Source organism: Streptomyces sp. NPDC032091 (genome assembly GCF_055580265.1).
In genome coordinates this window covers 377,088-432,973 of record NZ_JBVILR010000002.1, presented here as the reverse complement: position 1 = coordinate 432,973, position 55,886 = coordinate 377,088, and the positions used below count along the sequence as shown (strand labels likewise).

The following is a 55,886-nucleotide window of genomic DNA, read 5'->3' as shown; positions in this document are numbered from 1 at the left end:
CGACGGTCTGCGCGAGGACCTCCGCGAGGACCTCCGCGCTCCGTGGGACGACGCCCGACAGGCCGAGGCCATGCGGGTGCGCCGGGCCGTCCACGGCCGGGGCTTCGCCCGGCCCGCCGACGGCGCCGTCGAGACGCTGACCAGGCTGAAGGCCCTGGGCTTCCCGATCGGGCTGGTGTCGAACTGCAGCTCCGACGTCCGGGAGATGCTCGACGCCTCGGATCTGGGGCCGCTGATCGACGTGTCCGTGCTCTCGGCGGAAGCCGGGCTCATGAAGCCGGATCCGGAGATCTTCCTGCTCGCCGCCCGCCGACTGGGCGTGGAGGCCGGTGCGTGCCTCTACGTCGGGGACGGCCACGACGACGAACTGGACGGCGCGTCGAAGGCCGGGATGACCGCGGTGCTGCTCGACCTCGGCGAGGACCACCCCTGGGCCGGCCCCCGGATCGGCGCACTGCCGGAGGTCCTGGGGCTGGCCGGCCGATCCCACTCCGACAGGCCCGTACCGGGCGGTCCCCCCTTTCCCCGTTCCGACAGGAGCTCGTGAACCCGTGAAGCACGTCATCGTCACCAACACCGGCAACACCAGGCAGGCCCGGCAGCTCGCCGAACGGGGCGACCTGCGCATCCTGTTCGTCACCGAGCCCCGGTTCGTCGACCAGTACCCGGAGGGCACCGAACTCGCCCTCGTCGACGACCTCAACGACCCCGAAGCCGCCACCGCCGCCGTCACCGCTGCTTGGGAGCTCGGGGAGTTCACCCACGTGCTGGCGCTCTCGGAGCGCGCCTCCCAGACGGCCGCCCACCTGCGCAGCCGTCTCGGGCTGCCGGGGCCGTCGTTCGACACGGTGGTCAACTGCACCGACAAGCAGGCCATGAAGCAGCGGTTCCGGGAGGCCGGGCTGCCCACCGCACGGCACGCCGTCGCGGCCGACGCGGCAGAGCTCGCCGCCGCGCTCCGGGAAACCGGCTACCCGGCCATCGTCAAGCCGGTCATCGGTGCCGGCGCCGACGCGACCGAGGTCATCCGCTCCGCCGCCGAACTCGCGACGCCCGCCGTGCGGGCGTACCTCGACCGGCTGGCCCATCCGGCCACCACCTCCGAGAAGGCCTTCCCGGTCGTGGTCGAGCAGTACCTGGACGTCCTCCACGAGTACCACTGCGACGGGCTGGTCACCGACGGCGAGGTGACGTACGTACGGGTGTCGCGCTACCTCAAGCCCGTCCTCGCGTACGGGGAGGGCGGTGTCTTCGGCTCCCACCTGCTGGACCAGGACTCCGCGGAGGCGGCCGCGGTCCGCGAGCTGCACGAACGGGCTGTGCGCGCGGTGGGCCTGCGCGACGGGGTGACCCACTTCGAGGCGCTGGAGACCGCCGACGGCATCCTCGCCGGGGAGATCGCGTGCCGTCCGGGCGGCGGCGGCATCCGCCGCATGCTCCAGCTCGACAGCGGGTTCGACAGCTGGGACGCGTACATCGCGAGCAGCTTCGGGGAGGCCTACGAGGTCCCGGCCGCCGCGGCCGCCCCGGGTGCCGCGGACACCGGTGCCGCGGACCCGGGCCTGCTCGTCGAGATGCTGTTCCCGGCCGTGCGCGGCACCGTGACGGCGATCAGCGCGGCGGAGGACTTCACCGCGATCCCCGGCGTCGTCGAGGTCGACATGCGGCTGAAGGCGGGCGACACGGTCGGCGGGCTCATGGACTCCTCCACCGTCAGCGGCCTGGTCTTCGCCCGGACGTCGGCCGACCGCGACGTGGCCGCTCTCGTACGGGACGTCGAGGCGGCGTTCCGCATGGAGACCGCGGCTCCCGAGGAGACGGCCGCGTGAAGATCCTCGTCCTGAACCGCTCCAACCTCGCCACCACCCCCTACGCCCAGTGGCTCGGCGCCGGGCACGAGGTCGTCCTCGTCACGTCCACCGGCGCGATCAGCACCGACCCCGACCGGGCGCGGGCGGAGCTGTCCGGCTACCGGGAGGTGGTCACCTTCGACCGCTTCCACGCGAACGCGGCCATCGAGACCACCGCGCTCGACCTGCACCGGCGCCACGGCTTCGACGCGGTCATCGCCATGAACGAGTACGACCTGCTGCGGGCGGCCCGCCTGCGGGAGGCGATGGGCATCGGCGGCCAGGGCACGGCCGAGGCGGAGGCGTTCCGCGACAAGCTCCGCATGAAGGAGGTCCTCACCGCGGCCGGCGTCGGCACGGCGCCCTTCGCGCCCGTCGCGCACGTCACCGACCTGTACGCGTTCGCCGCCGAGCACGGCTACCCGTTCGTGGTGAAGCCGCGGCGCGGCGCCGGTTCGACGGGCGTGGAAGTGCTGCGTGACGCGGAGGAGCTGGCGGCCTACGCCGCGGGCCACACCGCGCTCGGGGACGACGACGGGGCCGCGCTGCTGGCGGAGGCGTACGTCGAGCACGAGCTGTTCCACATCGACGGGCTGATCGTCGCGGGCACCACGGTCCTGGTGTGGCCGTCCGCCTGCACCTCCGCCCTCACCTACCGCGACGGCACCGTGTTCACCAGCACCACGCTCGACGCGCACGACCCGCTGACCGGGCCGCTGCGCGACCTGACCCTCCGCGCGGTGCGCGCCCTGTCGGTCTGGCCCACGCTCACGTTCCACGCGGAGGTCTTCCGCACCGCGGACGGCACGCTCCTGCTCAACGAGATCGCCTCCCGGGTCGGGGGCGGCAAGATCTACGAGACGATCCGGCTCGCGACGGGCGTCGACCTGGTCCGCGAGTACATCCAGGCCGTCGGCGACGACAGCGTCCACCGCCCGCCGGTGGACCGGCCCGAACGGACCGCCGGCTTCGCCCTGTTCCCCGGCAGTCCGGGAACCCTGACGGCGGCTCCCGCCGAGGGCACCTGCGACGTGGCCGGGGTGGACCAGTACCGCCTCAACGTGCCGGTGGGCACGTTCCTCGGGGTCGCCGAGCACAGCAGCGCGCGAATCGCGTCGGTGGTCGTCGCCGGCGAGGACCGCGCCGCGGCGGGGGCGGTCCTCGCCGAGGCCGTCGACTGGTTCCGGGCGGCCTGTGAGATCACGCCGCCGGGGCCGGACCCCGCTCCCTGACCCGCCCCCCGTCCGCTTCCCTTCCGTACTCGAAAGGCCCCCCGTGCACGTCAGTCAGACCGTCCTCATCGTGCCGATGCAACCCACCCCCAACGGTCGCATGCATATCGGCCACGGCGCCGGAACGTATCTGCGCGCCGACGTCCTCGCCCGTGCGCTGCGCAGCCGCGGCCACGACGTGTCCGTCATCAGCGGCAGCGACGGGTTCGAGGACTGGGTCACCGCCGCGGCCCGGGCGGACGGGCGCACCCCCGAGGAGACCGTCGCCCGTTACCACGCCGGCATCAAGGAGGACCTGGACGGCCTGTCCATCGGCCTCGACGCGTGGATCGACCCGACCTCGGCCGAGCACCACGACGGCTACCTGGCCGTTCACGAGGACACCCTCGAACTGCTCCGCTCCACCGGCGCGGCACGCGCCGAGAGCGAGCGGATCCCGTTCTCCGAACAGACCGGGCGGGCCGTCGTCGGCACCTGGATCGCCGGCGACTGCCCGCACTGCGGCCAGCCGTGCGGCGGCGCGACCTGCACGTTCTGCGGCCAGTTCTTCCAGCCCGAGGAGGTCGTCAACCCGCGCTCGCGGCTCGACGACTCCACACTGGAGTGGCGGGACGAGGAGAACTGGTTCACGTACCCGGGCGATCCGGACGCCATCACCCGGCACCACGAACGGGCCGGGGTGCGCCCGCAGTTCCTCGACACCGTGCGCCGCTACCTCGACGCCAGCGCGGGGCGGGTCAACCTCACCGGCCAGGGCACCTGGGGCATCAGGAGCCGTGCGCTCCCGCCGGGCAAGGTCATCGCGAACAGCTACTACCTGTACAGCGTGTACTGCGGCGAGGTGCACCGCCGGCTGACCGGCGCCGGCGCCAACCCGTTCGCCGCCGGCAGCGGCGTCACCACGATCGGTGTGTTCGGCAGCGACAACTCCCGTCCGGGCTTCGTGTCCCCGCACGTCATCGCCCAGGGTTCGGGCGGCGCCCTCAAGCCGTTCGACGCGGCCGTCGTCACCGGCATGCTGCACTTCGAGGGCCAGAAGTGCTCCACCAGCAAGGGCCACGGCATCTGGCTGGGCGAGCTGCTCGGCAGTGGCTCCGTCACGGCGGACGAGCTGCGCTTCCACCTGCTCCACGCCCCGCTGGACCACGGCACCGCCGACGTCACCCTGGACGGTCTGGTCGACGACGTGGTGCGGCTGCGCGACTGGCAGCGGAGCGTGCTGCTGCCCGCGGCCGACCGGGTGCGGTCGGCGGGCGCCGCCGTGGCGTGCACCCCCGCCGTGCTCGACGCCGTCGACGCCCAGCACACCGGGCTCAGCCCCTTCCACACGGACCTCACCGCGGCGGTCACCGCGCTCGCCGACTGGATGCGTCGGGGCCCTGGTTCCGCGCCCGAGGACCGTGGAGCGTGGCTGCTCGGCCTGGCCCTGCTCGGCGCGCCCCTGGTGCCCCGTCTCGCCGGTGAGATCTGGGCCCAGCTGGGCTTCGAGGGGACGCCGGACCTCGCACGGGCCCGGGCCGGCAGCCCCGCGCCGTGCCCCGAGGCCCGGCTGACGCCGCCGCCCGCGCAGCCGCTGACGGCCGAGTCCCTCCTGCCGTTCGTCCACCGGGCGGCCTGAGGCGCGCGGCCGCCGCCCCGGCCCGTACCTCCCCGGCCCCTCCCTCCCCGGCCCCTCCCTCCCCCACCCCTCCTGCCCTCACCGACCCGACACCGGAGTACCCCATGCACATCACCAGCTGGCTCGACCACGAACCCCACCGGCTGCGCGAACTGGTCCGCAGCGCCGTGGCCCGTACCGCCCCCTGGCGGGTGGCCGTGCTCTACGGCGGGACCTCCGCCGAGGACCGGCTCTACATGGAGAGCAAGCCCGCCGCCGACTGGTCGGTGCACGACGTCCTCGACGGGCTGCGGCAGCTGGGGACCGACGCCGACTGGATCGACCCGACCTCCCCCGCCTTCCCGTCCGAGATCACCGCCTACGACGCCGCGTTCCTCAACGTGCACGGCGACTTCGGCGAGGACGGCCACCTCCAGGGCACGCTCGCCTACCTCGGCGTCCCCTACACCGGCAGCTCGGTCGCGACGGGCGTCATCGGCGCCGACAAGCGCCTGACGAAACTGCTCCTGGCCTCCTGCGGCGTCACCGTCCCCGCCCACCGCCGGCTCAGCCCGGACGAGACGCCCGAGGCCGGCCTGCCCTGCCCGGTCATGCTGAAGGCCGTCAACGGCGGCAGCAGCGTGGGCATGGTCCTCGTCACCGAGCCGGACGACGTCGTCCCCGCCCTGCGCGGCCTGGGGAAGGCCGGCTTCACCGACGTCATCGCCGAACCCTTCGTCGACGGCACCACCGTGACGGTGTCCGCGCTGCGCATCGACGGGGACGTGGTCCTGCTGCCGCCGGTCACCTGCGGCACCGAGCGGGAGTACTACGACGAGTACAGCAAGCTGCACGGCGAGCAGGCGGGCACGGTGACCTACCTGGCCCTGACCGACGCCGACGACCCGCGCCTGCACGCCCTGCACCGCGCCACCCGGGAGGTCCTGGAGGTCATCGACTTCGAGGGGGCGATCCGGGTGGACTTCATCCTCACCCCGGAGGGCGACCCGGTGCTCCTGGAACTCAACACCATCCCCGGCGTCCAGCACGGCAGCAACCTCGTGCTCGCCGCCGCCGCGGCCGGCATCACGTACCCCGAGCTGCTGGGCGTCGTCCTGGCCAGCGCCGCGAACACCGCGAAGCTCGCGCCGTGGCGGCGGGAACGGGCCGACCTGGCCTGAGCCCGGCTCCGGCCCGGGCCACGGCGACTCCCCTTCCCTCCGCACAGAACGGACACCCACCCCATGCTCCATGACGGCTACAACACCGCCGCGGTAGCCGTGGTCGACGCGCTCGGCACCGGTCACCTCCTCGGCCCCGCCCTCCGCTCCCGCGGCGTCCCCGTCGTCCACGTACGCAACCAGTCCGCGGCGTTCGAACAGCAGCTCCAGACCTTCCACGCCCCGGACTTCACCGCCGCGCTCGACTTCACCGGTGACCCGGCGGCCACCGCACGGCAGCTGCGCGGACTGGGTGTGCGGCACGTCCTGGCCGGCGCCGAGAGCGGCAGCGACACCGCCGACCTCCTCGCCACCGAGCTGGACCTGCCCACGGCGAACGCCCCCGGTTTCGCCGCGGCCCGCCGGGACAAGCGCACGATGCACCGGATCCTGCACGAGGCCGGGGTCGCCGTACCGGCCCAGCAGCACCTGGACGGCGAAGGCCGCGTCGACTGGCAGACCGGCCCGCTCGCCCCGGCGCGGCCGACCGTGGTCAAGCCGCCCGCCAGCGCCGGGACGGACGGCGTGCACATCTGCCCCACCGCGGCGGACCGCGACGCCGCCGTCCGCGGCCTGCTGGGCGCCCCCAACCTCTTCGGCCAGCCCAACGACGGCGTCGTCGTCCAGGAACTCCTCACCGGCCCGGAGTACATGGTCAACACCGTGTCGGTGGACGGCTCCCACATGGCCGTCGAGATCTGGCGCTCCGACAAGAAGCCGGTCGACGACGCGCCCGTCTACGACCGGCAGGAGCTGCAGAGCCCCGACGCCCCCGGTATGCCCGCCCTCCTCGCCTACGTCCGCGAGGTCCTCACCGCGCTGGGCGTGCGCTGGGGCGCCACCCACACCGAGGTCATCCTCACCGACCGGGGGCCCCTGCTGCTGGAGGCGGGCACCCGGCTGCCCGGCGGCCACGACCCCTCGCTCAGCCTCAAGGCCCTGGGCACCAGCCACCTCGACGAGGTCGTCGACTCCTACCTCGCCCCCGACGCGGTCGCCGACCGCGGTCCGGTACGCCCGCTGCGCCGCCACGCGCTGGGCGTCAGCCTGATCTCCCCGGCCGCCGGCGTCCTCCTGCGGCCGCTCGACCTGGACCCGGTCACCTCGCTCCCGTCGTTCCACGGGATCCGGCTGACCGTCCGCCCCGGATGCGAACTCCCCCGTACGACCAGCCTGCACAGCAAGCCCGGCGGCCTCTACCTCTGCCACGAGGACCCCGCGCAGCTCGAACGCGACTACCTGGCCGTACGGGCCTGGGAGCGGGACGAGTTCACCGACGCGGTGGCCGGCCGCTGACGGACGTCACCACTGCCCTGCCCCTCCCGACCCCTTGAGGATGCCGCCATCAACGCCCGAGCGAACACCACCACGCCCCCGCCGGAACCCGGCACCGCGCTGACCCCCCGCGAGCTGCTCCGCCGCAGACCGCTGCGGCTGCTCTTCCTGGCCCGCGGCACCTCGGTACTGGGCGACATGGTCACCCCCGTCGCCCTGGTCTTCGCCGTCCTCGCCCTGGGCGGCGGCGCGTCCGGCATCGGCGTGGTGCTGGCGGCCCGTGCGCTGCCGAGCGTGGCGCTCGTCCTGATCGGCGGGGTCATCGGCGACCGCTACCCGCGCCGGTCCGTCATGGTGTGGTCGAACCTCGCGGGTTTCGCGGGCCAGACCCTCACCGGTGTCCTCATCCTCCTCCAGCACGCCCCGCTGTGGTGCCTCGCCCTGCTGGCCGCCACCCGCGGGGCGACGGGCGCGTTCTTCAACCCGGCCTCCACCGGCGCCATCGCGGAAGTCGCCCCGGAAGGGAACCTCCGGCAGACCTACAGCCTCTTCTCCCTCGTGGGCAACACCGCGGAAGTCGCCGGACCGTTCCTCGCGGCCGCTCTCCTGGCCTGGACCGACCCCGGCTGGCTGCTGGTGGCGGACGGCGCCACCTTCCTGGTCAGCGCGCTTCTCGTGGCCGCTGTGGGCCCCCTCGGCAACCCGCCCGCCGCCGCCCGGCGCTCCATGGCCGCGGACATCCGCGAGGGCCTGCGCTGCGTGGCCGAACGCCGCTGGCTGGCCGCCCTCATCGCCAGCGCCGCCGTCTTCCAGCTGTGCCTCCTGTCCGCCCTGAACGTCCTCGGTCCGGTCGTCGCCGACGACCACCTCGGCGGTGCCTCCGCCTGGGCCCTCATCGTCGGCGCGCTGGGCGCGGGCGGGCTGTGCGGCACCGCCCTGTCCCTCAAACTGCGCATGCGACGGCCCCTGTTGACCGGGTACGTCGTCATGCTCGCGGGCGCCGGCCCGACCCTGCTCCTCCTCGCCCTGCCCGCGCCCGGGTACGTCCTCGCCGCCTCCGAATTCGTCTCCGGCATGGCCATCGCGGTCTTCACCTCCGTGGAGTCGGCGGCCATAGCCAAGGAGGTGCCCCGCGACCTCCTCTCGCGCGTGGACGCCGTCAACCGCTTCGGGTCCATGGGCCTGCGCCCCGTCGGCACGGCTCTGGTCGGCCCCGTCGCCGCCGCCTGCGGAGTGCCCCTCACCCTCGTCTGCGCCGCCCTGCTCTCCCTGCTCGCCATGGTCGTCCCGCTGTTCGTGCGGGACGTGCGGCAGCTGACCGAGTGAGCGGGACGACACCCGAAGCGACACCCGAAGCGATCCCCCCTCCCCCGCACGCACGACCCCCGTGGAGACTCGTATGACGGACCTCACGCCCGCCCCCGTGCTGATGGCCGACCCCCGCGTCGCCGCCATCCCGGTCACCGGCTCCGACGAGCCCCTCGTCGACCTGCGCACCCACTCCCGTCTGCGCATGGACCCCCGCAAGGCCGACCCGGCCGGACACTACGCCCACGTACGGCAGGGTGTGGCCGACCGCCTGGCACACGCCGCCGGCCTGCTCCCCGACGGGATCACCTTCCTCTTCGTCGAGGGCTACCGGCCGCCCGACCTCCAGCGGCACTACTTCACCGCCTACCGCGAGCGGCTGCGCGACCTGCGGCCCGACCTGGACGAAGCGGGCCGGCACCTCGCCGCCAGCCGGTACGTGTCTCCCCCGGAGATCGCCCCCCACTCGGCCGGATCCGCCATCGACCTGACCCTGTGCACCGAGGACGGCCGCGAACTGCCCATGGGTACGAGCGTCAACGCGTCCCCCGAGGACAGCGCCCTGCGCTGCTACACGGCGGCCCCGGACATCGACCCCGAGAGCCGCGCGAACCGGGACCTGCTCGGCGGCGTCCTCACCGAGGCCGGTTTCGTCAACTACCCCACCGAGTGGTGGCACTGGTCGTACGGGGACCGCTACTGGGCCCTGGGCACGGGCCGCCCCGCGGCCCTGTACGGGCCGGTGCACCGCACCGTGGAACCGCCGGCCGACGGCAGTGCGGGCGCCGCCGACGGGGCCGCCCGGTGATCCCGGACCCGTCCCACCTCACCCCGTCCCACCTCACCCCGTCCCACCTCGCCCCGCCCCACCCCGTCGCGCCGCTCTCCGCGCAGCGGCGCGTCCGCCACGAGGTGCCGTACTTCGCGCAGTGGGAGTCGCCCGAGCTGGTCTCGCAGATCGTCACGGGCCGCCTGGACGCCGCCGAAGACCCCCGCTGGCGGGCCTCCGGCGCCGACTCCCCCGAGGAGTACTCCTTCTGGTCCTGGCGGGTGTGCGGCATGGCCTGCCTGCGGATGGCACTGACCCACTGGGGCCTCGACGCGCCCCCGAGCGTCACCCTCGGCAAGGAGTACCTCGCAGCGGGCGCGTACGTGCCCAAGGAGGGCGGCCTGCACGGGCTGATCTACGAGCCCTTCGCCCGCCACACCCGGGACCGCTTCGGCCTCCACGCCGAATCCCGCCCCTGGCTCCCGCTGCGCGAGGTCGCGTACCAGCTGCACGCCGGCCGCCTCGTCATGCTGTCCGTCCACCCGGGCGTCCGCAGCGGGGACACCGAGCCGCCCCACCGCGGCGGGCACCTGGTGCTGGCCGTGGGCGCGGACCGGCACGCGGTCACGATCCACAACCCGTCGGGCTGGCACGGCACCTCGCAGGAGTTCGTCGACGTCCCCTGGCCGGTGATGCGCCGCTACTACGCCCGCCGCGGCGTCCTCCTCGGCCACCCGCCCGACTGACCCCGGGGGCTCACAGGACGGAGAACCGGGATCAGCCGGCCGGGCACCCGGGGCCGACGGATCGGCCCGGCACATAGGCGGTCCGCTCCGCTGGAGTGAGGGCGCGCGCTACGGCGCGGCAGACCTTCTCGATCGCTGTGGCGGGCTGGGGGAGGGCGGCGTCGACATCCCACAGCCGCGCGGTCCGGTCGCTGCTCGCCGTGGCGAGGGTCCGACCGTCGGGGCTGAACGCCACCGACATCACCGAGTCGCTGTGCCCGATGAGGCTGGTGAGGGTCTTGCCGCTGGCCACGTCCCACAGCCGGGCCGTGGTGTCGGTGCTGCCGGTGGCCAGGGTGCGGCCGTCGGGACTGAACGCCACCGAGGGGACCTCCTGGGTGTGGCCGATGAGGGTGGTGCGGGTCTTGCCGCTGGCGACGTCCCACAGCCGTGCCGAGTAGTCGGTACTGCCGGTGGCCAGGGTGCGGCCGTCAGGGCTGAACGCAACGGAGTACACCTCGTCGGTGTGCCCGATGAGGGTGGTGCGGGTCTTGCCGCCGGCGACGTCCCACAGCCGTGCCGAGTAGTCGGTACTGCCGGTGGCCAGGGTGCGGCCGTCAGGGCTGAACGCAACGGAGACTACCGGGCCGGTGTGCCCCTCCAGGATGCTGCGGGTCTTGCCGGTGCCCACATCCCACAGCCGCACGGTTTCATCGCGACTGCCGGCGGCGAGGGTACGGCCGTCAGGACTGAAGGCCACCGCATACACGTCACCGGCTGCATACGTGTCACCGACGTGGCCTCGCAGGATGGCGCGGGTCTTGCCGCCGGCCACGTCCCACAGACGCACGGTGCCATCCAGGCTTCCGGTCGCGAGGGTGCGGCCGTCCGGACTGAACGCCACCGAAGTCACCTCGCGGCTGTGCCCGGCCAGCGTGGAGCGGAGCCGGTCGCCGGCCACGTCCCACAGCCGTGCCGTACGGTCGAAGCCGGCGGTGGCGACAGTTCGGCCATCCGGGCTGAATGTGAGGGAGTACAGCTCGGCCGTGTGCCCGACCAAGGTCGATCCGGTGGCCTTGCCGGCCACGTCCCACAACCGCACGGTCCTGTCACGGCCGGCAGTGGCCAAGGTACGGCCGTCAGGGCTGTACGCCAACGAGGACACCTGGTCGCTGTGACCGGACAGGACCGCCCTGATGGCGCCGCTGGCCACGTCCCACAACAACGCCACCTTCTGATCGTTCGCGGTGGCGAGGGTGCGGCCGTCAGGGCTGAACGCCACCGAATACACCTCTCCGGCGTGGCCCTGGAGGACTGTGCGGGTCTTGCCGCCGGCCACGTCCCACAGACGCACGGTGAAATCCAGGCCTCCGGTGGCGAGGGTGCGGCCGTCCGGACTGAACGCCACCGTGAACACCTCCCCGGTGTGGCCCTGGAGCGTCGCGCGCAGCTTGCCGGTGGCCGCGTCCCACAGCCGTGCGTTCTTGTCGCGGCTGGCGGTGGCGATAGTACGGCCGTCGGGACTGAACGCCACGGAGAACACCACATCGCTGTGGTCCTCCAGGACGGTCCGCTGCCTGCCGGTCACCACATCCCACAACCGCACCGTCGCATCGGAGCCGGCGGTAGCGAGGGTGCGGCCATCGGGGCTGAACGCCACGGACTGCACGTCGCTGGAATGGCCTGTCAACCTGGTGCGCAACGTGCCGGTGGCGGCATTCCACAGACGCACGATGCCGCCGCCGCCTCCGGCGGCGATGGTGCTGCCATCGGGGCTGAACCGCACTGCCGCCACCTCGTCGATGTCATCGAGAGTGGCGCGGGTCCTGCCGGAGCGCACGTCCTGCAGTCGTACGGTGGTGTCATAACTGCCGCTGGCCACCGTCTTCCCGTCAGGGCTGAACGCGACCGAGCTCACAGCGTCGGTGTGACCGGTCAAGCGCCGATGAAGTGGGAGCCCTGCGGCGGTTCGCAGGCTCACGACGGACTCCGGCGTAGGGCTGGCTCGGTATGCCTGAACTGCCAGGAGGGAGGCGAGTTCGGGGTTCGTGGCGAAGAGCGTGTCGGACTGGGCGGCGAGCTGGCGGGACAGTGCGGCCTGCCGTCCGGCCACTGCCGTGCGCCACTGCCACACGGCGCCACCCGCAGCGACGAGCGCGAGAACAAGGAGGCCGGCGAGGACGGTGCTGAGGCGTCTGCTGCGCCGGATCTCGGCCTGCTGGCGTTCCTTGCTCGCGGTGAGAAAGGCCGTGATGTCCCCCGGCAGGTGCCGCTGCTGTGACAGTTCGAGGCCTTCGGCCAGCGCTGTTCCCGCCAGCAGGTCCCCAGGATCCCTCTCCGCTGCCCAGCGGACCTGTCGTTCACGAGTGCGGTTGAGCCATTCCTGGAAGCGGCGGTCCTGCCTCACCCACGCGTGCAGAGTGCCCCAGTCCCGGATGAGCGCGTCATGGATGAGTTCGGCCACTGCCTGTCCCGGCGCCGCGTCGGATCCTTCGCCGGGCCGGAGCGTCTGCGTGGTGATGATGCGATGGCGTGTGAGAACGGCGATGACCTCGTCGACGGCTTGGTCCTCGCCGGGGCCCGCGGCCATCTCCCGCAACTCGTCAAGGGGGACTTGTGCACGGACAGGGGGGATACGGCGGCTGAGGTCGGCCGGTCGCACCAGGGACGTCAGGATCCGCTGGGCGATCGGGCGCCGCACGGTGGATACCTTGCTGAGCGCGGTGTCACACCACGTGGTCAGGCTGCCGCTGACAGCGCCGAGACGGCGGTAGGCGTCATGGGTCAGGTGGCCGTCCTGCCGCCGCTGCCACAGCTGGCTGAGGGTGAGTTCCAGCAGGGGCAGCACGGTGGCCGGCGCCTGGTGAGCTTCAGGGGTGATGGCCAGGACGTCACTGATGATCAGTTCGGGCAGTCCCGGCTGGAAGTGGGCCCCGACATCCTCAGCGGGGAGGACGATGATGTCGTGCAAGTCCTGTCGGGTCAGCGTGCCCGGCACGTTGAGCAGACCCGGCATCGCGGCCGCCAGCAGCCCTGGGACACGAGCCGCCAGTTGAGGGTAGAAGTCGTCCCGCATCACCAGGATCACGCTGAGCCGGGCATCCGAGGCGACGGCCGCGGTGATCTGGTCCGCGACGGCCAGGCAGTCCTGCCTCGCGCCGGCAGCGGGCTGGGTGAACAGTTCCTCGAACTGGTCGACAACCAGCAGGATGCGCTCGTGAGAAGGCTCGGCTGTGAGTCTGCGCGCCGTCGCCGCGGAGATGCCTTCGCTGACCGCACCGGGCAGTCCGGCTCGCTCGATCTCGCCGAGCAGGTCCTGCCGCGGTCGGACGACCACCGGCAGCCACCGGTCGCTGCCCGGCAGCTCGCCGTCGGCCAGCGCCCGCATGACCCCGGCCCGGATCAACGAGGACTTGCCGGAGCCGGAAGGCCCGAGCAGCAGGGTCAGCCGCTGCTGCCGCGCAAGCTTCTCAACGACCTGGCGTACGGCCTCGTTCCGGCCCTGGAACCACTGGGCGTGCTCGGCGCTGAACGGCTCCAGACCCCGGTACGGGCATACGTCCTGCAAGGCCAGCTCGGGCAGGATCTCCCGCAGCACCTGCGCGGGCGTGGCATAGGCGATGCCCTGGCCTCGCAGGAACGTGTCGGGTACGACGATCTCTGTGAGCATGCCGATGACCAGGCCGGTCACCTCGTCGAGGATCGGGCCGCCGCTGAAGCCGGTGGTGAGGTCGTTGGCCTTGGTCAACTGTAAGCAGGTGCCCCTGCCTTCGATGGCCGGCAGCAGATCACCGGCCTCCCCGAACCCCCAGTGGCCCCCTTCAGCGGCCTGGGCAGGGAAGCCGAAGGAGCGCACGGGGTGGCGCCTGCTGCCTTCTGCGGAACCCAAAGGCAATGGCGTCAGGCCCGCCCATGCCGGATCTGCTCCCAGCCGGACCACCGCGACGTCTTCGTTCTCGACATCGCGCCACGGCCCTTCCAGGACCTCCCCCTCGGTTTCGATCGCACCCGCCCCACGGGGAAGGGACAGCCGCACGGTCTCCCCCGGGCCGCCGCCCGCGGCCCGGACGACGTGGGCGCAGGTGACCAGGAGGCCTTCGGCCACCAGGAATCCCGCTCCGGCCACCCGTCCGTCCGCATCGAGGATCCTGGCCACGGAGGAGCGCAGTCCCGACGCGATGCCGCTGTTGCCGTCGCTGTCCAACTGATCAGTCCTGACTCTCGGCCGGGCGGCGAGGAGCGGGACCGCCGCTCCGCTTCGGGCGCATGCCCACGGTCAGGTGGCGGTGTCGGCTCTTGGTGATCACGGCTCCCACTTGCACCGCTTCCTCGAAGGCGGCTCGCTGCTCCACCAGCATCGCCACGTCAGGTTCTTGCCGCACGCCGGAGTACACCGCGCGCGGGACACGGTGCTCACCGGAAGCCCTCATCAGCGATGACGGCCGCAACGTCGACGCCGCTCGCAATCCTGATCCTGAGGCCCTCTCGGTGGCGGATGGAGGCGAGGCAGGCAAGCATGGCTGCCGAAGGGTGGGATTGGCGCCTGAGACCGCTCGCCAGGAGGTCATCGTGCATTCCAGTTCTTCTGACGGAGAGCCAGGCTCAGAGAAATCTGATGGAGGAAGAACACCTCTCTGGAAACGCCCTTTGGTGTGGTTGGTGACCGTTCTCCTGGGATCCTTGGCGGCAGCCCTCGGCGGCGCCCTGCAGAACGTATTCACAACGGCCGGCGGCAAGGTTGTGCACGAATTCCGGAACGAGCGGCCGCCTTTTACCGCAGTATACGAAGACGATTCATGCCCGGCCGCCTGGACGCATTTCCCTGACGAGCTTCAGGATGCCGTCATCGGGAAGCCGGAGATGGAGGCACGCGACATCCTGGCCAAGAACAGGGAAGCCGACGGCAACGCCACCGAACTCACGGTCACCCTTCAGGGGAGCACGCAGAGCGCGGTGGTCATCACCGGGGTCCGCGTAGTGATGTCCAGCCCGCCTCAACCGCCGTTGGTATCCGCGTTCGGCACAGGAGGGTGCGGTGGCGTGGTGCAGGCACGATCTTTCACCATCGACCTCGACAACCCATCGCCCACCGCGTCACCGGTGCCTCCGGACGTGCCATCCACTCCATCGCCGGCGATCGTCAATTTCCCCTACAAGATCTCCACAACCGATCCCGAGGTATTCCATTTCTCGGCACAGACCACCAAATGCGACTGCACCTGGTATCTGGAAATCGAATGGAATAGCAACGGGAACGCTGGAACATACCGACTAGACAGGGGAGGGAAGCCGTTTCGCACGCTGGCGTTGAAAGACGATACCTGGCAGCCTGTCGGACTCCGCGTGGGCAAGGACGGAAGGGTAACCGGCTTGTCTCGAACCTCGTACTGAGGGTCTGCTTCCGGGCCGGCGACGGCCTGATCCCCGAGGAACGCGCGGGAGCCCTGCGCCACCTCGAACACGTGGCCGCCGCCTACGGCACCCACCCCGCCACCCGGGAGCACGAATGGCCTGCCGGGTCCTGGGCCGCCCCCGCTCCGCGGGAACCGATGCCCGGGTGGGCTTGGTGCGCCTTAGGATGACGAGTACCAGTGACATCGAGAAGGCAGCCGATGTGCTGCGTGGCGTCGGGCTGGTGGCTCTGCCGACCGAGACCGTTTACGGCCTGGGGGCCAACGCCGAGGATCCCGCCGCCATTTCGCGGATCTTCCAGGTCAAGGGGCGTCCGCCCTCCCATCCGCTGATCGTCCACATCGCCGGCGCGGAGCAGCTGGAGGAGTGGGTGCGGGGCGTGCCGGCGGCGGCGCACACGCTCGCCGGACACTTCTGGCCGGGCCCTCTCACGCTCGTCCTGCGCCGCGGTGCCCGCGTACCGCTGGAGGCGACCGGCGGTCTGGAGATGGTGGCCGTGCGCGTGCCCGACCACCCCTTCGCCCTCGCCCTGGTGTCGGCCTTCGGCGGCGCGGTGACGGCCCCGTCCGCGAACCGCTTCGGCTCCGTCAGCCCGACGACCGCGGACGACGTGCGTGCCGAGTTGGGCAACGCCGTGGACCACGTGCTGGACGGCGGCCCCTGCGAGGTCGGCGTCGAGTCCACCATCGTCGACGTCACCGGTGGGACACCGGTCATCCTGTGGCCCGGCGGGACGACCCGTGAAGACCTCGAAGCGGTCCTGGGACACCCGCTCGCGGTGCCCTCGAACAGCGACGTCCGGGTGCCGGGGCAGCACCCGTCCCACTACGCGCCGCGTGCGCGCGTCGTCCTCGTCGAGCCCGAGAAGGTCGTCGCGGAGGCGGAACTGGCTTCCGCGCTGGGCCACCGGGTGGGCGTCTTCCTGCCCGCCGCCGTCGCCGACGCTCCCCTCAAAGCGCACGCTGTGGTGGCGGTGCCCGCATCGCCGGCCGCCTACGCGCGCCGGCTGTACGGGTTCCTGCGCGAGTTCGACCAGCAGGGATGTGACCTCGTCATCGCGTCACTGCCGGCGCAGGAGGGGCTGGGACTCGCGATCGCCAACCGGCTCCGCCGAGCCGCGGGGCCCAGCCCCGGCCCGGTCAGTTGGCGGTGGGGGTGGCCGGGTCGAAGCCGCGGGTGGCGACGAGTTGTGCGCTGCCGTCGGCCAGGCGGTAGGAGAGACCCACCACGCCGAGGCGGCCTTCGGCCACCCGGTCGGCCAGGATGCGGGAGCGTTCCAGCAGCAGGTCCACCGTCTGCTCGATGTGCTCGGCCAGTATCTCGTCGGCGCTCTCGCGTCCGGCGGCGCGGGCCGCGAGCACGCTCGGCGTCACCCGCTCGACGACGTCGCGGACGAAGCCGCCGGGCGTCTGCCCGTCCTCCAGGGCGGAGCAGGCCGCGGCGACGGCGCCGCACGAGTCGTGGCCGAGGACGACGACCAGGGGGGCGTTGAGGACGGCCGCGCCGAATTCGATCGACCCGAGAACCTCCGTCCCGGCGACGTGTCCGGCGGTGCGCACCACGAAGAGGTCGCCCAGGCCGCGGTCGAAGATGATCTCCGCGGCCAGGCGGGAGTCGGAGCAGCCGAACAGTACGGCGAAGGGCTGCTGGGACGGTGCGGTCTCGGTGCGGCGGGCGGCGTCCTGGTTGGGGTGCTCGGAGGTGCCGGAGACGAAGCGCTGGTTGCCGGCCATGAGCAGCTCGAAGGCGTCACGGGGCGTCGGCGTCAGAATTTCAGTCATGCCCCGAAGGCTACGGCCGGTCTCGCACAGGCGCTCGACCGGGGCCCGCACACCGCCGTTCAGCCCTGCCGGGGCGGCACGGCCACGGTCGTGCCCTCGGCCACGCTGGGCGCGGTGGCGAAGGCCAGCTCGGCCCCGGTGATCTCCAGGAGCCGGGCCAGCCGGCGCGGCACGGTGCCCGCCAGGACCACCGGATGGCTCAGGGCCGCTTGCAGCATGACGCTGAGCCCGGTCGAGTCGATGAACGTCACCTCGGCCACGTCCAGGACGAACCGGGCGACCCCGGGCGCCGCGGGATCCATCGCGGTCCGCAGAGCGGCCGCGTTGTCCATGTCGAACTCCCCCGCCATCACCACGATGCGCACGTCCCCTTCGGCACGGGTCTCGACGCGGCTGCGTGCCTCGGCGTCGTGCGTGTGCGTGTGCGTGTGCGTGTCCCTGCTGTTCACGTCCGGTCTCCCCACATCGTGCGTTCGCATTGCGGTCTGTCCGATCTGTCCACTCCGTCCGCGTGGCCGGCCGACGGCCTCACGTCGCGCGGGGGAGCTTGACCACGGTGACGAAGAAGTCGTCGATCTGCTGGATCGCCCGGATGAACTGGTCGAGGTCCACCGGCTTCGTCACGTAGGCGTTGGCGTGCAGCTTGTAGCTGCGCAGGATGTCCTCCTCGGCCGCCGATGTGGTGAGCACGACCACGGGGATGTGCTTCAGCTCCGGATCCGTCTTGATCCGTTCGAGGACCTGCCGTCCGTCGTACTTGGGCAGGTTGAGGTCGAGGAGGATCAGGTCGGGGCGCGGGGCTTCGGTGTGCTCGCCGCGGCGGTACAGGAAGTCCAGAGCTTCCAGGCCGTCCCGCACGACGTGCAGCACGTTTCCGATCTTGTTGTCCTCGAAGGCCTCCCGGGTCATGAGCTCGTCGCCCGCGTCGTCCTCGACCAGCAGGACTTCGGCGGGGGCGGCGTGGGGCCGGCCGGTGGGAGTGCTCATCGGGCGGTTCCTTCGGTGGGTACGGGTACGGGCTCGGGCTCGGGCGCGGGCGCGGGCGCGGGGGAATCGGTGTCGGCGGCGGACTCGGCGAGCGGGAGGGTGAAGAGGATCCGGGTGCCCTCGCGGTGGCCCGTGTCGATCCGGATGCGTCCTCCCGCGTGCTCGACGATCTTCTTGCAGAGCGCGAGGCCGATGCCGGTGCCGCCGTAGGTCTCCCGGCCGTGCAGGCGCTGGAAGATGACGAAGACCTTCTCGGCGAACTCGGCAGGGACCCCGATGCCGTTGTCGGTGACGCTGAAGGTGTGGAAGCCCGGCTCCGCGGCGGGGTCGTCGGCCACGGCCACCTCCACGCGCGGGGCCCGGTCGGGAGAGCGGAACTTGACGGCGTTGCCCACGAGGTTCTGCCACAGCATCGTCAGCAGCGTCGGGTCGCCCACCACGTCCGGGAGCCGCTCGGGCCGGACGATCTCCGCGCCGCTCTCCTCCACGGCGGCGTCCAGGTTGCGCAGGGCCCGGTCCAGGGGGGTGTCCATGGCGACCGTCTCGCGCGTGTCCTGGACACGGCCCACCCGGGAGAAGGTCAGCAGGTCGTTGATGAGGACCTGCATCCGCTTGGCCCCGTCGACGGCGAAGGCGATGTACTGGGTGCCGCGCTCGTCGAGCCGGTCCCCGTACCGCTTCTCCAGGAGCTGGCAGAAGGAGGCCACCTTGCGCAGCGGCTCCTGGAGGTCGTGCGAGGCCACGTACGCGAACTGCTCCAGCTCGGCGTTGGAACGGCGCAGCTCCACCGCCTGCGCGTCCAGTTCGGCGGCCGTGCGGTCGAGCCGCTCGGCGTTGCGCCGTGAGGCGTTCAGCTCGGCCACGGTGTGGTGCCGCATGGCCTCCACCGCCCGGGCCAGGGCCTTCAGGTCGGAGGGGCCGCACAGGGGGATCTCCTCGTCGAGGGCGCCGTCCGCGACGCGCCGGGAAGCGGTGCGCACCCGGGCGAGCGGCCGCAGGACGCCCACGTGGAGCAGTACGGCGAGGGCCGAGCCGGCGAGCAGGAAGGCCACGACGATCGCCAGCAGGACGCGGTCACGCTGTGCGCGTGCCGCGCCGAAGGTGGTGCGGGCGTCGTTCTGGAGGCGGTCCAGGCGTTCCTGCTGCGCGGCGACCCGGCGGCGGACCTCGTCGAAGCGGTCCTTTCCGGCCTGGGCGGAGGGCGGGGTGGTGCCGTTCTCCACGGAGGCGATGGCCGGGGCCGCGAAGGCGTCCCGCCAGGCCCGGGCGGCCTCCTGCACGGCGGCCAGGTCCTGGCGTACGCCGTCGTCGCCGTCGAGGACCGTCGTCAGGCGGTGGGCGGCCCCGTTCTCGTCGGTCAGGCCGCGTTCGTACGGTTCCAGGAGCGCGGGCTCATGGGCCAGCAGGTAGCCGCGGACCCCGGTCTCCTGGTCCAGCAGGGCCGTCTCCAGCCGCAGGGCGTCCCGCTGGGCGGGCAGGATCTCGTCGACGAGCCGGTTCCCGGCCGTGGTGGTGCGGGACAGGAGGGCGGCACCGAGCGCTCCCGTGCCGGCGACCATGAGGGCGAGCACGACCAGCACGGTGGTCAGCCAGGCCCGGAGACTCGGTCCGTGGCGGTCCGGGGCTCGCCCGGCGGGGGGCGCGGCGGGCTGTGCGGGGGAGGTCACGGGCTCGGGTTCCATTCGAGGTGGAGGACGGCGACGTCGTCGGCCAGGCCGCCCCAGTCGGCGGCGAGGCCCTGCGCCGTCCGGATGAGGGTGTCGACGAACGGTTCCGCGGGCAGGTCGGCGTGTTTGCGGGCGATCTCCAGGAGTCCCTCCTCGTCGAGGCGGTCGGAGCCGGGGCCGACGCGTCCCTCGATCAGGCCGTCCGTGAAGAGCATCACGGCGCCGCCCTCCTCCACCGCGACCTCGCTGACGGGCCAGCCGGCGCCCCAGCCCGGCAGGATGCCCAGCGCGGGACCTCCCGGGACGGTGCGCAGCTCCACGCCGCCCGTGGAGCGGACCAGGAGACCGGGGTGCCCGGCGCGCTGGACGGACACGGCGCGGGTGCCTGCGGGACGGGTGAGGGAGACCAGGGTGGCGAAGGTCTCCGGTCCTGATCGTTCGGCCACCAGGATCCGCTCCAGGAGTGCGAGCAGTTCGGCGCCGCGGGCTCCGGCCATGACGAAGGAGCGCCAGGCCACGCGGAGGCAGACGCCGAGCGCCGCCTCGCTGGGGCCGTGGCCCGACACGTCGCCGACCACGGCGTGCGTGGCTCCGTCGGGGGTCTGGACGACGTCGTAGAAGTCACCGCCGAGCAGTGTCTGGGCGCGTCCGGGGTGGTAGCGGGCGCAGACGGTGACGGTGTCGGCCGCGTCGTCGAGCAGCAGGGGGGTGGGGAGCAGTCCGCGTTCGAGGCGGGCGTTCTCCTCGGCGCGCAGCCGGCCCGCCTGGAGGGCGACGGCGGCCAGCTCGGTGCGCTTGCGCTGGATCGCGTAGCGGATGGCCCGCATGAAGACGTCGGCTTCGAGGCGTCCCTTGACCAGGTAGTCCTGGGCTCCGGCCGCGACGGCCGTCAGCCCCGCCCGTTCCTCCGACAGGCCCGTCAGGACGACGACCGCGGTCTCGGCGGACAGGGCGAGGACCTTCCTCAGCCCGTCGAGGCCCTGGGCGTCGGGAAGGTGCAGGTCCAGCAGGACGCAGTCGGGGGTCGTGGTCTCCAGCAGGCGGAGGGCGTCGGTGAGGGAGCGGGCCCGGGCGAGGTGGACCTCGGTGCCGCTGTCCTGGACGAGTTCCTCGACGAGCACGGCGTCGCCTTCGTCGTCCTCGATGAGGAGGACCTGCGGCGGTACGCCGTTCCACAGCGCCAGGGAGTCGTCCGGATCCGGCGACGGTGCCTCGCGGGGCCGGATCACCGGCTGCTGCGGGGTGGGGGCGCCCGGGCGCTGGGCCCCGAGCCCGGACGTGCTCACCATGGCGTCGGGTCTGTCCCTTCTCATCTCGGACGGCGGACGCCCGGCGGACGCGTGATTGCGTCGGACAAGCCTAGGGTGATCATTTGCCGTTAGGCAATATTTTATGGAGCGAACGATTCTACCGTCACCCGACCTGACCGGAAACCGCCCCTTCGTCCGCGGGGGGCAGCCCGTCGGCCGGGGAGCCGCCCACGGCCGCCTCCCGGAACGCCAGCAGGCCCGCCACCAGGGCGTCCACCGCCCCGGGGGCCATCCGCCCGAGCACCGCCGACAGCTCCCGCAGCCGGATCACCCGCCGCTCGTCCAGGAGCGTCCGTCCCCTGGGTGTGAGCCGCACCTCCACCTCGCGCCGCCTGAGGGGGTGGGGCGAGCGGGTGAGCAGTCCCATGGCCTCCAGCCGGTCACAGAGCCGGGTGACCGACGGCGGACGGGATCCGAGCACCTCGCCCAGGGCCCGCAGGTTGATGCCCTCGGCGCCCTCGACGGCGAGCAGCGCCCGCAGCTGCGACGGCGACACCGCCGGTGTCACACCGTCCTGCCCCCGGGCGTGCAGCACCGCGAGGAGGTCCGCCGCGGCGGCGAGGACCGCGGCCGGGTCCTCGTGCGCGCCGGAGCGGCCGGGGCGGGGCATGCCACCACTGTGCCACCGTGCGACGCGACCGGCTCCCGACGCGACCGGCTCCCGGCGCGACCGGCCCCGGCGCTACCGCCCGCGGCCGTCGGGCTCCGGGCCGGGCCGGCCGTGCCAGTCCAGACAGACGACCATCGCGTCGTCGGCGGCGTCCACGCCGCCCCGGTACCCCGGCAGCTCTTCCAGGAGCGCCCTCGGCACCTGAGAGGGCGGCAGCAGCCGCGTGCTCATGACGGCCCTGGTCAGGGCGTGCAGGCCATACGGTTCTCCCGCCGGGGAGAGGACGTCGTAGACCCCATCGCTCAGGACGACCAGCCGGTCCCCCGGCAGGACCTGGAAGCGCTGACAGGTGTACACGGTGTCCTCGAACATGCCGAGCGGCAGCTGCGCCTCCAGCGCGACCGGCTCCACGGTGCCTCCGCGCAGCCGCCAGAGCCGGGGCGAACCGGCGTCGACGACCTCGACCTCGCCGGTGTCCAGGTCGAAGCGGAGCAGCAGCATCGACAGGTGCCGGCGCCCCTGGTAGTGACCGTAGAGGGCCTGGTCCGCCAGGGCCGCCTGGTCGGCGAGGCCGAGGCCGGCCCGCCGGGCGTTGCGCAGGGCGCTGACGGCCAGACCGGTCAGCAGCGCCGCCTCGACGCCCTCGCCCATGCCGTTGTTGACGGTCAGCGTCAGGTGGTCGGCGGAGGCCGACCAGTCGAAGCTGTCGCCGAAGATCGCGTAGGCGGGCTCCAGCTGGGCCCCGAGGTCGTACTCCGGCCGGGAACAGGAGCGCCCCGGCAGCAGCTGCCACTGCATCTCGGCCGCCAGGGTCAGTCTTCTGGCCCGGCGCGCCTGGAGGAAGAAGTCGGTGTCGCGGTCGGCGACGAGGATCTCGTGGGCCAGCGCGTCGGCCGCGTCCTGCAGCGGGCCGAGGAGTCCGCCGACCGGGACGCCGGCCGGAAAGCGGACGCTCAGGACCCCGAGCCGGTCGCCGCGCACGGTCACCGGCAGGTGCACGGTGCTCCCGCTCCCCCCGGAGACCACGTACGGCTCCTGGGCGCCGAACGCACGGCCCTCGGCCCCGTTGTACGCCGAAACGGAATCCGAGGTGAAGGGCCGGGCGGTGACGGGCTGGAGCCAGTCCGAGGCGTAGTCGGCCATCAGCAGCTCGGCCCCGGCCGCGCCGTGGTCGCGGGCCAGGATGCCCCGGACCTCCTCGAACACCTCGTGCGGAGCGGCGCCGCGCAGCGCGCGCTCCACGCCCCCGCCACCCGCGCCGCCCCCGCCGTGTACGACTTCAGTCACCGGCCCCGTACCTGTCTCTCTCGCAACTGCCAAGATGGGGACGACGAAGCCGCCGGTCCGTCGAGGAAGGGCCGCGCGTACGTCCGGTAGGGAGTGTCACATGAGTCAGCGGTCGATCGGCTCCTCCGGGTCCGGCGCCCCGGCCGTGGCGGAGATGAGCGAACTGATCGAGCTGCTGGGGGTGGTCTGGGAGCGGGGCCGGGACACCGCCAGTGTCCCGCCGGTCTCCTCCGCGCAGGCCCGGGTGCTGTTCCTCGTCGAGGCGAACGGCCGGCTGAACCTGCGCGAGCTGGGCCGGCTGCTGGAGGCGGCCCCGCCGTCCGTCACCCGGCTCTGCGACCGCCTGCAGGCCGTGGGCTTCCTCGAACGCCACCCGGGGGCCGACGACCGCCGCGAGGTACTGCTCCGGCTGACCCCCGCCGGCCTGACGTACCTCGAACGACTGCGGACCCGCCGGCAGGAGGTGCTGGCCGAGGCGATGGCCGGGATGCCGGAGGCCTCCCGGGCCGCCTTGGCGGCGGGGCTCGCGGCCTTCTGTGCCGCGGTCGCGGAGCCGCTGCGGCTGCCGTCCCCGCAGTCTTTCACCACCAGGACGGCCTGAACCGGACGGGGCCGCGGGCACTGCGCCGGGTGCGGTCAGCTCAGGCGGATCGCCGCCGTGATGGTCTTGCCGTCGGCACGGGTGCTGCAGTCGACGCGCTCCGCCAGGCGCTGGACGAGGGGCCACCCGTACCCGCCGGGGTGGTCGGCCGTCCCCGTACGGGCCGTCGGCGGGCGGGGGTTGGCGTCGGCGACCGACAGGCGCAGGAGGCCGTCCGCCAGGTCGGCCCGGAAACCGGTGACGCCGTGGCCGTGCCGGATCGCGTTGGAGACCAGCTCCGAGGTGACGAGCAGCGCGTCGGCGGCGGGGACGCTGTCGAGGTCGGCCCCCGCGCGGAGCAGCAGTGCGCGGACGAGTTCCCGGGCCGCGGCCGCGGAGGGGGGCGGCGGTGCGGTGTGCCGGCCGCCGACGCCCTCGTCGCGGTGCCGCTGCGAGCCCAGGGGGGACGGCGGGGGTGGGTGGTTCATGCTCATCGCCTGCCCATCACCGTACGGATCGTACCGGGACGCCCCGTGCGGGGACGTCGGGTGGTGGTCAGCATGTCACCGCCGTCGCCGTCACGCCCGGTTGCACGGCGGACGGTCCATGGAGGATGGTTGCCGGAGGACAACTGTTTTTCCGAGGTCCTTCCGACGTGATGAAGAGGTGAGGGGCCCGCGCAGCGGGCCTTCAACGTTTGGTTCCTACCACCGAGACGACGTCGAACCCGCCCGCGGCCGCCCGGCCGTGGAGCCAGGCCCCCTACCCGGTGCTGGTGGCCGACGCCGATGCGGTCGTGGTCCACGCCAACGAGGCGGCGGGGCTGGTGTTCCCGGACGCCCGCCCCGGCTCGCCCCTGGCGGACGCGGTCCCCGGCTGGTTGGTGTCGGCGCACGCGCGCTGCACCACCCCCCTCCCCGCCCAGCGCCCGCAGGCCCGTGCCGGGACCGTCCAGGGGCGGGTCGGCGAGCGCTCCTACGAGGCGCACCCGACTCCGCGTGACGACGGCACGGTCGTGTGGTGGCTGGTCGACGACACCGACCACCGCCTGGCGCGGGAGGCCCTGTGGACGGAACGCAAACGCACCGAGTTCCTGATCCGCTCCTCCAACCTCCTGCTCTCGTCCCTGAACCTCGACCGCTGCATGGACGTCACAGCGCAGATGGCGGCCGACCACCTCGCCGACGCCGCCCTGGTGATCGCCTCCGCACGGGGCCGCGAGCTCCCCGTCGTCTCGTGCGTCCGCGGCGGCGGCCCGTCCGTGTCCCGCGCCGCCGTCGACCCCGGGGACGTGCCCGGGCTGGCCGAGGCGCTCCAGGGCTTCCCGCCCGTCCCCTCCCGGTGGATCGACCCGGCGGCCGCGCCGGCCTGGCTGGTGCCGGACGGCCTCGACGCCGTGGGGTCGATCGTCATCACGCCCCTGCCCGGGCACGGGGTGCCCGCAGGCGCCCTGGTGCTGCTGCGCGGCAGCGCCGCCACGGCGTTCACCGAGGGCGAGGAGGTGTTCGCGCGCCTGTTCGCCGCTCGGGCCGGCGCCGCGATGTCGGCCGCCCGGCTCTACGCGGAGCAGGCGTCGATCACCGACACCCTCATGCGCGAGCTCCTGCCGCCCGCCCTGCACCAGGTCTCCGGGGTGGAGTACGCCGGCGGCTACCGGCCGTCGGGGGACCACGAGCGGGTCGGCGGCGACTTCTACGACGTCCACCCCGCCGCCGATGAGGGCGCGCCCTCGCTGGTCGTCCTCGGCGACGTGTGCGGCAAGGGGCTGGAGGCCGCGGTGATGACCGGAAAGATCCGCAACACGCTGCACGCGCTTCTGCCGATGGCCGACGACCACCACCGGATGCTCAGCCTGCTCAACACCTCGCTCCTGAACTCCGAGAACGCCCGCTTCGCCACCATGGTCCTCGCCTCCGCGGCCCGGGAGGGCAACGCCGTACGGCTGCGCCTGACGAGCGCCGGACACCCCGCGCCCCTGATCCTGCGCTCCGACGGCCGGGTGGAGGAGGCGCGTACCAAGGGCACCCTGGTGGGTGCGCTGCCCGAGATCACCACGGAGACGGCGCGTGTGACGCTCGCCCCCGGGGATACCTGCGTGCTGTACACCGACGGAATCAGCGAGGCGCGGGGAGGGCCCATGGGTGGTGTGATGTTCGGGGAGGAGCGGCTGCGCCGCGCCCTGTCGGAGTGCGCGGCGATGCCCGCCGAGGCGGTGGTGGAGCACGTGCAGATGCTGACCTCCCAGTGGGTGGGGGCGGGTCGCCACGACGACATGGCGGTGGTGGTCATCTCGGCCCCGCGCACCCATCACCTCAGTGCCGTGGACGGCCACACCCGCGGACGGTTCACCGCGTGAGCCCGTACGAGACCACGGCACCGGCGCCGGCGTCGGCGTCCGCGTCGGCGTCCGCGTCGGGTGAACTCCGTGCACGGGTGTGGGAGTCGGTGATGGCGTTCGACGAGGCCGCCACGATCGCCGCGGTGGTCCGCGCGCTGGACGGGGGCATGGGCGCGGAGGACCTCCTGCTCGATGTCATCGCCTCCGTCCAGGGGCGGGTCGGCCGGGAATGGGCCGGCAACCGCATCACCGTCGCCCAGGAACACGCCGCCACCGCCATCAACGACCGGGCCGTCACGGCCATCGCCCTGCACCGCTCGGTGCACACGGCGCCGACGCGCGGCCGGATCACGGTGGCCTGTGTGGACGGCGAATGGCACGCCCTGCCCGCCCGGCTCCTGGCCGAGGTACTGCGCATCAGGGGCTGGCGCGTCGACTACCTCGGGGCGCAGGTCACCGCCCCGCACCTCGTCGCACACCTGCACCGGACCGGCCCGGACGCCGTCGCCCTCTCCGGCTCCCTCGCGACCCGGCTGCCCGCCGCGCACGCCACCATCACCGCCTGCCAGGCCGTCGGGACCCCCGTGATCGTGGGCGGGGCCGCGTTCGGCCCCGGGGGCCGCTACGCCCGCCTGCTGGGCGCGGACCGCTGGGCACCCGACGCCCGGGCCGCCGCCGATGAGCTGGCCGGCCCGCTGCCGCGGGTCCGGCCGGGCCACCAGGCCATCGACGACCTGCCCCACCTCAGCGACCAGGAGTACACGCTGGTGGCCCGCGGCCGTCCGCGGCTGGTGGCCTCCGTGTTCCACCGACTGGAGGCCACCCACCCGGCGATGCGCACCTACACGGAAGTCCAGCGCGAGCGCACCGCCGAGGACCTCTCCCACATCGTCGACTTCCTCGCCGCCTCCCTCTACACCGGTGACGAGGACCTCTTCTGCGACTTCCTGGTGTGGACCGCCGGAGTCCTGGACGCCCGCGGGGTCCCCGCCGCCTCGTTGCCGCCGGCGCTGGAGCTCCTGGAGCGGGAGCTCCAGGACTTCCCCCGCGCCACCGCCACCCTGCGGGCCGGAGCCGCCCGCCTGACCCGTACGCCCCTCACCACTGCCGGGACCGCTGAATGACGAGCACGCCCCCCGCCGCCCTCGGCCTGACGTACTCCGCCTCGCACGACACGGTGCGCATCGAGCTGAGCGGCGACCTCGACCACCTCCACGCCGACCTCCTCGTCGAGGCCGTGGACCGGGCGCTCTCCGCGCATCCCGCGCCGCGCGACCTGCGGCTGGACTGTGCCGGGCTGTCCGCCGTCGACTCCAGCGGCCTGGCGGCCCTGCTGATGGTCCGCCGGCGCACCGGCACGGCGGGCGCGGGGCTCCACCTCGACGCGCGGACCGTACGGCTGGACCGCCTCCTGGAGATCACCGGCACGCTGGAGTACCTCACGGCGCCCCGCGCGAGCGCTCCCCCCGGCGCCGCGGAGCCGCACGCCTGAGCGAGCCCCGCGGCGCCGAGGTCACCGGCCCCGAGGTCACCGGGTCTCACCTCCCGGCGGGGTGCGCGGCCTCCTGCCCGTCGACCGCGTCGGTCACGTGCTGCCAGGCGTCGAGGCCGGCGATGCGTGCCTCCAGGGCGGCGCGCATGCCGGTGGCGCTGGAGGTGCCGAGGGCCAGGCGCAGGGGAGGGTGGGGGCTGTCGACCGCGGCCCGGATGCCCGCGGCGATCCGCTCCGCGGTGGAGAACGCGGACGCCGGCAGCTCCGCGATGCCCTTCTGGACCTCGCGGACGGTCCCGTCGTAGTCGCCCAGCCCGGCTGCGACGTCGAGGTTGGCGAGGAAGGGGGTCGCGGTCATCCCGGGCTGGATGAGCGTGACCTTGACGCCGAGCGGTGCGACCTCGGCCGCGAGCGCGTCCGACAGGCCCTCGACCGCGTACTTCGTGGCGGCCAGCAGACCCACGCCCGGGTGGGCGGTCTGCCCGTAGACGGACGAGCCCTGGAGGATGTGCCCGGACCGCTGGGCGCGGAGCACCGGCAGCGTGGCGCGGAGGACGTTGAGCACTCCGAAGACGTTGGTGTCGAACACGGCGCGGGCCTGCGCGTCGGATGCCTCCTCGACGGCTCCGAACAGTCCGTAGCCCGCGTTGTTGGCGACGACGTCGATACGGCCGAACCGCGCGAGCGTGCCGTCCACCGCGTCACGGACGGCCCGCTCGTCGCGTACGTCCGCCTGGATGAGGAGCAGGCGTTCGCCGTGCGCTCCGGCCAGTTCGTCCAGGGGGGAGGTGTCGCGGGCGAGGGCCGAGACGGTGTCGCCGTTCTCCAGTGCCTGGAGCGTGAGTGCGCGGCCGATGCCGGACGTGGCGCCGGTGATCAGCCATGTGCGGTGGGGGGACTGGGAGTTGGATGCCTTCTTCATGTTGCGACCGTAAGGCGTTAGCTCGCAACGAGTCAACCCGGATCGAGATGTCGGTTGCCCACTAGTCGGATTAGTGCGGTCGCTCTGAGGTATCGTGGGGTGATGATCACTGCGGCATCCGGATCCCCCAGACCCAGCCCGCGCACCGTCACGCCGACGGTGGAGGCCGTTCTCGCGTTCGTGAACACGCGCGCGGACGGATCGGGCCGCCGGGAGTTGTTCGAGGACGGGAACGCGTTCGCGGCATGGCTGGCGGAGCGCGAGGAGTTCGGCGGCGACACCGTGGTGACCGACGCCGACGCCGCCGTCGCACGGGAGCTGCGCGATGCCCTGGTGACCCTGCTGCTCGCCCACTCGGGCGATGAGGAGAGCCTCGGTGAGCCGCTGCTGCGCGCCGAGCGGCACCTGCGCCGCGTGGGGGCGCTCTACCCCCTGGCGCCGGTGGTCACGGCCGGCGGTGTGGAGCTGGCCTCGCCACAGACGGGGGTGCCGCGGGTGTTCGGAACCGTACTGGCCGCGGTGACGACGTTCGCGCAGAGCGGCGACTGGGGGCGCATCAAGGCCTGCCGGAACCCCCCGTGCCACTTCGGTTTCCTCGACCGCACCCGCAACGGTGCGGGGCTGTACTGCAGTACGGGCTGCGGCTCCCAGGTGTCCATGCGCAAGCACCGCCGACGGCAGCGCGACAGCAGCGACGCGCCGCCGTCGGAGACGTAGGACCCAAGAGCCGAGACGGGCCCCTCCGGGATCAGGTGCCCGTCGCCGCCTGATGTCGCAGCTGGGCCCAGGCCGTCTCCTGCAACGCGGCGTCCCTCAGCACGTCCGCCGCCGTGCAGGCCAGCGCCCGCGTCGAGGCGAGCATCGCCCGCCGCCCTCGCGCGGAGGCCGCGGCGCGCGCGAAGCCGGCCGTGTGGTCGGAGCCCGGTTCGTCCATGATGGCCACGAACGGGTGGATGGCCGGAACGCGGTGGCTCACGTCACCGATGTCCGACGATCCGAGGTACACACCGGGCGCCGGACTGCCGACCTCGATTCCGGCCCGCCGGATGTGGTGGGCGAACCGGTCGGACAGCGCCCGGTTGTTGCGGAAGTGCCGGTATCCGGCGCCGACCGGGGTGACCTCGGCCGTGGTGCGTGTCGCCGTGGCGATCCCCCGGGCGCACGAGGCGAGTTCCGCCGCCAGCTCGTCGAGCGCGCCCGTCGTGGCCCCGCGCAGCCCGAACAGCCCCTCGGCGTACGCGGGCACCACGTTGGTGGCTTCGCCCCCGTGCGTCACGATGCCCTGGAGGTGCGAGCCGGGCGGGAGCCGCCTGCTCAGTACGGCGGTGGTGTTGAACAGCTGGATCAGGGCGGCGAGCGCGTCGATGCCCTCCGTCGGGTTGCCGGTGGGGTGGGCGGCGCGGCCGTGGAAGCCGACCCGGACCTGGCGCTGCGCGGTCAACGGCGCCCACGCCCAGCTGTGCACCCCGGGGTGGAACATGAGAGCGGCGTCCACGCCGTCGAAGACCCCGGCCGAGGCCAGCGCCACCTTGCCGCCGCCGCGCTCCTCGGCCGGTGTGCCCACGGCGAGCACCGTGCCCGGTGCGTCACCGAGCGCCGCCCGCACCGCGGCCGCCGCGCCCAGCCCGGCGGCCGCGATCAGGTTGTGCCCGCACGCGTGCCCCAGGCCGGGCAGGGCGTCGTACTCCATGAGCAGGGCCACCCGAGGCCCTTCGCCGCTGCCGGAGCGGGCGACGAACGCGGTCGGCAGTCCGGCCGTGCCCCGTTCGACGGCGAAGCCCTCCTGTTCGAGCTCGGCGCTCAGCAGGGCGCAGGCCCGATGCTCCGCGTAGGAGGGCTCGGGGTCGCGGTGCAGGGCGCAACCGATGTCCCAGAGCCTGCCGGCGCGCGAGGCCACCTCGTCCTCGATCCGGGCGTACGGGCCTTCAGGGGGCGACACGTGTCCTCCCATGTCAGGGGGTGGCGTCCGGCCTGTGGGGTTCGGCCTGTGGCGTTCGGGATTCCGGCCGCGAACGCTCCTGCTCGTGCCGCGCGTGCCCCGGGGCGCTCCGCACAAACCCGGACGGGGAGTGGCATGCCCGTGCGATCGAGCTCGTGGTCGGATTCCGGCCAGCGTCCGCGGACCACGTCGCGCAGGCTGGGCGCATGACCACACTGACCTACCGCCCGTTGGCCATCGCCCCCCACGTCCTCCAGGAGCTCCGCGACCACGACGACGCCGGTGTCGTCCCTCGCCCCTATGCCCTTGACGCGGCAGGAGCACCGTTGCGCTGCTGTCTGCGCCGGAGCCGCGCCGATGAGCGGATCTCGCTGGTGTCGTACGCTCCGCTGCGCAGGTGGGCGGCGGAGGTGGGCTGCGACCCGGGAGCCTATGACGAGACCGGCCCCGTCTTCGTCCACTCCGGCCGCTGTGAGGGCCCGGATCCGGTCTCCGGCCATGCGTTCGCCGAGACCGGAGCGCTGCGCGCCTTCCGCCGCTACGACACTGCGGGCCACATCACCGGTGGCGCGATCGTGCGGTTGCCGGACGATCCCGCCCAGTCGCAGGCGGCCGTGGACCAGGCCCTGCGCACGGCCTTCGCCTCCCCGGACGTCGCCCTCGTCCACGTACGGGCGGTGGAGTACGGCTGCTTCCTGTACGAGGTGCGCAGGCCCTGACCGGAGAGTGCCTGGCATTCGTTGTCTTGACAACAGTTGTCTCGACAATGATGCTGGGAGGGTGACAGCATCAAGCAGCGGTCTTCGCGACCACCTCGGGTACTGGCTGCGCCGGCTCTCCGACGAGGTCCACGGCCGCTTCGAGAAACAACTCGCGGAACACGGGGTGACCGTCTCCCAGTGGGCGGTCCTCATCACCGTCCACCGTGACGACGCCAGCACCACCCGGGAGGTGGCCCGCTACGTCGGCATCGACGCCGGCGCGGTCTCCCGCCTGGTCGACCGGCTGATCGCCAAGGGGCTGATGTCCCGCGAGAGCGACCCCGGATCCCGGCGCATCATGCGGCTCACCCTCACCGAGGCCGGCCGCGACCTCACACCGCGCCTGGCGGAGATCGCCGATCTCAACGACGCCCACTTCTTCGCCCACCTCGACCCGGCCCGGCGCCTCCTGCTGGAGGACTGGATCCGCGGTCTGGTCGGCGACGTCCCACCCGACCCCCCTGCCCCCGGAAAGGCCCCGCCATGAACACCCCCCACGCCACCGCCCGCTCGGTGACCAAGACCGTCGGCATCGACCGTCCCGCCGCGGAGGTCTTCGCCTACCTCCGCGACCCCGCGAACTGGCCCGCCTGGGCCGTCGTCAACGTCAAGGCCATCGAACCCACCGACGACCCCGACTGGTGGCTGATGGCCACCCCGCACGGGCCCGCCCGGCTCCGCATCCGCGCCAACGCCGCATTCGGTCTCCTCGACCACGACTACGTGGAGGAGCAGGCGTCCTGGCAGGTCCCGGCCCGCGTCGTCGCCAACGGCACCGGAGCGGAGTTCATGATGACCTTCTTCCAGCCGCCCGCCTTCACCGATGCCTACTTCGACGCGCAGACGGCCCTCGTGGACACCGAACTGGCCACGCTCAAAAGCATCCTGGAAAGTGCGGCGTGACACCGGGCGGGGTTCAGCGCACGGTGTCGGGCACAGGGCGGCCGGTGCCGTACGAGGCGGCCATGGGCGACGTACCGGTGGTGACGAACGCCTTGATCCCCGCCAGGTAGGAGTCCCGGTCGATCAGCCCGTCACGGTCGACGTCCAGGCCGTCGAAGGCCGCCGCGGCGTCGGACTCGGCGTTTCCGGCCGCCGTGCGCATGCGGGTGAACTCCGCACGGTCCAGGCGCCCGTCGCCGTCGGCGTCCGCGATGTCGAACAGGGAGCCCAGCGCGGGCCGGCAGGAGCGCTCGAACGCGTCATGCCCCACCCACGCGCGGTACTCCTCGAAGGTCACCCGGCCGTCGTGGTCACCGTCCATGTCCGCGAAGACCGCCTCGTGCGCCGCCCGCGACGCCACGACGACCGGGTGCGAGGTGTCGCGGCCCATGGCCGACGCCACCCGCTCCACCCGTCCGAGGTACTCGTCATGGGTCACCACACCGTCACCATCGACATCCAGCATGGCGAAGATGCGGTGCCGCGGAGAATCGGACACGGACTGGGACACGGGGCCTCCCGGCTGCCTTGGACGCACGACGACGCTCGCTCTGAGCACTGTCAGCGACCTTAGAAGCAGCGCACCGGAGGCGAATCGATACGCCGGAACCTCATCCCCTCCCCCGGCCCGCACATCACCCGTTCGCACCACACCGGCAGCCCGGGGAAGGAGACCGCGTAAGGTGAGGGCGCAGCTGGTTCGCCCCCCGTCAACTCCGTGGCGTGGTGCGTCGTAAGAGGGAACCCGGTGGGAATCCGGGACTGCCCCGCAGCGGTGAGCGGGAACGACCGCCGTCATACGCACTGGGACCGGAGCCGGTCCTGGGAAGCGACGGCCAGTAGGTGCCCGCCGGGAGACCGGCAGGCGTGTCCGCGAGTCCGAAGACCTGCCCGCTGCCCGTGCGCGACGAGCGCGTACGGAGACCCGAGGGCCTCGTGGGCGGGCCGGCGGCAGCGGGCACAGCGTGCCCGCCGCTCCTTCGCGCCCCGAACGCCGTCGGGTCGAGCCACGACTCGCGAAGGAGAGTTCCGTGACCACGGACATCACCGCAGGCTCCCGCGCCCACAAGGCGCCCGCCGACTCCCGGGTGACCCTCGCCCACATCATGAGCGAGCACGACACCAACCTCTACGGCACCATCCACGGAGGCGTCGTCATGAAGCTCATCGACGACGCGGCCGCGGCCTCGGCCGGCCGCCATGCCGACGGGCCGGCCGTGACGGTCTCCGTGGACCGCATGACCTTCCTCGCCCCGGCCCGCGCCGGGGACCTCCTCACCGTCCACGCCCTCCTCGAACGCGCCGGCCGCACCTCGATGACGGTGGGCGTACGCGTCACCGCCGAACGCTGGAACGCCACCACCACTCCCGCGACCGACGTGGCCACGGCCCGCCTGACCTTCGTCGCCATAGACGCCGAGGGGCGGCCGCGACCGGTCCCCGGTCTGCTGGAGGCGTAGGCGGCGACGTCAGTACCTCGCGGCGGCGGGTGTCGGTGTGGCGTGTACGGAGCCGAGCAGGCGCAGGGCCTGTGCGCTGGGGCTGCCGGGCTCCGCCTGGTAGACGACGAGCTGCTGGCCCGGGGCGGCCCGTACGTCGAAGGCGTGGTAGGTGAGGTGCAGGGCGCCGACGTCGGGGTGGAGGAAGTGCTTGGCCGCGCGGGTCTTGGCGCGGACGGTGTGGGTGCTCCACAGGCGGGCGAAGTCCGCGCTGCGTGCGCGCAGTCCGTCGACGAGGACGCGCAGCCGGGGGTGTGCGGGATGCAGGCCTTCGGCTTCGCGGAGGTGGCCGACGACGGCTTCGGCCGTGTGGTCCCACCGGGGGTGGAAGGGGCGGCTCGCCGGGTCGAGGAAGACCATCGTGGCGAGGTTGTCCGCCGGGTCGAAGGGGGCGTAGAGGGCTTCGGCGAGGGCGTTGGCGGCGAGGACGTCGAGGGTCGGGGCGATGACGAAGGCGGGGGTGTCGGGGTAGCCGTCGATCAGCGTCCGCAGGGCGGGGTCGGCCCGGGGCATGTCGGTGCGGTGGGGGCGGGCCGGGCTCGTGCCGGCCAGCCGGTGCAGGTGGGCGGCGGTGTCGGCGTCGAGGAGCAGGGCGCGGCCGAGGGCGTCCACGACGGGGGGCGAGGGGTGGCGTTCGCGGCCTTGTTCCAGGCGGGTGTAGTAGTCGGCGTTCACGCCGGCCAGGACGGCCACCTCCTCGCGCCGTAGCCCCGGTACCCGGCGCAGGCCGTGGCTCGCCATGCCGACCTCGTCCGGTCGGACGGAGGCGCGGCGTGCGCGCAGGAACTCACCCAGGTGGTTGCCGGTCATGACCTGAAGGTTAGGGCGCCGGCCGCGGGCGGTGCCTGGGTGTGCCGCACCCAGGCGGGGTGCGGCCTGGTGGCTGCGCGGCGCCCGGCGCAGAGTCGGTGCCCTGCCGAGAAAGAGGGAGCCGGGATGTTGAGTACCCACATGGCCAAGGTCGTCGCCGTCACCGGGGCGAGCAGCGGGATCGGTGAGGCGACCGCCCGCCGGCTCGCCGCCGACGGCCACCGCGTGTTCCTCGGAGCACGCCGCACCGAGCGTCTCCAGCGGATCGCCCGGGAGATCACCGCCAGCGGCGGCACGGCGGAGGCCCGCCGGCTGGACGTCACCGACCTCGCCGATGTGCAGGGGTTCGTCCGGGCCGCCCGCGAGCGCTACGGGCGGGTGGACGTGCTGGTCAACAACGCGGGCGTCATGCCGCTCTCGCCGCTGGAGGAGCTACGGACGCGGGAGTGGGACCGGATGATCGACGTGAACGTGCGGGGCGTCCTGCACGGGATCGCCGCCGTGCTCCCCGGGATGCGCGCCCAGGGCGGCGGGCACGTCGTCAACGTCGCGTCCGTCGGAGCGTACGAGGTCGTGCCCACCGCCGCCGTCTACTGCGCCACCAAGTACGCCGTCCGCGCGATCAGCGAGGGTCTGCGCAAGGAGTCCGCCGGCGACGTCCGGGTGACGGTGGTCTCCCCCGGGGTGACCGTGTCCGAACTCGCCGACCACCTCACGGATCCGGCCGCCCGGGAGGCGATGCGCAGCTACCGCTCGGTCGCGCTGCCGGCCGGCGCCATCGCGGACGCCATCGCCTACGCCGTCTCCCAGCCGCCCGAGGTCGACGTCAACGAGATCGTGGTCCGTCCCTCCGCGAGCACCCAGTGAGCGGCGGAGCCGGCCCGTGCTCCCGGGGCGCGCGGCCTCCTACCAGCCCCCGGTGAGGTCGCGGGCGGAGGCGAAGGTGCCATCGCCCCGGCCCGCCCAGGCCTTCAGGGTTCCGGTGGTGTCGTCTCGGGCGATGAGGCCCGCGTGGCCGTCCTTGGTGAGGGCTCCGGCGGTGGTCTGGGAGAAGTTCCAGCCGCCGGTGACGTCCTTGGCGTTGTTGAAGTAGCCGCCCGCGTTGTGCGTCCACATCTTCAACGTGCCGGAGCCGTCCTTGGCGACGATGTCCGCCTGCCCGTCCCCGTTGAAGTCCGCCAGGACGGTCTGGGTGAAGTTCCAGCCCGAGGTGAGCTGCCGGGCGGCTCCGAAGGTGCCGTCACCGTGGCCGGCCCAGATCTTGAGGTTGCCGGAGGAGTCACGGGCGATGATGTCCGCCTTGCCGTCCCCGTCCACATCACCCACGGCGGTCTGCGTGAACTCCCACCCGGACGTGACCTGCTTCGCGGCCCCGAACGTACCGTCACCCCGGCCCAGCCACATCTTCAGGTTCCCCGAGCCGTCACGGGCCATGAGGTCGGCCTTGCCGTCGCCGTCGAAGTCGGCGGCGGTGGTCTGGGTGAAGGGACGCCAGCCGCCGGTGACGTCGGTGGGTGAGGAGAAGGTGCCGTCGCCTCGCCCGAGCCACATCTTCAGTGTGCCGGTGGCGTCGTGGCAGGCGACGAGGTCCGCGATGCCGTCGCCGTTGAAGTCGCCGGCCGTTGTCTGGGACATGGCCGGCGGGATGCCGTTGGCGCCGGCGGCGAGGGTGTCGGCGAGGTGCTTGGTACCGAGGTCGTTGAAGTGGAGGTGGTCGGCCGGGTCCACATAGGCGTCCTGGAGACGGCTGGGGACGTCGGGGTCCCGGGTGGCGAGGTCGAAGTCGGTGTAGGCGTCGATGTCATGGGTGGTGCGGATGTAGGCGTTGATGCCCTGGCGCACGTTCTCGTGGGCGTCGCTGTAGGCGCTGTTGCCGCCGAACGGGGGAAGCGTGGCGACGGTGATGCGCAGACCGCGGGCCCGGGCCTGTGCGGCGATGCGCTGGATCCCCTCCTTCAGGGCGCTGACGTCGGCGTTGCCGAGGAGGATGTCGTTGACGCCCTCGTACAGGACGACGGCGCTGGCGTTGGGCTGGGCGAAGACGTCGCGGTCGAGGCGGGTGAGGGCGCTGGGGCCGGCCTGGTCGGTGCGGTCCAGCAGGATCCGGTTGGCGGAGATACCGGCGTTGAGGACGCCGGGGGCGGAGGCGCGCCCGTTCAGGGCGGCGGCGTAGTGGTCGGGCCAGCGGTGGTTGGCGTCCTTCGTGGTGTGGGCGCCGTCGGTCTGGGAGTCTCCCAGGGCGACGACGGTCCCGGGGTTCCCGCTCGTGGCGACGTCCACGCCGCTGAGCAGGGTCCAGAAGGAGAAGGAGCCGGTGAAGGCCGTTCCGCTGGTGTCGGACGTGTGGTCGCCGCCCAGACGGCTGGTGGTGTACGAGGTGGCCAGGGCGTACGAATGGATCGGGGCCGCGGTGACGGAGTCCGGCAGGTGGACACTGACCAGGAGGTCCTGGTCGGGGGTGACGGGGAAATCGACGGGGTCGCTCACGAGTTCCCCGCCCGCCGGGATGGTGGCCTGCCCGCTGCCCCCGAAGGTCAGGGAGACCGGGGTCCGGGCGGCCACCGCTCCGGCTTGCTGCCCCGCGACGGTGACGTGGCCGAGCTTGACGGGGGCGGGCGAGAAGGTGTTGGCGAAGCGGATCCGGGCGGTACCGCCGCTGGTGTGGGGGTGGACGACCATGCGCAGCGTCTGGTCCTTCCAGTCGGGCGACTGGGGAACCGCGGGTGCCGAGCCGAAGGAGGTGGCCCAGCTCCCCGTCCAGGCCCTTCCGCCGGGTGCGGCCGGGGTGCTGCGAACGCCGAGGGAGAAGACGTGCAGCGCCGGGCCCGTGCCGGGGGTGGGGCCCGAGGTGTTCGGCAGGGTGACGGAGGCCAGGGTTTTGCCCCGGGTGAGGGGGACGGTGACCGCGTAGAGGCTGACGGGGCGGGTCTGCTGGCCCGTAGGGGAGTTGGAACGGCCCAGGGTGACGGCGGCGGCCGTCGCGTTGCCGGTGGACCAGTCGTTCGCCGAGAGGGTGTAGGCGGAGGTGCTGCCGTCGCTGTAGGTGAGGGTGCCGCTGCCGGACACGGGGCCGTGGGTCGCCGCGGCCAGAAACCCGAGGGCGTCTCCGGAGCCCGTGACGGACAGGGTCTGGCCTGCGGCGACGACATTGTCCGGCTGGCCGGGGGCTACGTCCGGCCTGGTGTAGACCGTGCCGTTGACGGTGATGTGCGCCCCTTGGGTCCACCCCGCGCTGTCGAGGGCGGTGGCGGACAGGCTGTTGCCGTATCCGTCGAAGTCCGCGGTGGACGGATTGCCGTCCGCGCTGATGGCCGTGTTGTTGAAGACCCGGTTGACGGGTGGGTACACGGCCTCGGCAGCACTCGCACTCGCGCTCGCGCTCGTCAGACCGGTGGCGGCCAGCCCCAGAACGGTGATCGTCGCTGCTGCTCGCGCCGTGGCGAGGCGGTGTTTTCTGCGGGGCATGGGGGTCCTGTCTCTCGGCTCTACGGAGGAGTTCGTCAACGGGTCGTCCGCCGCCCGGGGGTGGGCCGGGCGGCGGACGGGACGGGGTGGGGCGGGGGGCGGGGGTTACCAGCCGGAGGTGAGCTTGTTGGGGGCACCGAAGGTGGTGTCGCCGTGACCGGCCCAGATGGTCAGATCGCCGTTGGTGTCGTTACGGGCGATCAGGTCGGCCTTGCCGTTGCCGTCGAAGTCGGCGGCGGTGGTCTGGGAGAAGCTCCAGCCGCCGGTGACGTCCTTCGCGTTGTTGAAGTAGCCGCCCGCGTTGTGCGTCCACATCTTCAACGTGCCGGAGGAGTCCTTGGCGACGATGTCCGCCTGTCCGTCCCCGTTGAAGTCCGCCAGGACGGTCTGGGTGAAGTTCCAGCCCGAGGACAGCTGCTGGGCGGCTCCGAAGGTGCCGTCACCGTGGCCGGCCCAGATCTTGAGGTTGCCGGAAGAGTCCTTGGCGACGACGTCCGCCTTGCCGTCCCCGTCCACATCACCCACGGCGGTCTGCGTGAACTCCCACCCCGACGTGACCTGCTTCGCGGCTCCGAAGGTGCCGTCACCCCGACCCAGCCAGAGCTTGAGGTTCCCCGACCCGTCACGGGCCATCAGGTCGGCCTTGCCATCGCTGTTGACATCACCCGCCACGGTCTGGGTGAAGCTCCAGCCGCCGGTCACGTCCTTCGCATTGTTGAAATAGCCGCCCGCGTTGTGCGTCCACATCTTCAACGTGCCCGAGGCATCCTTGGCGACGATGTCCGCCTGCCCGTCCCCGTTGAAGTCGGCCGCCGCCGTCTGCGTGAACACCGCGGGTGGAACGTTGTCCTCGGGGTACGGGTTGGCCGTGTCGGTCGCCAGACCGGTCCCCGGTGCGCAGGTCCAGGCGTCGGGGCCCTGGGCCTTGAGGATCTTCTCGGCGATGAGGATCTGCTGCTTCTTGGTCGCGAGGTCGGGGCGGGCGGCGTACTGGGTTCCGCCGTAGTGCTGCCAGTTGTCCAGGGTTATCTGGAGGCCGCCGTACAGGCCGTTTCCGGTGTTGATGCTCCAGTTGTCGGTGCTTTCGCAGTGGGCGACCTTGTCCCATGTGCTGACCGAGGCCGCGTGGGCGGTTCCGGTGGTGAGGGCGAGACCGAGGAGGGCCATGGTTCCGGAGCGGGCGAGGCGGTGGGCGATGGGCATGACAGGGGGCCTTCCGGCTGGGTGACGAGCGGCTGTGTGCGCGGGGAGGTGGGTTGCCCGCCGCCCGGGGGTGGGCCGGGCGGCGGGCGGGGCGGGTGGGGCGGGGGCGGGGGTTACCAGCCGGAGGTGAGCTTGTTGGGGGCACCGAAGGTGGTGTCGCCGTGGCCGGCCCAGATGGTCAGGTCGCCGTTGGTGTCGTTACGGGCGATCAGGTCGGCCTTGCCGTTGCCGTCGAAGTCGGCGGCGGTGGTCTGGGAGAAGTTCCAGCCGCCGGTGACGTCCTTCGCGTTGTTGAAGTAGCCGCCCGCGTTGTGCGTCCACATCTTCAACGTGCCGGAGCCGTCCTTGGCGACGATGTCCGCCTGCCCGTCCCCGTTGAAGTCCGCCAGGACGGTCTGGGTGAAGTTCCAGCCCGAGGACAGCTGCTGGGCGGCTCCGAAGGTGCCGTCACCGTGACCGGCCCAGACCTTGAGGTTGCCGGAAGAGTCCTTGGCGACGACGTCCGCCTTGCCGTCCCCGTCCACATCACCCACGGCGGTCTGCGTGAACTCCCACCCCGACGTGACCTGCTTCGCGGCCCCGAACGTACCGTCACCCCGACCCAGCCAGAGCTTGAGGTTCCCCGACCCGTCACGGGCCATCAGGTCGGCCTTGCCATCGCTGTTGACATCACCCGCCACGGTCTGGGTGAAGTTCCAGCCGCCGGTCACGTCCTTGGCGTTGTTGAAGTAACCCCCCGCGTTGTGCGTCCACATCTTCAACGTGCCGGAGGCGTCCTTGGCGACGATGTCCGCCTGCCCGTCCCCGTTGAAGTCGGCCGCCGCCGTCTGCGTGAACACGGGAGACGGCGCGTCGCTGATGTTCTTGTAACGGAAGGGCTTGTATCCGTTGGAGGACAGGTAGCTGCGCGTGTAGTAGCTGCTGTCTTCCCGGGCGTTCGTGCCGGGGTGAGCCTCTTCGAGGATCACGGCGGTGGTGTGGCTGGAGTCCTTCCAGCCCTTGAACAGCACCACGTGACTGTTGATGTCGTCGAGCATGTCGCCGGGCTGCAGGTCGTCGAAGCCGCCCAGTTCGGTGGCGAAGTTGGGCAGCGTCCACGTGGTCTCGCCGTAGTTGTTGGCGGAGCTGGACGGCAGGCCCCACGCCATGGAGACGAAACCGGAGCAGTCCTGACGGTACTTGCCGTTGTCATCGGTGTGGTACAAGTACTCGCTGTACGGGACGCCCGCGTCGATCCAGGTCTGTGCCCTTTTGAGCACCTCGTTGCGGGTGATCTGTCCCCCCGCGGCCAGGCCCGAGGAGTCGATGCCGGGAGCGGCTATGCCGGCGGCCTTCGCGCCTGCGGCAAGCTGCTCCGCCGTCGCCGTGGCCGGGTGGGGAACGGTGGGGGTGAACGGGGTGTCGCCGACGGCGCCGACCCCGGCGGACTGCGCGGTGGCGGCCGGGGCCGCGGCGTAGGCGGCGCTGGGCAGGGCGATCGCGGCACCGGCGGCGATGGCGATGGACAGCGCGAGGAACGTGCCGCGGTGGATGGATGTGGACATGACAATACTCCAAGAGGTCTGAGGTGAGGTGGGCGACGATCAGCCGGACGTGGCTGGGTTCGAGGTCTTGAGTGGTCCGCTGTGGCGGTGCGGCGAGAGGCGCTCGCGCTCAGGCGGAGCCGCGCTGGAGTGCGGCGAAGCCTTCGGGACGGCTGCCGACGGCGAACAGGGTGGACGAGCTACGCGTCGTTGCCGGAGAGGGCGACCGCCGGCGTCGGAGCACAGGGGTCCCTCTCACGGGCCATGGCCCGCCGGGTGGAAGGGGATTTACCGCCCCGTCCGTGGGGTGCCGGGGAGGAGAGAGCCGACAGAGCCGACAGCGACGTGAACGACCGCGGCGGTCGCGGCGGAGCGGGGGCGCATCATGACGTGGTGGTCCTCTTCTCTCGGGCTGGCAGAGGGTTCCGGCTCGCGTCCCGCGGTGACGCACGGCCCCTCGGCCGGACGGGGCTTCCCGTCGATGACCACCAGCATTCCTCCGGGCCGGAGACGACGGAAGGGCCTCGGGCCGGACGGATCCGGCCCTGGACCATTCCGTCCAGCGGGCGGCACCGTGCTCCGGGCCCGTGGGGCGGGGGCCCGAAGCGTGCCTGCTGCATGGGGTCCCTTTCGGCGGGTAGGCCGGTCGCATGGGATCTTTGGGTTCACCGGTGCTGCTGGTGCTGTTCGTGGCCAGCGCGGCCGTCATCTGGGGTGCGGGGATCAAGCTGTCGGACACCACCGACGTCCTCGCCGAACGTCTCGGGCTCGGCAGTGCGCTGGGCGGTCTGATCCTGCTGGCGATCGCCACGAACCTGCCCGAGGTCGCCATCACGGTGAGTGCGTCGATGGCCGGCCAACTCGATGTGGCGGTGGGCAACATCCTCGGTGGTGTCGCCATCCAGACCGTCGTGCTGGCCGTCCTGGACGCCGCCGGGGTCCGTCCGCGTGCTCCGCTCACCCGTCTTGCCGCCAGCCTGCTGCTGGTCCTCGAAGGCGCGCTGGTGGTGGTCGTCCTCGCCGTCGTGGTCATGGGCACGCAGCTCCCGCCGGACCTGCACGCCGCCCGGCTGGCCCCGGCCTCGGTGGCGATCGCCGTCCTGTGGGTCATCGGTCTGCTCCTGCTCGACCGGGCGGGCAAGGAGGGACTGCCGTGGCGGGAGGGCGGCGACGCGCCCGGCGGCCAGCCCGAACCGCGCGGGCACTCCAAGGGCAAGAAGGAGAAGGCCGCCAGCGACAAGGGCGTCAGCACCGCCCGCGCCGCACTCGTCTTCGGGATCTCCGCGCTGGCCACCCTCGTGGCCGGCGTCGTCATCGAGCGCAGCGGCGAGGAGTTCTTCGCCCGACAGGGCCTCAGCGGCGTGCTGTTCGGTGCGACCGTGCTGGCCGCGGCCACCTCCCTGCCCGAGGTCAGCACCGGCCTGACCTCGACGAAGCTGGGCGACTACCAGCTCGCCGTCAGCGACATCTTCGGCGGGAACGCCTTCCTGCCGGTCCTGTTCCTGCTCGCCACCGTCATCTCCGGCGAGCCGGTCCTGCCGGCCGCGCACCACACCGACATCTACCTCACGGCACTCGGCATCATCCTCACGGTCGTCTACATGGCCGGGCTGATCTTCCGGCCGCGCCGCCAGTACGCCCGCATGGGCATCGACAGCATCACCGTGGTGGTCATCTACCTCATCGGCGTCGCAGGCCTTGCCACCATCGCCACCTGAGCGCCGAAGTACGCGTCGCGCCGGGCCCCGACGGGCACGGCTCGGCCGCTCGGCCCGTTCACTTGCCGCTGCCTTCGGCGAGGGTGTGGGCGACGAGGGCGTTGGCGTGGCCGTGGCCGAGGCCGTGCTCGGACTTGAGCCAGTCGACCAGCTCCATGTGCCTGGTCAGTGAGGAGGTACGGATGAGGTCCTTCCACTCGGCGATCGGACGGCCGTACTTCTTCTCGATGGAGGGGAAGTAGCTGGCAGGACCCTTCACGGCGTCAGTAGTCATGGGGTGCATCCGTTTCGTAGCGTGTTGATCTTGGTGGTGGGTTGATGATGCCGGTGTGCGCGGCGGGCCGCTAGCGGTCGGCCGGCATGGCGGCCAGGCGGGCCGTCACCGCGCTCAGCCACAGCAGGCCGAGACCGGCGCCGGCGGTGAACGCCAGGACCGAGGCGGCCGAGGCCATGAAGCCGGCGAGCACCGCCACGGGGACGGCGCGGGACGCCACCGCCCAGCCCCGCAGACCGCGGGCCGCGAGCGGACGGGCCAGGACGACGAACGCGGCGCACAGGGCGAGGTAGCCGATCGTGCCGGCGGCCATGTGGACGGTTCCGTGCGCGCTCATCACCGTCGCCTGGGACGCGCCGGCGGGGAAGCCCGCTCCGGGGTCGGCGGGGAAGGCCGCCGCCATCCAGAAGGAGACGGCGAAGACGGCGGTCAGGGCCGGCCCCCAGGTCCCGCCGGGGCCGCCGCGCAGGGCCTGCCGCAGGGCGGCCGCTCCGGCGGTCAGCAGTGCGCCGGTGAGCAGGAAACTCGCTGTCTGGATCCAGCCCGTCTCGCCGAGGGCGAGCTGGCTGATCGCGTTCCGCGTGAAGTCGAAGCCGTCCCGCGCGAGGCCCTGGGCGAGGCCGGCCGCGAGGAACAGTGGTCCCGCCGCCACACCGCCGGCCACGGTCCACCGCGCGGGGGTCCGCGACGCGGGGGCGGCCGACGGGACGTGGCGGGGCGCGGTGAGCATGCTGGTCATGTGGAGCCTTCCCTGCTTCTTGCTTCGTCGTGGTCACCTGTATGACTGACGGCGAGGAGAAGAGTCATCGCTCCCTTCGATGTGTGCCGCATCACACTCCGGCCGGGGCGCGGGACGCTCAATCCGCCGTCCGTGAAGCGGTCGCTTCGATGCCTGATGCCCGCAGCTTCCGGGCCAGGAGCTCCATCTCGGGCAGGGTGCCCGCATACTGCCCGGTCAGAACCTGCTCCAGCACGGCCCGGACGCCGCCCAGACCGACGCCGAGTTCCGCCCGGAGCACCCGCATGACGGCGGCGTTCCTCGCCCCCGGCAGGGCTATCCGCAGCCTTGCCGGCCCGTGTTCGGAGAGCAGCCGGTCACGCAGTTCCTCCGGTAGGGCGCCGCCGCAGACGGCCAGGGCGAACCCGCAGGCCGGACACGTCGACTCGACATCCCACCGCAGGACCGCACCCACCAGCGCCTGAACACCGCAGCACTCTGCCGAGCCACCGCACTCCTGGCACACACCGGAGTACCTGATGGACTCGGCCACGATCGACTTCTCCACGATCCCACCCCTCAAGAGGAGAGGTTAGACGGCGGGCAGAGGCGCGAGCCGCGGCGGCCCGTCAGCCGAGTCGGCGGCCGAAGAAGTCCAGCATGCGGGCCGCCGCGGCGGTCCAGTAGGGCCAGTTGTGGCCGCCCGGTAGCAGGAGCGTCTCGGTGTCCGCGCCGCGGGCCGCGAAGGCGGTGGTCAGGTCCCCGGTTCCCGGCAGGTGGTTGGCGTCCCCGGTCCCGCAGCCGAGGTGGTAGCGGGTGCGGCGGAGGCGGTCGGGGGCGGTGCGGCGGATGATGTCGGCCAGGTCGTACTCCCGGAAGCGGTCCGTCAGGCGGGCCGAGCCCTCCAGATCACGGCCGAAGGCGTGGCCGAAGAAGCGGTTCCACTCCTTCGTCGGGATCGCGCGGTAGCCCTCGTCGGTGAAGTGCGCCGTGCTCAGTCCGGCGGCGGCGCCGAACAGGCCCGGGTACCGCAGGGCGTACATCAGTGCGCCGTAGCCGCCCATGGAGAGCCCGGCGATGGCCCTCTTCTCCGGCCGGCCGCCCAGTCCATGGGCGTGTTCGACGGCTGGGACGAACTCCGCGATGAACATGTCCTCGTAGCGCAGGGTGTCGCCGCCGCCGGATCCGGCGGCGGCGATGTCGTTGACGTAGAACGTCTCGTCCTGGCCGCCGCCCGGCCGGCCGGGGTCGCGCCGGGCGTCGGGCATGGCGAGAGCGCAAACCGGGATCCGGCCCGCCGCGACGGCCTGTTCGAGGGTCGCCACGATGCCGCCCTTGACGGCCCAGTCGGTGTGGCTCCCGCTCGCGCCGTGCAGGAGGAAGAGGACCGGGATCCCGGAGCCCGCGCGGGCGGGCAGGTAGAGGCTGTACGGGACGTCCCGCCCGAGCAGCCTGCTGCGTACGGTCAGGTCCGTGCGGAGCGAGCCGGCCCCGGAGGCGGACAGAGCCGGGGTTGTGGGGGAGGCCGCCGGTCCCGGTGCCCCGGGGCCGCCCCGCAGGAGGACGGCGGCGGAGACGACGGCGGCGACCGATCCGCCGACCCCGGCCGTGAGCAGGGAACGGCGCGCGGGACGTTTCATCATGGCTTCCTCAGCGTCGGCACCGGAGGTTCGTCTCGGCCGTGCGGGCGGCGGTGTTTCCGGCCGCTCCCGGGCGCGCGTTCCGTCGCGTACGGGCGCCCACCGGCCCGCACACATGACACGCCCGGTATCGGCACCGAGGCGAGCAGCCACGCCGGAGGACCCGGCTTGGGGGTGATGGACTGCTCCGACCGCGATGCCGCCGCGGTCGTGGTGGCCGGCCTGGGCGGGCCCGTCCTGCCGACCGGCGATGATGGGCGCGCAGGGGCCGGGCAGTGGGTCCGGCGGGTTCTCGGGGGTGGGCAGTGATCGAGGTCGGGCAGTGGGGCGCGTTCAGCGTGAACAGTGTCGGCGTGGAGCGGCGGCCCTTCCCGTTGAGCTTCAGCGTCTGCGAGGCCGGGAGCGAGGCCGGGGCCGGGGGGCTGTGGCGGGTGAGCGCCGGTGCTGCCCAGGCGGGCGAGCTGGTGGACCTGCTCGTGGCCGTGGCGAGCGGCGCGGTGGCGGTGGTGTCGCTGGAGAGCAACTCCTATCTGGATGAGCACTGGCAATCCCTGCGGCCCTCGCTGATCGCGGCCGACCTCGGCGTGCCGTGCACGGTCCACGCCCTCGGATCCTGGGCGTCCGGCACGAACGGACTCGCGGAGGAGTTCCTGGTCGTGGAGCGGGAGTTCTTGCCCCGTTTCCTGGACGGGACCTGGTCGCCGTACGAGCTGGCGCTGATCGACGTGCCTGTCGATGTGACCGCGGAGCAGCTGGACGAGTTCGCCCTCGTGCTCGGCACGACCGACTTCGACGAGCCGCTCCTGAGCCGCCTGGGAGCCTCTCGGGTGTGGTTCTCGGGCCACGACGACTGTTACGTGGCGTTGGAGACGCGGGACCCCGCCCTGCCGGGCGCGGTCCTGGCGCGGCTGCTGACCCTGCTGGCGGGCTCCGCCCTCGCCGGACGCGCGCAGGAACCCCTCGCGCGCGTTCCCGAGCCCGGACCCCGGCTGGCCGAGCGGCTGATCGCCACCGCACCGCACTGGATCGGAGCCCTGGGCGAGGTCACCGAGGACCTGGTCGCCGTCAACCTGGCCGCCCTGCCGGACCCGTGGCGGCTCGGCGTCCCCTTCCCGCCGCACGCCGACCTCACCGCGACCCTCGACGTACGCCGTGGCTCCTGGCGGATCGCGGCCGCGCGGTAGCCCGAGCAGCCGGCCGACGGGCGGCGCGTTCGTTCGCCCTTGGGCCGTGACTCCCGCCGGCCCTGCCCCTATGGCGTTCCGACGCGCGCTGTATATCGTGGACGACGAGTCTTCGGCTGAGGGGAAACGGTCCCGTCGGGCCGGTCCCGGGCGGAGGGGATGTCTCGTGGACCGTGGGGTCGGGCGTGGTGGCGGAGTGGATCGTGGGGTCACGGTCTCCGGCACCGGAGGGCTGCGGCGGGTCACCCGTCCCCTGCACCCCGCGCTACGGCCCTACCTGTGCGGCCGGATCGGTTACTCCCACCTGGCCCCGCCCTACGAGGTCCGGATGGTTCCGACCGGCCGCGTCATCCTGAACCTCAGCCTCGCCGAGCCGTTCAGTCAGATCCGCCGCCTCGGCGTGCCGGGCTCGGGTACCGGCCGGGTCGGTTCGGTGGTGGTCGGCATGGAGGACCGGCCGGCGTGGTGTACCCATCCCGGTGGCCGGCAGGAGGTGATCCGCCTGGAGTTCACCCCGCTCGGCGCCTACCGGCTGCTCGCCCTGCCCCTGCGCGAGTTGACCAACCTCGTGGTCGAGCTGGATGACGTCCTGGGCCCCGAGGCCGGTGTGTGGGTGGAGCGTCTGGTGGCCGCCCGTGGCTGGGCCGCCAGGTTCGACCTGCTCGACGCCGTACTGCTGGCCCGGCTCGGGCGCGGCCCGGAGCCCGCTCCCGAGGTCGAACGCGCGTGGTGTCTGCTCACCGGCTCGGCCGGGGCGGTCCCGATCGCCCGACTCGCCGACGAGGTGGGATGGAGCCGCAGCTACCTGGTGCGCCGGTTCACCGAACAGGTCGGCCTCACGCCGAAGACCTCGGCGCGGGTCCTCCGGTTCCGCCGTGCCGCTCGGCTGCTCGCCCGCGGTCCCGCGGACCTCGCCGGAATCGCCGCCGGCTGCGGTTTCTACGACCAGGCCCACCTCACCCGGGAGTTCCGAGCCCTCGCCGGTCTCACCCCCGGCCGGATGGCGACGGCCGCCCGCCCGGTGGACGAGGCGCTCGCGCTCTAGGGGGTGTCCGCAAAGTAGCGTCGTCCGCCCGCAGGGCGGGCCCCGCGGCGTCCGGTGCGTGCTCTCGGTGCGCCGGGCGCGAGACCTCGTACTGGACGTACTCGGTCTTGCGCCCGGTGCGGCGAGAGTGCGTGCCGGGCGTCGCGGGGCAGGCGGGACTTTGCGGACACCCTCTAGGGGGTTCCTTCCGGGGCGGACCGATGCGGCGGCTGCCGGGCGGGGGTCAGCCGTCCGTGGGCGGGGCGTCGAGGTAGGGGTTGCGTGGTGGGGGGACCGGCTTGAGGACTTCGACCGTCATGGTCGGGACGGGGTTCTCGACGGTGGCGTGTCCGTCCCGCAGGACGCCGGTCACCTCGGCCCAGGTGTCGTCGGCGGGTGCTTTCACGCCGCGCATCTCCACGTGCAGGGTGCGTGCGTCGGCCGCGCAGCAGCTGAGCTTGAGGCGGTTGAGGTACCAGGTGTCGGGGCTCTTGCCGGCGGAGACGAACCCGAGGAGCCGGACCTCGCGGCCGTCCAGGGTCTTCGGCGCGTGCACGGAGCGTCCGATGAACTCCTCCAGGGCCAGCGGCGTGGTCGGCGCGTTGCCCAGATCCCCGTAGGCGCTCTGCTCGCTGCCGCCGGACGCGGCTCCGTCCCGCGAAGCGGTGTACGAGCCGAGCGCGGGCGGGGCGATGAACATCAGGGTGAGGGCGGGGGCGGCGAGGAGCCAGGCGACGTGCCTGCCGGCGCCCTGTCCGTGGTCGTGGCCATGGTCGTGGTCGTGGCCGTGGCCGTGGCCGTCGTGCTGTTCCGTGGGGGTGCCGGTCGGCTCCCGGAGGCGGTGGATCAGTTCGGCGCCCAGGCCCGCGAAACCCAGGGCGAGCAGCAGGAGTCCGGAGGTGACGAGGTAGGGCCGCAGTCCTTCCTTCACGTACCGGAGGTACACGTCGCTGCGCACGGTGGTGTGGAGCAGGCCGGTACCGGTCACCACCAGCAGGAAGGGCCGGCCGAGACCGCTCAGGAGGCGGGTGCGGTCCGCGCGGGCGGGAGGTCGTCCGGTCACAGGAGCACTCCTGCGACGAGAACGGCGCACAGGATCGCCACGACGAACGTGGCGGCGCAGAAGCGCACGGCGAACGCCCGCCCGAAGGCCCCCGACTGCAGGGCGATGAGCTTCATGTCGACCATCGGGCCCACCACCATGAAGGCGAGGCGGGCGGTGGGCGAGAAGCCGGTGAAGGACGAGGCGACGAACGCGTCCGCCTCCGAGCACACCGACAGGAGTACCGCGAGTGCCGCCGCGACGAGCACGCCCAGCCAGGGAGAGCCGGAGAAGGTCTCCAGGACGGACGGCGGTACGAGGACGTTGAAGGTCGCCGCGGCCATGGCGCCGACCACCAGGAAGCCGCCCGCCTGGAGGAAGTCGTGCTCCAGCCCCCGCCGGAAGGTCTCCAGCCGGCCCGCGCCGGGCGCGTGCCGGGTGTGCGCGGCCGGCAGCCGCAGCCACTCCTCGCGCCCCCACCGGATCCAGAGCCACCCCATGACGACCGAGGTGACGAGCGAGGCGCCGAACCGCGCGGCCACCATCTCCGGCCTGCCCGGGAACGCGATCGCGGTGGCGACGAGCACCACCGGGTTGACGGCGGGCGCGGCGAGCAGGAACGTCAGGGCCGCGGCCGGGGCCACGCCCCGGCGCATCAGGCTGCCCGCGACCGGGACGGACGCGCACTCACAGCCCGGGAGCACCACTCCGGCGGCACCGGCCACCGGAACGGCGAGAACGGGGTTGCGCGGCAGGATCCTGGAGAAGGCACGGTCGGGGACGAACGCGCCGATGGCCGCCGAGACGATCGTGCCGAGGACCAGGAACGGCACGCCCTGCATGACGATGGCCACCAGCAGCGTGCGCCACGCCCCCAACGCCGCCAGTCCGAACCGTCGCTCCAGCCACGGTCCGCTGAGTACCGCGACCACAGCGGCCCCGACCAGGGCCGCACCGGTCGCGGCGGCCCTCGCCCGGCGCCGCTCCGCGTCCGCCTCGCCGCCCTGGGGGCCGGAGGGACGGGGTGGCGGAGGTTTCGTCGCCGTGCTCGCCGAGCCCTCACCCACGCTGTGCCCCTCGCTCTTCCTCCACCGTGGCGGCGGAACGTGCCCAGCCCGCCCGGGGCGGCCCGGCACGAGCGGGCACACACTAGCCGACGACAATCGTATTCATCTAGCGGCCGCGGAGGGTGGCCGAGGGTGAGACCCCGTACGCCGACCGGTGGAGGGCGGCGAATCGGCTCGCGTGTGCGAAACCCCATCGCAGGGCGACGGCCGTGACGGTCGTCGTGCCCGGGTCCGCCCGGACGAGCTCGTCGTGTGCGTGGGCGAGGCGGACGCGGCGGAGGTAGGCGAGTGGGGTGGTCGCGGCGTGGCGTTCGAAGGCGTACTGGACGGCGCGGGGTGTGACGGGGATCGAGGCGGCGATGTCGGCGAGGCCGATGTCGCGGTCGGCGTTGTTCTCGATGAAGGCCATGGCCCGGCGCAGGGTGTCGGAGTGGGCGTCGTTGCTGTCGGCCGGGACGGGGTCGGGCAGGATCCGGTTGGGGAAGACGTGCAGGACGGTCGCGGCGGCCAGGCGGGCGGCCTCACCGACGACGAGGCCGGTGAGGGGGACGGTGGCCAGGGTGGCGCGGATGTAGGCGGCGGTGGCCGCCCACAGGCGGGCGTCCGCGGCACGGATGGGGGTGAAGCCGGTGAAGGCCGGCCGGCCCGGAGGACGCCCGTCCCGCGCGGCGGCCACGGTGTGGAGGACGGCCGGGTCGAGGCTGATCGCGAAGATGCCGAGGTCCCGGGACTCGGCCCGGTAGGGCCGCCCCGGCGGGGTCAGGGCGATGCCCTCGCCCCGCAGACGGGTGTCGACTCCGGCCATCTCCATCCGCCAGGAGCCGGCCGAAGGCATCGTGACGACCAGCGCGTCCAGCGGGTCGACGTCGTACGTCCAGGTGCCCGGGACGGTCAGCTCGTCGCAGGCCAGGGGGCCCGCGGTGACCCGCTCGTGGCGCAGGGGGCGGTCGGGCAGGGCGCCGTGCGCGCGCAGGCTCGTACCGTAGGCCCGCTCGGTGTATTCCCAGGTCTCCTCGCTGCCGCCGGACACGAACCGGGACCGCACCGCCTCCACTCGTTCCACGCCCGCTCACCCCGATCGCGACCCGTCCCGATACTCATGACGCTACCCCTTCTGCCCACTGGAAGGCGTGGTCACCGGCTGGAGGGGAGGGTGCCGCCCCTACCCGTGCCGGTTGATCGGAGTTAGCCTGGCCCGTGGTCCGGTGCCGGCTTCCGGCCGTCGCTTGCCGGACGAAGGGGAGGGGAAAGCGCGGAAGATGGAACAGCCGACTCTGTCGTCCCGGATTCTGCCGGACTCCCCTGACGCGGGTCTCACCTGCGCGGAGGCGCGGGAAGCCACCCGCCGCGCCCTGGCCGGTTCGACGCCGTCGGCGGCTGACGTGGACGCCGTGTTGACCGTGGTGAGCGAGCTGGTGGCCAACGCCGCCCTCCATGCCGGTGGCGCGACCGCCCTGCGGATCACGTCCCGGCCGGACACCGTGACCATCGAGGTGTCCGACCGCTCGCGGTCCCTGCCCGAGGTCCGGCCCTGGACGCCGGAGCAGCCCGGCGGCTTCGGGTGGCGGCTGGTCAACCAGCTGGCCTCCACCCACGTGCACGTCCACCCCGACGGCAAGACGGTGACGGCCGTTCTCACCGCCGAGGGGGTCAGCGGACCTCGATTCCGATGAGACAGGTGTCGTCGTCGGTGTCGGAGGCGCTGTACGTCAGGACGCTGTCCAGGCGTTTCTCCAGGGTGTCCGCGGGCCGCGAGGCCACGGCGAGGAGCTGGGCCAGGGAGTCGGTGACGGCGATGTCCCTGCGCTCCACGAGCCCGTCGGTGTACATGAGGAGGATGTCGCCGGCTTCGAGCTGGACCTCTTGTTCGGTGTAGGTGGTGTCGGAGAGTGCTCCCAGCAGCAGTCCGGTGGTGAGGGGGAAGGATTCGGACCGGGCGCCCCTGACCAGGACCGGCGGGAGGTGGCCGGCGCGGGCCCAGGTGAGGGTGCGGGTCCGGGGGTCGAAGAGCGCGCAGACGGCGGTGGCGGTCAGGTCGCTCGTGAGGTGGAAGGCGAGGCTGTTGAGCCAGGCCAGCAGCTGTGCCGGGCCGGCGCCGGTGACGGCGAGGCCGCGCAGGGCGTTGCGCAGGGTGACCATGCCGGTGGCGGCGTTGACTCCGTGTCCGGCGACGTCGCCGACGCTGAGGAGGACCTTGCCGCCGGGGAGGACGACGGAGTCGTACCAGTCGCCGCCGACGAGCGACTCGGATTCGGCCGGCCGGTAGCGTACGGCGATCCGGATGCCGGGCACCTCCAGGGGGGCCGGCGCGGGCGGCATGATGGCGTGTTGCAGCTGGAGGGCGAGCCGGCTGCTCTCGGCGGCTTCCGCCTCGGTGTCGGCGAGCTGGTCGCGGGTGGCGGCCAGGGCGACCTCGGTCCAGTGCTGGGAGGAGACGTCCTGGCAGGCGCCGCGCACCGAGTAGAGGCGGCCCTGGCCGTCGAGTACGGGTTCGGCCACCAGGCGGATGTGGCGTGTGATGCCGTCGGGCCGCTGGAGGCGGAAATCCACGGAGGATTCGCGGTGGCGGTGCAGGAGTATGCGCAGGAAGCGGCCGATGGCGTTGACGTCGTGGGGGTGGGCGTGGGCGGCGAGGTCTTCGAGGGGAACGGGGCTGGCGGTCATCGGCAGTCCGAACAGGGCGAACAGCTGCTCGTTCCAGCTGATTTCCCCGCTGTGCACGATCTGTTCGAAGCCGCCGACCCGGCCGAGTCGCTGGGCGTGTTGCAGCAGGTTGGCCAGGCGTGCCTTTTCGTCCTCGATCTTCCAGATGAGCAGGAGGGCGGTGCCGTGCCGGCTGATGCGGACGTCGGCGACGGTGGTGAGGGGGACCTCTCCGACGAAGGTCGTCAGGGTGGTGCGCGCGGCCTGGCAGGCCTCGCCGGTGGCGTAGACGCGCTCCAGTTTGTCGAGGAGGCCGCCGCTTTCGGCTGCCGCCGGGTAGATCTCGAGGAAGTGGCGTCCGGTGACCATCGAGCGGGGCCGGCCGGCCGGGTCGAGGAAGCTGTCGTTGGTGTGGTGGATGCGGAAGTCCGCGAGACGGCCCTGGCCGTCGAGGAGGGGCGCGAGGACGAGGACGGGGTCGTCCATGTGGTGGGCGAGGTCGGTGAGCTCCGCCAGGGCGACGTGCTGCCCGGCGCCGGCCGGGTCGGGGGCGGGGTACGGGGAGTGTTCTTCGAGGGTGTGGGCGCACAGTTCGGCCAGGGCTTCCAGCTGGCGGATGACCGGTGCGGGCTGCGGGGCCAGTGGCTCGGGCCAGCCGATCTCCAGGACGCCGTGGATGCGTCCGCCGGTGCCGGCGGGGATGACGACGCGGCCGCCGTGCGGGTGCTGGCGCCGCCCGATGGTCGGGAGGCTGACCTGGGAGAGGCTGGTGACGACGGAGAGCTCGCGGTGGGTGAGGGCGAGCCGGGCGCAGGTGGCCACCTCGGGCGGGACGTAGTGCCAGCGGGCGGCGTCCTCGGTGGTGAAGCCCGCCTGGCCGGCGAGGGTGAGGGAGGCGTCGGCGGCGGCGACCCAGATGGCGACGCCGTGGGCGCCCAGGGGGGCGAGGGCGTTGTCGAGGAGGGCCGTGGCGACGGCCTGGGTGTCGCCGGCCGACAGGACGCGGCTCTCGGTGGTCCGCAGCCGGACCGCCGACGTGGCCGGCGTGGAGGTCTCCTCGCCGGCGGCGGTGGCGAGGAAGGTCTGCGCGACCTCGCTGACGCGGTCCCGGGCGGCCTGGTTGACGACGTCGACGGCGAGGGCGAGCAGGGTGGTGCCGGATTGTTCGGCGAGCTTGGCGAGCTGCCGTGACGCCTCGGCGGGCCCGCAGCCGAGGCGCCCGACGAGGACGCCCTTGGCCAGCTCCACCAGGGCACGGCCGTCGGCGTCCGACTGGGCTCGCAGCGCTTCCTCCCGCAGCCGCTCCACGGTCGCGGCGAGCCGGCCGGTCTCCGTGCCGGTGCCCGCGCTCAGGGTGCCGGACGGCGGCGCCGCGGGGGTGGTGGGCGGGGGCTGCGCGCCGGCGGCGGGTGCGGGGCCGGCCGCCGTGGGGGACGCACCGCCGGAGCGGAGCGCGGGGGCCGCGTGGTCGTCAGGAGTGGTGTTCACCGTGCGTCGATTCCTCCGGAAGGGGGTGGCGTGGCCGGGTCCGTCAGGCTGAGGTCGTGCCCGAGGAGGGGTGGGGCGGCAGCCACCGGCGGAGCCGGGTGATGAGGTCGTTGGCGTCGACGGGCTTGGTGACGTAGTCGCTCGCGCCGGAGGCGAGGCTCTTCTCACGGTCGCCCGGCATGGCCTTCGCCGTGACGGAGAGGATCGGGAGGTCGGCGTATTCGGGCATGCGCCTGATCTCGGCGGTCGCCGCGTAGCCGTCCAGTTCCGGCATCATCACGTCCATCAGGATGAGGTCGACTCCCGGCGTGCTGGTCAGGGTTTCGATGCCGCTGCGGCCGTTCTCGGCGTGCAGGACGTGGATCCCGTGCAGTTCCAGGATCCCGCTGATGGCATACAGGTTGCGGGGGTCGTCGTCGACGACGAGCACGGACCGGCCGGCGAGGCTGGCGTCGACGACGGCGTGTTCGGGGACGGCGGGCCTGCCGTCGTCGCGCACGAGCGCGGGGACGTCGCCGGGGCGGTCCACCGACAGGTGCAGGGCGATGCGCTCGCGCAGTTCGTCCAGGCTGGAGAGCACTTCCAGGGGCTGGACGGCCGCACGCTCGGCGAGCTCCGCCTGCTGACGGCCGGTCATGCGCCGGTTGTCGTGGGCGAGGACCGGCGGCGCGGCGAGCGCGGCGTCCCCGGACAGGGCCTGGATGAAGCGGAGTCCTTCCCCGTCGGGTCCGAGTTCGAGTACGACGCAGTGGAAGGGCGTCTGTGCGAGGGCGGCCGCCGCGTCCGCGGCGGTGACGGCGGTGACGACCTCGGTCTGGTCGGCCGGCGCGGTGACCGCCCGGCCCGCGGCCAGGTCCCCGGCCGCGCTTTCCGCGACCAGGCTGAGCAGGCCGTTGCTGCGCTGTTCGATGACCAGGATGCGCCGGGGGTGCGGCTGCTCCTGCGGTGCGGGCTCGCCTGCTCCGTCCGGCCGCTCGGGCGCGGGGGCGCCGCTTTCCGCGCTGTCCAGGGAGGGCACGTCCGGTTCGGCGAGTTCCCGTCCCGCGACCGGGAGGTAGAGGGTGAAGGTCGAGCCCTTTCCGACCTCGCTGCGGGCGGTGACGGCGCCGCCCAGGAGGCGGGCGATCTCCCGGGTGATCGACAGGCCCAGTCCGGTGCCGCCGTACTTGCGGCTGGTGGTGCCGTCGGCCTGGCGGAACGCGGCGAAGATCGCTTCCAGTTGCTGTTCCTCGATCCCGATGCCGCTGTCGATGACGCGGAACGCCACCACGGATCCGGCCTGCGCCAGCTCGTCGGGGAGCTCGGCCGAGGTGGCGGGTTCGATCCGGACGCGGACGCGGCCGTGTTCGGTGAACTTCACCGCGTTGGAGAGCAGGTTGCGCAGGATCTGCTGGAGACGGGCGTCGTCGGTCAGGAGGTCCACGGGGACGCCGGGGGCGGTCGTGATGTCGAAGTCGAGGCCCTTTTGGCTGGTCAGCGGCTTGAAGGAGGCTTCCAGGTAGTTGAGCAGCTGCTTGAGGGGGACCCGTTCCAGGTTCACGTCCATCTTGCCCGCCTCGACCTTCGAGAGGTCGAGGATGTCGTTGATGAGCTGGAGGAGGTCGGAGCCCGCCGAGTGGATGATGCCGGCGTACTCGACCTGCTTGGGCGTCAGGTTGCGCGTGGGGTTCTGCGCGAGCAGCTGGGCGAGGATGAGGAGGCTGTTGAGGGGGGTCCGCAGCTCGTGGCTCATGTTCGCGAGGAACTCGGACTTGTACTTGGAGGCCAGGGACAGCTGCTGCGCCCGGTCCTCCAGTTCCTGGCGGGCCTGTTCGATCTCCAGGTTCTTGGCCTCGATGTCGCTGTTCTGGCTGGCCAGGAGGGCGGCCTTCTCCTCCAGCTGGGCGTTGGAGCGCTGCAGCTCCTCCTGCTGGACCTGGAGTTCCGCGGAACGGGCCTGGAGCTCGCCGGTCAGGCGCTGGGACTCGTCGAGGAGTTCGTCGGTGCGGGCGTTGGCGACGATGGTGTTGACGTTGACGCCGATGGTCTCCATCAGCCGGCCCAGGAAGTCGCGGTGCACCGGGGTGAAGGGGGTGAAGGAGGCGAGTTCGATGACGCCGAGGACCTGGTCCTCGACGAGGATGGGCAGGACGATGAGGTGGGCGGGGGCGGCGTGGCCGAGGCCCGAGGAGATCAGGTATCCGGCGGGCACGTTGTCGGTGGTCAGGATGCGGCGGCTGCGGGCCGCCTGTCCGACCAGGGTCTCTCCGTGCCGCACCCGGGTGGCGGCGGGGCTCTCCGCGGGCCGGCCGAAGGAGCCGATCAGGGTGAGCCCCGCGTCCCCGTCGATCTCCTCGCCGAGGTAGAAGGCGCCGTAGCTGGCGTTGACGAGCGGGCTGAGTTCGTCCATGACGAGTTCGGCGACCACGGCGAGGTCGCGGTGGCCCTGCATCAGGGACGAGATCTGGGCGAGGTTGGACTTGAGCCAGTCCTGCTCCTGGTTGGCGCGGGTCGTCTCGCGCAGGGAGCCGACCATGGAGTTGATGTTGTCCTTGAGTTCGGCGACCTCGCCGGAGGCGTCGACGGTGATCGAGCGGGTCAGGTC

49 protein-coding genes, 1 pseudogene and 1 riboswitch (2 of these 51 cut by a window edge) are annotated in these 55,886 nt (G+C 72.7%); of the genes and pseudogenes, 25 read left to right on the top strand and 25 right to left on the bottom strand.

Going from position 1 to position 55,886, the window contains the following annotated elements:
- From ACZ5NJ_RS04960 to ACZ5NJ_RS04920, 9 genes are all read left to right on the top strand, one after another.
- Nucleotides 1-547: the 3' portion of an HAD family hydrolase gene (locus tag ACZ5NJ_RS04960; protein WP_468762827.1), read on the top strand. 206 nt of this gene lie to the left of the window's left edge; the window shows 547 of its 753 coding nt (coding positions 207-753); its start codon lies off the left edge, out of view; its stop codon occupies nucleotides 545-547.
- 4 nt (nucleotides 548-551) lie between these two features.
- Nucleotides 552-1,829, top strand: a complete 1,278-nt coding sequence (locus tag ACZ5NJ_RS04955) for an ATP-grasp domain-containing protein (protein WP_468762825.1) — start codon at nucleotides 552-554, stop codon at nucleotides 1,827-1,829.
- The gene (locus ACZ5NJ_RS04950; protein WP_468762822.1) at nucleotides 1,826-3,082 is read left to right on the top strand and encodes an ATP-grasp domain-containing protein; all 1,257 of its coding nucleotides are present in this window, start codon (nucleotides 1,826-1,828) and stop codon (nucleotides 3,080-3,082) included. The genes ACZ5NJ_RS04955 and ACZ5NJ_RS04950 overlap by 4 nt, the downstream gene beginning before the upstream one ends.
- Before the next feature lie 76 nt (nucleotides 3,083-3,158).
- A complete protein-coding gene (locus tag ACZ5NJ_RS04945; protein WP_468763157.1) occupies nucleotides 3,159-4,700 on the top strand; it encodes a class I tRNA ligase family protein in 1,542 nt (513 codons plus the stop codon).
- 104 nt (nucleotides 4,701-4,804) lie between these two features.
- A complete protein-coding gene (locus ACZ5NJ_RS04940) occupies nucleotides 4,805-5,860 on the top strand; it encodes a D-alanine--D-alanine ligase family protein (RefSeq protein ID WP_468762820.1) in 1,056 nt (351 codons plus the stop codon).
- Nucleotides 5,861-5,923: 63 nt separating this feature from the next.
- A complete protein-coding gene (locus ACZ5NJ_RS04935; protein WP_468762818.1) occupies nucleotides 5,924-7,195 on the top strand; it encodes a hypothetical protein in 1,272 nt (423 codons plus the stop codon).
- A gap of 12 nt (nucleotides 7,196-7,207) precedes the next feature.
- Nucleotides 7,208-8,500 carry an MFS transporter gene (locus ACZ5NJ_RS04930; RefSeq protein ID WP_468763155.1) on the top strand — a complete coding sequence of 431 codons (1,293 nt, stop codon included), beginning with the start codon at nucleotides 7,208-7,210 and terminating at the stop codon, nucleotides 8,498-8,500.
- Between the two features lie 73 nt (nucleotides 8,501-8,573).
- Entirely contained in the window at nucleotides 8,574-9,290 is a 717-nt protein-coding gene (locus ACZ5NJ_RS04925) for a M15 family metallopeptidase (RefSeq protein ID WP_468762816.1), read from the top strand.
- Nucleotides 9,287-9,997 (top strand): C39 family peptidase, encoded by a 711-nt coding sequence (locus ACZ5NJ_RS04920; RefSeq protein ID WP_468762814.1) that lies wholly within the window; start codon nucleotides 9,287-9,289, stop codon nucleotides 9,995-9,997. The genes ACZ5NJ_RS04925 and ACZ5NJ_RS04920 overlap by 4 nt, the downstream gene beginning before the upstream one ends.
- Nucleotides 9,998-10,028: 31 nt before the next feature.
- Here the strand turns inward: ACZ5NJ_RS04920 and ACZ5NJ_RS04915 are convergent, their stop codons facing one another.
- Entirely contained in the window at nucleotides 10,029-14,180 is a 4,152-nt protein-coding gene (locus tag ACZ5NJ_RS04915; RefSeq protein ID WP_468762812.1) for an nSTAND1 domain-containing NTPase, read from the bottom strand.
- Nucleotides 14,181-14,635: 455 nt separating this feature from the next.
- Here ACZ5NJ_RS04915 and ACZ5NJ_RS04910 point away from each other — a divergent pair, with 455 nt between their 5' ends.
- Nucleotides 14,636-15,367, top strand: coding sequence for a hypothetical protein (locus ACZ5NJ_RS04910; protein ID WP_468762810.1), 732 nt, complete (start codon nucleotides 14,636-14,638; stop codon nucleotides 15,365-15,367).
- A 187-nt stretch (nucleotides 15,368-15,554) separates the two neighbouring features.
- A pseudogene (locus tag ACZ5NJ_RS04905) lies at nucleotides 15,555-16,520 on the top strand (L-threonylcarbamoyladenylate synthase); the annotation flags it as partial.
- A gap of 7 nt (nucleotides 16,521-16,527) precedes the next feature.
- On the opposite strand, the gene ACZ5NJ_RS04900 reads toward ACZ5NJ_RS04905, so the two are convergent.
- The 7 genes from ACZ5NJ_RS04900 to ACZ5NJ_RS04870 form a co-directional block, all read right to left on the bottom strand.
- A complete protein-coding gene (locus tag ACZ5NJ_RS04900; protein WP_468762808.1) occupies nucleotides 16,528-17,169 on the bottom strand; it encodes a carbonic anhydrase in 642 nt (213 codons plus the stop codon).
- A 59-nt stretch (nucleotides 17,170-17,228) separates the two neighbouring features.
- Nucleotides 17,229-17,618 (bottom strand): STAS domain-containing protein, encoded by a 390-nt coding sequence (locus tag ACZ5NJ_RS04895; protein WP_468762806.1) that lies wholly within the window; start codon nucleotides 17,616-17,618, stop codon nucleotides 17,229-17,231.
- A gap of 79 nt (nucleotides 17,619-17,697) precedes the next feature.
- Entirely contained in the window at nucleotides 17,698-18,156 is a 459-nt protein-coding gene (locus ACZ5NJ_RS04890; RefSeq protein WP_468762804.1) for a response regulator, read from the bottom strand.
- Nucleotides 18,153-19,715, bottom strand: a complete 1,563-nt coding sequence (locus tag ACZ5NJ_RS04885) for a sensor histidine kinase (RefSeq protein WP_468763153.1) — start codon at nucleotides 19,713-19,715, stop codon at nucleotides 18,153-18,155. The genes ACZ5NJ_RS04890 and ACZ5NJ_RS04885 overlap by 4 nt, the downstream gene beginning before the upstream one ends.
- 104 nt (nucleotides 19,716-19,819) lie before the next feature.
- Nucleotides 19,820-21,112 carry a PP2C family protein-serine/threonine phosphatase gene (locus ACZ5NJ_RS04880; RefSeq protein ID WP_468762802.1) on the bottom strand — a complete coding sequence of 431 codons (1,293 nt, stop codon included), beginning with the start codon at nucleotides 21,110-21,112 and terminating at the stop codon, nucleotides 19,820-19,822.
- 124 nt (nucleotides 21,113-21,236) lie between these two features.
- Nucleotides 21,237-21,743, bottom strand: a complete 507-nt coding sequence (locus ACZ5NJ_RS04875; RefSeq protein ID WP_468762800.1) for a MarR family winged helix-turn-helix transcriptional regulator — start codon at nucleotides 21,741-21,743, stop codon at nucleotides 21,237-21,239.
- Nucleotides 21,744-21,815: 72 nt separating this feature from the next.
- Complete coding sequence (locus ACZ5NJ_RS04870) at nucleotides 21,816-23,030, bottom strand: PP2C family protein-serine/threonine phosphatase (protein ID WP_468762798.1); 1,215 nt, start codon at nucleotides 23,028-23,030, stop codon at nucleotides 21,816-21,818.
- A 100-nt stretch (nucleotides 23,031-23,130) separates the two neighbouring features.
- Between ACZ5NJ_RS04870 and ACZ5NJ_RS04865 the strand changes: the two genes are divergently transcribed.
- A complete protein-coding gene (locus tag ACZ5NJ_RS04865) occupies nucleotides 23,131-23,631 on the top strand; it encodes a MarR family winged helix-turn-helix transcriptional regulator (protein ID WP_468762796.1) in 501 nt (166 codons plus the stop codon).
- A gap of 35 nt (nucleotides 23,632-23,666) precedes the next feature.
- Here ACZ5NJ_RS04865 and ACZ5NJ_RS04860 read toward each other — a convergent pair whose 3' ends face one another.
- Nucleotides 23,667-24,098 carry an ATP-binding protein gene (locus tag ACZ5NJ_RS04860; protein ID WP_468762794.1) on the bottom strand — a complete coding sequence of 144 codons (432 nt, stop codon included), beginning with the start codon at nucleotides 24,096-24,098 and terminating at the stop codon, nucleotides 23,667-23,669.
- Between the two features lie 281 nt (nucleotides 24,099-24,379).
- Here ACZ5NJ_RS04860 and ACZ5NJ_RS04855 point away from each other — a divergent pair, with 281 nt between their 5' ends.
- From ACZ5NJ_RS04855 to ACZ5NJ_RS04845, 3 genes are read left to right on the top strand one after another with little or no spacing between them, the layout of a single operon-like run.
- Nucleotides 24,380-25,966, top strand: coding sequence for a PP2C family protein-serine/threonine phosphatase (locus tag ACZ5NJ_RS04855; RefSeq protein ID WP_468763151.1), 1,587 nt, complete (start codon nucleotides 24,380-24,382; stop codon nucleotides 25,964-25,966).
- Complete coding sequence (locus ACZ5NJ_RS04850; RefSeq protein WP_468762792.1) at nucleotides 25,963-27,072, top strand: cobalamin B12-binding domain-containing protein; 1,110 nt, start codon at nucleotides 25,963-25,965, stop codon at nucleotides 27,070-27,072. The genes ACZ5NJ_RS04855 and ACZ5NJ_RS04850 overlap by 4 nt, the downstream gene beginning before the upstream one ends.
- Nucleotides 27,069-27,440 (top strand): STAS domain-containing protein, encoded by a 372-nt coding sequence (locus ACZ5NJ_RS04845; protein ID WP_468762790.1) that lies wholly within the window; start codon nucleotides 27,069-27,071, stop codon nucleotides 27,438-27,440. The genes ACZ5NJ_RS04850 and ACZ5NJ_RS04845 overlap by 4 nt, the downstream gene beginning before the upstream one ends.
- A gap of 46 nt (nucleotides 27,441-27,486) precedes the next feature.
- Here ACZ5NJ_RS04845 and ACZ5NJ_RS04840 read toward each other — a convergent pair whose 3' ends face one another.
- Nucleotides 27,487-28,362, bottom strand: coding sequence for an SDR family NAD(P)-dependent oxidoreductase (locus tag ACZ5NJ_RS04840; protein WP_468762788.1), 876 nt, complete (start codon nucleotides 28,360-28,362; stop codon nucleotides 27,487-27,489).
- Nucleotides 28,363-28,464: 102 nt separating this feature from the next.
- Here ACZ5NJ_RS04840 and ACZ5NJ_RS04835 point away from each other — a divergent pair, with 102 nt between their 5' ends.
- Nucleotides 28,465-29,079, top strand: a complete 615-nt coding sequence (locus ACZ5NJ_RS04835) for a CGNR zinc finger domain-containing protein (RefSeq protein ID WP_468762786.1) — start codon at nucleotides 28,465-28,467, stop codon at nucleotides 29,077-29,079.
- Between the two features lie 31 nt (nucleotides 29,080-29,110).
- Here the strand turns inward: ACZ5NJ_RS04835 and ACZ5NJ_RS04830 are convergent, their stop codons facing one another.
- The gene (locus tag ACZ5NJ_RS04830) at nucleotides 29,111-30,301 is read right to left on the bottom strand and encodes an amidohydrolase (RefSeq protein ID WP_468762783.1); all 1,191 of its coding nucleotides are present in this window, start codon (nucleotides 30,299-30,301) and stop codon (nucleotides 29,111-29,113) included.
- Nucleotides 30,302-30,507: 206 nt separating this feature from the next.
- On the opposite strand from ACZ5NJ_RS04830, the gene ACZ5NJ_RS04825 reads away from it, so the two are divergent.
- From ACZ5NJ_RS04825 to ACZ5NJ_RS04815, 3 genes are all read left to right on the top strand, one after another.
- On the top strand, nucleotides 30,508-31,020 hold the full coding sequence (locus tag ACZ5NJ_RS04825; RefSeq protein ID WP_468762781.1) for a DUF1203 domain-containing protein: 513 nt from the start codon (nucleotides 30,508-30,510) through the stop codon (nucleotides 31,018-31,020).
- 61 nt (nucleotides 31,021-31,081) lie between these two features.
- Nucleotides 31,082-31,549 carry a MarR family winged helix-turn-helix transcriptional regulator gene (locus ACZ5NJ_RS04820; RefSeq protein WP_468762779.1) on the top strand — a complete coding sequence of 156 codons (468 nt, stop codon included), beginning with the start codon at nucleotides 31,082-31,084 and terminating at the stop codon, nucleotides 31,547-31,549.
- Nucleotides 31,546-31,965, top strand: coding sequence for an SRPBCC family protein (locus ACZ5NJ_RS04815; RefSeq protein ID WP_468762777.1), 420 nt, complete (start codon nucleotides 31,546-31,548; stop codon nucleotides 31,963-31,965). The genes ACZ5NJ_RS04820 and ACZ5NJ_RS04815 overlap by 4 nt, the downstream gene beginning before the upstream one ends.
- Before the next feature lie 13 nt (nucleotides 31,966-31,978).
- Here ACZ5NJ_RS04815 and ACZ5NJ_RS04810 read toward each other — a convergent pair whose 3' ends face one another.
- Complete coding sequence (locus tag ACZ5NJ_RS04810) at nucleotides 31,979-32,470, bottom strand: EF-hand domain-containing protein (protein WP_468762775.1); 492 nt, start codon at nucleotides 32,468-32,470, stop codon at nucleotides 31,979-31,981.
- A 213-nt stretch (nucleotides 32,471-32,683) separates the two neighbouring features.
- Nucleotides 32,684-32,913: riboswitch (cobalamin riboswitch) on the top strand.
- Between the two features lie 122 nt (nucleotides 32,914-33,035).
- On the opposite strand from ACZ5NJ_RS04810, the gene ACZ5NJ_RS04805 reads away from it, so the two are divergent.
- Complete coding sequence (locus tag ACZ5NJ_RS04805; RefSeq protein ID WP_468762773.1) at nucleotides 33,036-33,464, top strand: acyl-CoA thioesterase; 429 nt, start codon at nucleotides 33,036-33,038, stop codon at nucleotides 33,462-33,464.
- Nucleotides 33,465-33,473: 9 nt separating this feature from the next.
- On the opposite strand, the gene ACZ5NJ_RS04800 is transcribed toward ACZ5NJ_RS04805, so the two are convergent.
- Nucleotides 33,474-34,313, bottom strand: a complete 840-nt coding sequence (locus tag ACZ5NJ_RS04800; protein WP_468762771.1) for a helix-turn-helix transcriptional regulator — start codon at nucleotides 34,311-34,313, stop codon at nucleotides 33,474-33,476.
- 126 nt (nucleotides 34,314-34,439) lie between these two features.
- Between ACZ5NJ_RS04800 and ACZ5NJ_RS04795 the strand changes: the two genes are divergently transcribed.
- Nucleotides 34,440-35,180, top strand: a complete 741-nt coding sequence (locus tag ACZ5NJ_RS04795; protein WP_468762768.1) for an SDR family oxidoreductase — start codon at nucleotides 34,440-34,442, stop codon at nucleotides 35,178-35,180.
- A 39-nt stretch (nucleotides 35,181-35,219) separates the two neighbouring features.
- Here ACZ5NJ_RS04795 and ACZ5NJ_RS04790 read toward each other — a convergent pair whose 3' ends face one another.
- The 3 genes from ACZ5NJ_RS04790 to ACZ5NJ_RS04780 all read right to left on the bottom strand — a co-directional run bounded on the left by ACZ5NJ_RS04790 (nucleotide 35,220) and on the right by ACZ5NJ_RS04780 (nucleotide 40,525).
- Nucleotides 35,220-37,778 carry an FG-GAP-like repeat-containing protein gene (locus tag ACZ5NJ_RS04790; RefSeq protein ID WP_468762766.1) on the bottom strand — a complete coding sequence of 853 codons (2,559 nt, stop codon included), beginning with the start codon at nucleotides 37,776-37,778 and terminating at the stop codon, nucleotides 35,220-35,222.
- Between the two features lie 105 nt (nucleotides 37,779-37,883).
- Nucleotides 37,884-38,981 carry an FG-GAP-like repeat-containing protein gene (locus tag ACZ5NJ_RS04785; RefSeq protein ID WP_468762764.1) on the bottom strand — a complete coding sequence of 366 codons (1,098 nt, stop codon included), beginning with the start codon at nucleotides 38,979-38,981 and terminating at the stop codon, nucleotides 37,884-37,886.
- 113 nt (nucleotides 38,982-39,094) lie between these two features.
- Entirely contained in the window at nucleotides 39,095-40,525 is a 1,431-nt protein-coding gene (locus ACZ5NJ_RS04780; RefSeq protein WP_468762762.1) for a C40 family peptidase, read from the bottom strand.
- A 629-nt stretch (nucleotides 40,526-41,154) separates the two neighbouring features.
- On the opposite strand from ACZ5NJ_RS04780, the gene ACZ5NJ_RS04775 reads away from it, so the two are divergent.
- Nucleotides 41,155-42,222 (top strand): hypothetical protein, encoded by a 1,068-nt coding sequence (locus ACZ5NJ_RS04775; protein ID WP_468762760.1) that lies wholly within the window; start codon nucleotides 41,155-41,157, stop codon nucleotides 42,220-42,222.
- A 58-nt stretch (nucleotides 42,223-42,280) separates the two neighbouring features.
- On the opposite strand, the gene ACZ5NJ_RS04770 is transcribed toward ACZ5NJ_RS04775, so the two are convergent.
- The 4 genes from ACZ5NJ_RS04770 to ACZ5NJ_RS04755 all read right to left on the bottom strand — a co-directional run bounded on the left by ACZ5NJ_RS04770 (nucleotide 42,281) and on the right by ACZ5NJ_RS04755 (nucleotide 44,854).
- Nucleotides 42,281-42,496, bottom strand: a complete 216-nt coding sequence (locus tag ACZ5NJ_RS04770) for a DUF4287 domain-containing protein (RefSeq protein WP_468762758.1) — start codon at nucleotides 42,494-42,496, stop codon at nucleotides 42,281-42,283.
- Between the two features lie 70 nt (nucleotides 42,497-42,566).
- Nucleotides 42,567-43,235: a DUF998 domain-containing protein gene (locus tag ACZ5NJ_RS04765; protein WP_468762756.1), complete on the bottom strand. Its 669-nt coding sequence runs from the start codon at nucleotides 43,233-43,235 to the stop codon at nucleotides 42,567-42,569.
- A 118-nt stretch (nucleotides 43,236-43,353) separates the two neighbouring features.
- Nucleotides 43,354-43,797, bottom strand: coding sequence for a hypothetical protein (locus ACZ5NJ_RS04760; protein ID WP_468762754.1), 444 nt, complete (start codon nucleotides 43,795-43,797; stop codon nucleotides 43,354-43,356).
- A 46-nt stretch (nucleotides 43,798-43,843) separates the two neighbouring features.
- Nucleotides 43,844-44,854, bottom strand: a complete 1,011-nt coding sequence (locus tag ACZ5NJ_RS04755; RefSeq protein ID WP_468762752.1) for an alpha/beta hydrolase — start codon at nucleotides 44,852-44,854, stop codon at nucleotides 43,844-43,846.
- 338 nt (nucleotides 44,855-45,192) lie between these two features.
- On the opposite strand from ACZ5NJ_RS04755, the gene ACZ5NJ_RS04750 reads away from it, so the two are divergent.
- On the top strand, nucleotides 45,193-46,038 hold the full coding sequence (locus ACZ5NJ_RS04750; protein WP_468762750.1) for a hypothetical protein: 846 nt from the start codon (nucleotides 45,193-45,195) through the stop codon (nucleotides 46,036-46,038).
- A gap of 196 nt (nucleotides 46,039-46,234) precedes the next feature.
- Nucleotides 46,235-47,083: a helix-turn-helix domain-containing protein gene (locus ACZ5NJ_RS04745; protein WP_468762748.1), complete on the top strand. Its 849-nt coding sequence runs from the start codon at nucleotides 46,235-46,237 to the stop codon at nucleotides 47,081-47,083.
- Between the two features lie 223 nt (nucleotides 47,084-47,306).
- On the opposite strand, the gene ACZ5NJ_RS04740 is transcribed toward ACZ5NJ_RS04745, so the two are convergent.
- The 3 genes from ACZ5NJ_RS04740 to ACZ5NJ_RS04730 all read right to left on the bottom strand — a co-directional run bounded on the left by ACZ5NJ_RS04740 (nucleotide 47,307) and on the right by ACZ5NJ_RS04730 (nucleotide 50,234).
- Nucleotides 47,307-48,125, bottom strand: a complete 819-nt coding sequence (locus tag ACZ5NJ_RS04740) for a TIGR03943 family putative permease subunit (protein ID WP_468762746.1) — start codon at nucleotides 48,123-48,125, stop codon at nucleotides 47,307-47,309.
- Nucleotides 48,122-49,171 carry a permease gene (locus ACZ5NJ_RS04735; RefSeq protein ID WP_468762744.1) on the bottom strand — a complete coding sequence of 350 codons (1,050 nt, stop codon included), beginning with the start codon at nucleotides 49,169-49,171 and terminating at the stop codon, nucleotides 48,122-48,124. The genes ACZ5NJ_RS04740 and ACZ5NJ_RS04735 overlap by 4 nt, the downstream gene beginning before the upstream one ends.
- A gap of 106 nt (nucleotides 49,172-49,277) precedes the next feature.
- Entirely contained in the window at nucleotides 49,278-50,234 is a 957-nt protein-coding gene (locus ACZ5NJ_RS04730) for a helix-turn-helix transcriptional regulator (RefSeq protein WP_468762742.1), read from the bottom strand.
- A 196-nt stretch (nucleotides 50,235-50,430) separates the two neighbouring features.
- On the opposite strand from ACZ5NJ_RS04730, the gene ACZ5NJ_RS04725 reads away from it, so the two are divergent.
- On the top strand, nucleotides 50,431-50,844 hold the full coding sequence (locus tag ACZ5NJ_RS04725; RefSeq protein WP_468762740.1) for an ATP-binding protein: 414 nt from the start codon (nucleotides 50,431-50,433) through the stop codon (nucleotides 50,842-50,844).
- On the opposite strand, the gene ACZ5NJ_RS04720 is transcribed toward ACZ5NJ_RS04725, so the two are convergent.
- Nucleotides 50,822-53,302 carry a SpoIIE family protein phosphatase gene (locus ACZ5NJ_RS04720; protein WP_468762738.1) on the bottom strand — a complete coding sequence of 827 codons (2,481 nt, stop codon included), beginning with the start codon at nucleotides 53,300-53,302 and terminating at the stop codon, nucleotides 50,822-50,824. The two genes, ACZ5NJ_RS04725 and ACZ5NJ_RS04720, sit on opposite strands and share 23 nt — an antisense overlap.
- A gap of 43 nt (nucleotides 53,303-53,345) precedes the next feature.
- Nucleotides 53,346-55,886, bottom strand: partial view of a HAMP domain-containing protein gene (locus tag ACZ5NJ_RS04715; protein WP_468762736.1) — the 3' portion only. The gene runs 2,040 nt beyond the window's last position; only the last 2,541 of its 4,581 coding nucleotides appear in the window; its start codon lies beyond the right edge, outside the window; its stop codon occupies nucleotides 53,346-53,348.

Excerpts from the sequence above, each read along its gene's own strand:
- ACZ5NJ_RS04945 (WP_468763157.1), top strand. The coding sequence starts at position 3,159 with ATGCAACCCACCCCCAACGGTCGCATGCATATCGGCCACGGCGCCGGA.
- ACZ5NJ_RS04940 (WP_468762820.1), top strand. The coding sequence starts at position 4,805 with ATGCACATCACCAGCTGGCTCGACCACGAACCCCACCGGCTGCGCGAA.
- ACZ5NJ_RS04935 (WP_468762818.1), top strand. The coding sequence starts at position 5,924 with ATGCTCCATGACGGCTACAACACCGCCGCGGTAGCCGTGGTCGACGCG.
- ACZ5NJ_RS04925 (WP_468762816.1), top strand. The coding sequence starts at position 8,574 with ATGACGGACCTCACGCCCGCCCCCGTGCTGATGGCCGACCCCCGCGTC.
- ACZ5NJ_RS04900 (WP_468762808.1), bottom strand. The coding sequence starts at position 17,169 with ATGACTGAAATTCTGACGCCGACGCCCCGTGACGCCTTCGAGCTGCTC.
- ACZ5NJ_RS04890 (WP_468762804.1), bottom strand. The coding sequence starts at position 18,156 with ATGAGCACTCCCACCGGCCGGCCCCACGCCGCCCCCGCCGAAGTCCTG.
- ACZ5NJ_RS04885 (WP_468763153.1), bottom strand. The coding sequence starts at position 19,715 with ATGGTCGCCGGCACGGGAGCGCTCGGTGCCGCCCTCCTGTCCCGCACC.
- ACZ5NJ_RS04880 (WP_468762802.1), bottom strand. The coding sequence starts at position 21,112 with ATGGTGAGCACGTCCGGGCTCGGGGCCCAGCGCCCGGGCGCCCCCACC.
- ACZ5NJ_RS04875 (WP_468762800.1), bottom strand. The coding sequence starts at position 21,743 with ATGCCCCGCCCCGGCCGCTCCGGCGCGCACGAGGACCCGGCCGCGGTC.
- ACZ5NJ_RS04865 (WP_468762796.1), top strand. The coding sequence starts at position 23,131 with ATGAGTCAGCGGTCGATCGGCTCCTCCGGGTCCGGCGCCCCGGCCGTG.
- ACZ5NJ_RS04860 (WP_468762794.1), bottom strand. The coding sequence starts at position 24,098 with ATGAACCACCCACCCCCGCCGTCCCCCCTGGGCTCGCAGCGGCACCGC.
- ACZ5NJ_RS04845 (WP_468762790.1), top strand. The coding sequence starts at position 27,069 with ATGACGAGCACGCCCCCCGCCGCCCTCGGCCTGACGTACTCCGCCTCG.
- ACZ5NJ_RS04840 (WP_468762788.1), bottom strand. The coding sequence starts at position 28,362 with ATGAAGAAGGCATCCAACTCCCAGTCCCCCCACCGCACATGGCTGATC.
- ACZ5NJ_RS04835 (WP_468762786.1), top strand. The coding sequence starts at position 28,465 with ATGATCACTGCGGCATCCGGATCCCCCAGACCCAGCCCGCGCACCGTC.
- ACZ5NJ_RS04825 (WP_468762781.1), top strand. The coding sequence starts at position 30,508 with ATGACCACACTGACCTACCGCCCGTTGGCCATCGCCCCCCACGTCCTC.
- ACZ5NJ_RS04815 (WP_468762777.1), top strand. The coding sequence starts at position 31,546 with ATGAACACCCCCCACGCCACCGCCCGCTCGGTGACCAAGACCGTCGGC.
- ACZ5NJ_RS04810 (WP_468762775.1), bottom strand. The coding sequence starts at position 32,470 with ATGCTGGATGTCGATGGTGACGGTGTGGTGACCCATGACGAGTACCTC.
- ACZ5NJ_RS04800 (WP_468762771.1), bottom strand. The coding sequence starts at position 34,313 with ATGACCGGCAACCACCTGGGTGAGTTCCTGCGCGCACGCCGCGCCTCC.
- ACZ5NJ_RS04795 (WP_468762768.1), top strand. The coding sequence starts at position 34,440 with ATGTTGAGTACCCACATGGCCAAGGTCGTCGCCGTCACCGGGGCGAGC.
- ACZ5NJ_RS04790 (WP_468762766.1), bottom strand. The coding sequence starts at position 37,778 with ATGCCCCGCAGAAAACACCGCCTCGCCACGGCGCGAGCAGCAGCGACG.
- ACZ5NJ_RS04785 (WP_468762764.1), bottom strand. The coding sequence starts at position 38,981 with ATGCCCATCGCCCACCGCCTCGCCCGCTCCGGAACCATGGCCCTCCTC.
- ACZ5NJ_RS04780 (WP_468762762.1), bottom strand. The coding sequence starts at position 40,525 with ATGTCCACATCCATCCACCGCGGCACGTTCCTCGCGCTGTCCATCGCC.
- ACZ5NJ_RS04775 (WP_468762760.1), top strand. The coding sequence starts at position 41,155 with ATGGGATCTTTGGGTTCACCGGTGCTGCTGGTGCTGTTCGTGGCCAGC.
- ACZ5NJ_RS04770 (WP_468762758.1), bottom strand. The coding sequence starts at position 42,496 with ATGACTACTGACGCCGTGAAGGGTCCTGCCAGCTACTTCCCCTCCATC.
- ACZ5NJ_RS04765 (WP_468762756.1), bottom strand. The coding sequence starts at position 43,235 with ATGACCAGCATGCTCACCGCGCCCCGCCACGTCCCGTCGGCCGCCCCC.
- ACZ5NJ_RS04755 (WP_468762752.1), bottom strand. The coding sequence starts at position 44,854 with ATGAAACGTCCCGCGCGCCGTTCCCTGCTCACGGCCGGGGTCGGCGGA.
- ACZ5NJ_RS04725 (WP_468762740.1), top strand. The coding sequence starts at position 50,431 with ATGGAACAGCCGACTCTGTCGTCCCGGATTCTGCCGGACTCCCCTGAC.